Raw genomic sequence first — 57,671 nt, 5'->3', positions numbered from 1 at the left:
TGCAGCTATCCCCACGTTGAAAAAAATCCTCAAGGACGGGGGGAGCGTGATCATTGGCTCACACTTGGGCCGGCCGAAAGGTCCTACCGAAAAATATTCGTTGAAACATATCCTCCCCCGGGTTTCAGAATTACTGGGTGTTGATGTTCATTTTGCCAACGATTGCATTGGTGAAGAAACCGAAGCAAAAGCAGCCGCTTTACGTCCGGGAGAAGCCTTATTGCTCGAAAACCTTCGTTTCTACGCTGAGGAAGAAGGAAAACCCCGGCTACCGGAAGGGGCTACGGAAGAAGAAACGGCAGCAGCAAAAAAAGCAGTAAAAGAATCGCAAAAAGAATTTACCAAGAAATTGGCTTCTTATGCCGATGTTTATGTAAACGATGCCTTTGGTACCGCACACCGGGCACACGCCTCAACCGCACTTATTGCTGATTATTTCGATGCAGGAAACAAGATGTTCGGCTATTTGATGCAGAATGAGGTTAATGCCGTAGAAAAAGTGATGTCCGACACGGAGAGGCCATTCACAGCCATTATGGGTGGATCAAAGGTTTCCACGAAAATTGAACTTATTAAAAACCTGCTCGACAAAGTAGACAACCTGATCCTTGCCGGCGGAATGACCTATACATTTGCAAAAGCCGGCGGTGGAAAAATCGGGGACTCTATCGTTGAAAATGACAAGCTTGACCTGGCTAACGAAATCGTTGATCTGGCCAAGGAGAAAGGCGTAAACCTGGTACTGGCAACCGACGCAAAACTTGCCGACAGCTTCAGTAATGATGCCAAGACCGATTTTGGGTCTGTAAAAGAAATCCCCAACGGCTGGGAAGGTCTGGACATTGGTCCCGAAACGGAAAAAGTATTCGCCGAAGTGATCAAGAACTCCAAGACCATTTTATGGAATGGTCCCGTGGGCGTATTTGAATTTGACAATTTCGACAAAGGCTCACGCGCAGTGGCTGACGCCATCGTGGAAGCTACTCAAAAAGGAGCTTTCTCCCTTATAGGAGGAGGCGATTCGGTAGCCTGTATCAATAAATTCGGACTTGCTGACGATGTTTCGTATGTCTCCACCGGCGGCGGAGCGCTGCTTGAAATGATCGAAGGCAAGGTACTTCCGGGAATCAAAGCGATAAGGGGATATTGATAAAAATGCAGGTGTACACTTCGTGACACCTTATGATATTAACCGCACGGGCAGCTATTGTTCGTGCGGTTTTTTTATCTTTGTAAAAACTTGCCGAATATGGAAATAGTAAAAATTTGCCCAAACTGCCGGGCTGAAGTTATTGATAACTTTCAACTTTGCTGGAATTGCAATTACAGTTTTATAGAAAACCGGATCGTTGAGATTGCCGAACAGGATCAACTGAAAAGGCAAATCACCTGTTTAAGGTGTAAGGGCGTTCCGATGCGATTCTCCGGGAATTACAAGTTCCACGAGGGTTCCCGGTTGGGTGCCATGGGAAATTTATTCGAACTTTTTGTCAACAAAGAAACGTTCGACTTGTACGTTTGTCCCAAATGCGGAAAGGTAGAGTTTTTTACACCTTGAGAGAACCGGTAATTCAACTGATTACCTTGCGATAATACGTGAGACGGACAAGCGGCCAATTTTTTTTTTAATCCGGATGATTTTTTTTTAAAGAAATGCTTATGTTTGCAAATTCATTTTAAAAATCACAAGGTTAATTATGGAAATCTCAACAGGCAAGACAAGTCGTATAGAAGTAGTGGATTCCTTACGCGGATTTGCAATAATGGCGATCCTCCTGGTACACAATGTCGACCATTTCTTTTTCCCGGAATTTCCTACCCATTCGCCTCACTGGCTTACTATTCTGGACCAGCTCTCCGTGAAAATTATTTTCACTCTTTTTAGCGGAAAAACGTATGCCATCTTCACCATGCTTTTCGGCTTTACGTTTTATATCCAGCACAACAATCAAAAGAAAAAAGGGAAAGATTTCGGGTACCGTTTTTTGTGGCGAATGGCCCTTCTTGCCGTCTTTGCCGTCCTTAATGCGGCCTTCTTTCCTGCGGGAGATGTGCTCATGCTGTTCGTCTACGTTTCACTCGTCCTGTTTATTTGCCGCAACTGGCCGGACAGAGCCGTTCTGGTATTCATCATTGTCTTGCTGCTTCAACCGGTAGAATGGATACATTTTATTTTATCCCGGTTTAACCCGGCGTACCAATTGCCCGATTTTGGCGCGGTTTCGCTGCACCAGCAAGTTGTCGAGAACACGAAAAACGGCAGTTTTCTTGATTTTATCCGTGTCAACGTAACGCTTGGCCAGAAAGTAAGCCTTATGTGGGCCCTCGGTTCGGGCCGTTTTCTGCAAGCTGCCGGATTGTTCCTGTTGGGGTTTTATATCGGAAGAAAACAGTTCTTCATCAACACTCCCGATAATTTACGTTTCTGGAAAAGGGTTTTGATAATTTCATCCGTTTCCTTTATCCTGTTTAACATAATCAAAAAACTGCTGTTGCAGTCCGACCCCATGGCCCAACAAACCGTGGGCCTTATATTCGATATCTGGTATAAATTAGCGCTTACTTTTGTTCTGATAGCATCGTTTGTGTTGCTTTACGAAAAGCGTTTTTTTAGAAAAAGATTGTCCGGCTTACGTTTTTATGGGAAAATGAGCCTTACCAATTATGTCTCCCAGTCCATCTTCGGGGCACTGATCTATTTCCCCATCGGACTGTACCTGGCTCCGTATTGCGGGCGTACATTCAGCCTGGCGATAGGGATAGCTGTCTTTTCCCTGCAGATGATGTTTTCCAGGTTCTGGCTGGGGAAACACAAGCAAGGCCCTCTGGAAGGGATTTGGCACAAATGGACATGGATAAATAGTTAACCACTTCCCATCCGCATTAAAAGGGCATGTATGCCCCGTAAATCAGGATTTATACTTGAGGATTATTCTTCAGGATCTACAAAGTTTCAGAACTTTGACGGAGGCTATCGTATTTTTTTGTAATTTTGAACACTTTTTCTTGAAGCAAAACCCATATTAGCTATTCTGAGTAAAAACGAAGAATCTGAGCCTGGGTTGTCAAAATAAACGACTTTAGAATGAACATCTCTTACAATTGGCTGAAAGATTACCTGCAATTCGATCTTTCACCACAAGAAACAGCAGCAGCACTCACCTCCATTGGATTGGAAACAGGTAGTGTGGAGGAAATTCAAACCGTCAAGGGTGGTCTTGAAGGATTAGTTATCGGCGAAGTGCTGACCTGCACCCATCATCCCAACTCCGACCACCTGCACCTGACAACTGTAAACATCGGAAATGGAGAAGAACCGTTAAAAATAGTCTGCGGAGCCCCCAACGTGGCTGCCGGACAAAAAGTGGTGGTAGCTACAGTCGGCACTAAAATCTATTTTGGTGATGAACCAGTAACCATTAAACGCTCCAAAATCCGGGGAGAAGAATCTTTTGGAATGATCTGTGCCGAAGATGAAATAGGCATTGGAACATCACACGAGGGAATTATCGTTCTTCCCGACGATGCTGAGGTTGGCATGCTTGCCAAGGATTATTACAACGTGAAAAGCGATTTCGTCCTCGAAGTCGACATCACCCCCAACCGCATAGATGCCGCATCGCATTACGGAGTGGCGCGCGATCTGGCCGCCTATTTAAAACAAAGTGGAAAGCCGTTTTCCCTGACAAAACCCTCTGTTGACGGTTTCAAGACAGATAAATCGGAAGGTGGGATAGACGTGGTGGTTGAAAATAGTGCCGCCTGTCCAAGATATTCCGGGTTGACCGTTCGTGGTGTTACCGTAAAGGAAAGTCCCGATTGGTTAAAAAACAAACTGTTGGTTATCGGGCTGCGGCCAATCAACAACATTGTGGATATCACAAACTTCATCCTTCATGAAACCGGCCATCCGATGCACGCATTTGATGTAAATTATATCGAAGGCAACACGGTTGTTGTTCGCACATTGCCTGGGAAAAGCAAGTTCCTTACACTCGACGAACAGGAACGCGAATTGAACGAAAACGACCTGATGATCTGCAACACCAAGGAAGGGATGTGTATTGCGGGAGTTTTCGGCGGACTGAAGTCCGGGGTAACCGAGAGCACAACAGATGTGTTTCTGGAATCGGCATATTTTAATCCTACCTGGGTGCGCAAAACCGCTCGTCGTCACGGATTGAACACCGATTCATCGTTCCGCTTCGAACGGGGTGCCGACCCCGGAAACACGGTGTACGTACTGAAACGTGCCGCCATGCTTATCAAGGAGATTGCCGGAGGTGAAATTGAAGGCGAAATACGCGATATCTATCCGGTGAAAATAAACAATGCACAAGTAGTTTTGCCGTTCCGGAAGGTGAACTCACTTATCGGAAAAGAGATTCCGAAGGAAACGATTAAGAACATTCTCCAAAGCCTGGACATTGAAACGGAAAACGAGTCGGAAGAGGCACTGACACTTAGCATCCCCACTTACAGAGTAGATGTGACCCGCGATGTGGATGTGATCGAAGAGATCCTTCGCATCTACGGATACAACAACGTGGATTTCAGCGATTCGTTAAGGGCCAACCTGTCTTATCAAACCCCTACAGACCGCAAACACAAACTACAGACACTTATTTCGGAACAACTTACTGCAAGTGGCTTCAGCGAAATAATGAATAACTCGCTCACCCGGAAATCCTATTACGAAGACAACACAACCTTCCCGGGAGAAAACGGGGTAAAGCTGCTCAACCCCCTGAGTAACGACCTGGGAGTAATGCGCCAGACGCTTCTTTACGGAGGCCTGGAGAGCATCGCTTATAACCGGAACAGGAAGCATTACGACCTGCATTTTTACGAATTTGGGAACTGCTACTTTTTTGATACTGACAGGAAGCAGGAAGGCAATATATTATCGGGGTATTCCGAAGAAACCCATCTCGGCCTTTGGATTTGCGGCGACAGCAACCCCAAAAACTGGGCAGCCCCTCAAACTGAAACTTCTGTTTTTCAACTAAAAGCGCATATCGAAAATATATTGAACCGGTTGGGCTTTACTCAGAATCAGGTGACGTTTGAGTCGACTCAATCCGGAATCTACGCTTCAGGAATGAATATACGTACTTTCAACCGGCAGATCGGAAGTTTTGGAATTATCTCAGGCAACATCTTGAAGAAGTTCGATATCGACACCGACGTCTTTTTTGCCGAAATGAGCTGGGATGCTCTGTTGAAGGAAACATCAGCAAGCGAAGTACATTTTTCTGAAATCTCCAGGTTCCCCTCAGTAAGCCGCGACCTGGCACTACTTGTCGATAAAAGCGTCACCTTTGCAGCCATTGAGCAAACAGCAAAAAAAGCGGAGAGGAAACTACTTCAAGAACTGTCTCTGTTCGATGTTTACGAAGGAAAGAACCTACCTGAAGGGAAAAAGTCGTACGCGGTAAATTTCGTATTGCAGGACAAAGAAAAAACACTCAATGATAAACAGATTGACGCCGTCATGCAAAAAATTCAGCAGAATTTGGAGAAAGAACTGGGAGCATTGTTAAGATAATAATTTTTAAAGAAAGCCAATTGCAAAAATATGGGAAGAGCATTTGAATACAGAAAAGCCACAAAGCTAAAACGGTGGGGCAATATGGCCCGCGTATTTACGAAATTAGGAAAACAGATAACCATCGCCACGCGCGACGGCGGTCCCGATCCGGAAAACAATCCACGATTGCGTGTACTGATACAGCAGGCAAAAAAAGAAAATATGCCAAAGGAAAACGTTGAACGCGCTATCAAAAAAGCGACGGACAAGGACGTTTCGGATTACAAGGAAATGGTTTACGAAGGTTACGGCCCGTACGGCGTTGCCATCGTAGTGGAAACCGCAACCGACAATCCTACCCGAACGGTGGCGAACGTCCGGAGTTACTTCAATAAGCACGGTGGATCACTGGGGACCTCGGGAAGTCTGGAGTTTCTTTTCGACCACAAATGTGTCTTTAAAATCTCTCCAAAAGAAGGGGTTTCATTGGAAGACCTGGAACTGGAACTTATCGATTACGGTGTTGATGAAGTAGAGGAAGACGAAGGAGACATTATCCTTTACGGTGAATTTAAATCGTACTCAGATATCCAGTCGTACCTCGAAGAAAACGGTTTCGAAATTCATTCGGCAGAGTTTGAACGTATTCCGCACGACACGAAATCGCTTAGCGACGAACAACGCACGCAGATTGAAAAACTGCTTGAGAAGTTTGAAGAGGACGACGATGTGCAAAACGTTTTTCACAATATGGAATAAACGGCAAAGAGCAAGGAACTAAGACGGGGAACTAAGATTGATTTTCAGTTCCCCGTTTTGTTTTTTTGTCTTTTCTCCCCAAAAGTTTAATCGCCTTATGCCTTATTATGCTGGATGTAGTTCTGGAAGATTTGACAATTCACGAATGGAGTGTTTGCGATTGCGTTAGTCCGTTTCAATCCTTGTTGTGCTGGATGTAGTTCTGGAAGTCTTTCTGATTCTGATAAGTAGGGTTAGGGTCAAAGTTTCAATCCTTGTTGTGCTGGATGTAGTTCTGGAAGAATGCCAAAAGTGACTACCTACGGAGCTATACACGAGTTTCAATCCTTGTTGTGCTGGATGTAGTTCTGGAAGACCGATCATCTTGGTTGAGGCGGACTTTGTTGGGGCGTTTCAATCCTTGTTGTGCTGGATGTAGTTCTGGAAGTAGCCTTCTCAATAGCTAATTTTTCTTCTTCTGTCAGTTTCAATCCTTGTTGTGCTGGATGTAGTTCTGGAAGCCAAACGAAGCATTAACCCTGTCAGCCCATTCCTCGTTTCAATCCTTGTTGTGCTGGATGTAGTTCTGGAAGATCATCCACTTGCTTAAGCGTTTTCGGACTTGACGAAGTTTCAATCCTTGTTGTGCTGGATGTAGTTCTGGAAGTATGTATGTATGGTTCAATTTGTTAGTCGTTGTCAAGTTTCAATCCTTGTTGTGCTGGATGTAGTTCTGGAAGTCTGCATCGTGAGACAGCCCTTTTGCTACCGTTTCGAGTTTCAATCCTTGTTGTGCTGGATGTAGTTCTGGAAGCCAGTTTCGTTAATGTTGGAAAAAAAATGAACAGAGTTTCAATCCTTGTTGTGCTGGATGTAGTTCTGGAAGACAACAAGGTTACAAAAGAAGCAAGAAGAAAAGCCGGTTTCAATCCTTGTTGTGCTGGATGTAGTTCTGGAAGCTTGGAGCCGCAGCACCATTGTAGTTTGTTAGCCAATGTTTCAATCCTTGTTGTGCTGGATGTAGTTCTGGAAGAATTACAGGACACATGAAAAGAATACTATGGATAAGTTTCAATCCTTGTTGTGCTGGATGTAGTTCTGGAAGTTCCATAAGGTATTTGCCTTCCGGGAAGTACACATGTTTCAATCCTTGTTGTGCTGGATGTAGTTCTGGAAGTAGACGACATAGAAGTGTTCATCGATCGTATTGGGAGTTTCAATCCTTGTTGTGCTGGATGTAGTTCTGGAAGTTTCTTTTTTTAATCTTCTGAATCCAAACATAATTGGTTTCAATCCTTGTTGTGCTGGATGTAGTTCTGGAAGCCACATGTCGCCAAGTTTATACGAAGTTGGCTGAATGTTTCAATCCTTGTTGTGCTGGATGTAGTTCTGGAAGACGCCCAACTGAACGGCTGTTGTAATCCGTAGGTTATGTTTCAATCCTTGTTGTGCTGGATGTAGTTCTGGAAGCAAGATATGTAAGGGATTGGCTGAACGGATCATCGAGTTTCAATCCTTGTTGTGCTGGATGTAGTTCTGGAAGAATCATCTGATCCGCTAACGCCTGTCCGGAATAGGGTTTCAATCCTTGTTGTGCTGGATGTAGTTCTGGAAGTTTCCCGCGTCCGTTGCGGGGGCTTGTTGTGTGTTGGGTTTCAATCCTTGTTGTGCTGGATGTAGTTCTGGAAGTAGAGTTACAGTTATCGGATGGAGACCGATAGAGTAATGTTTCAATCCTTGTTGTGCTGGATGTAGTTCTGGAAGTTTTATCAGGTCGGGATATTGTTTCAGCAAATTGCTGGTTTCAATCCTTGTTGTGCTGGATGTAGTTCTGGAAGTTCCACCGTCGCTATTCTCGCTGTTCAGTATTCCAGTGTTTCAATCCTTGTTGTGCTGGATGTAGTTCTGGAAGTCCAGCTATTGACGGGTATATTTCCTCGTTGGGCTCGTTTCAATCCTTGTTGTGCTGGATGTAGTTCTGGAAGCATGGCTTCTGCGTGTCCAGCCAACCAGTCATGTTGTTTCAATCCTTGTTGTGCTGGATGTAGTTCTGGAAGCCGAAGGTGGCTGTAAGGTCAACGATGAACAAGTTGTTTCAATCCTTGTTGTGCTGGATGTAGTTCTGGAAGTGGGCATACATTGAGGTGAACGGTGAACAATATGGCGGTTTCAATCCTTGTTGTGCTGGATGTAGTTCTGGAAGTTGTTGTTGTATTTGAACAAGTCTATTATCAGCTTGTTTCAATCCTTGTTGTGCTGGATGTAGTTCTGGAAGTGATACGGCCGGAAAAAAGTGCCGGGTTTATCTCGCGTTTCAATCCTTGTTGTGCTGGATGTAGTTCTGGAAGATGGAAACCATAGGTGCTATTGCCGAAAGATACCCGGTGTTTCAATCCTTGTTGTGCTGGATGTAGTTCTGGAAGTATACGTGCAATCTGGATGGATGAAAAATTTTCCTTGTTTCAATCCTTGTTGTGCTGGATGTAGTTCTGGAAGAAGAGTAGTAGTGCAAAGACTTTTTATGAACATCTGGTTTCAATCCTTGTTGTGCTGGATGTAGTTCTGGAAGGTAGCAAAAGCGAGATAACAGAGATACGACCTCATGTTTCAATCCTTGTTGTGCTGGATGTAGTTCTGGAAGAAGTGTTTTCAGCTTCTCTTGAGCCTCACGCATATTGTTTCAATCCTTGTTGTGCTGGATGTAGTTCTGGAAGATTCGCTTATTTCTTTTAAGTCTGATCTGATTTCTTGTTTCAATCCTTGTTGTGCTGGATGTAGTTCTGGAAGATTACCTTCTCTCTTTCGCCGTCGACGCGAAAGATGTGTTTCAATCCTTGTTGTGCTGGATGTAGTTCTGGAAGTTCATATTTCAGCAATCAAGACCTTGAGGACATTTGTTTCAATCCTTGTTGTGCTGGATGTAGTTCTGGAAGAATTAAGTATTTGAATACATGCTGGCTTTTTAAGTTGTTTCAATCCTTGTTGTGCTGGATGTAGTTCTGGAAGCCGACAATAGGAGCAATGTGATGCTCGCAAAATGAAGTTTCAATCCTTGTTGTGCTGGATGTAGTTCTGGAAGTTTCAGTCTCGTTCGAGGTCTTAAGAGCATCTATGTGTTTCAATCCTTGTTGTGCTGGATGTAGTTCTGGAAGAAATCTTTTCTCCGCATTAAGAACCGTTTTGGAAAGTTTCAATCCTTGTTGTGCTGGATGTAGTTCTGGAAGAGTATAATGAAGCGTGGAAACATGCAATAGCATTACAGTTTCAATCCTTGTTGTGCTGGATGTAGTTCTGGAAGCAACGGGCTGGAGACCGATAGAATAATTAATTAACGGTTTCAATCCTTGTTGTGCTGGATGTAGTTCTGGAAGGAAAAAGGATGGGAAGGAGCACGGATGGCAGTTTAGTTTCAATCCTTGTTGTGCTGGATGTAGTTCTGGAAGTGAACTTACTATTGCTTTCGACGAAGTGAAAGCTACATGTTTCAATCCTTGTTGTGCTGGATGTAGTTCTGGAAGACAGATAGATGTGTCGCTAGTGAAAGAGGGAATGGGGTTTCAATCCTTGTTGTGCTGGATGTAGTTCTGGAAGTCGTCTATTGAGTTATCAATATGATGTTCAGAACTGTACGGTTGTTTTTTGGAATCATTATTTTCTGTTTTCAAAATGTCAAAGAACGCAAAAAACACGATTTTTTTAATGATTTCCGAGAATGTAATTTTCTCTTTCTTAGTGGAATATATCATGTTTTTTGATGTCTCAAAATAAATTTACTCCCGGAAAGCTTTATTTGATACAAATATTTCTATATGTACAGCCAATACATCTTTTTTTAGATTTCGTTGCTTTCGGAAAAAAATTATTAAAAATAATTTCGTTCACTTGTTCACAAATATTTCGTATCTCTTGTTTCGCAGTCTCGCTTATTACTATTTCAACCAATTTGTTCGCAGAGCGAGTGTAAACCAAAAAGCCTTTATCTACGCGTCGATGAAAATTGTCTTCAATTAGTACTGCATAACACTCTAATTGAGTCTGATATGTATTATAAATTCGTTCCTCAAATTTAGCAAATTTATAATCAAGTGGAGCCATTGTGCCATCTTTTAACACTAAAATTTCATCAACAACTCCTCGTAGTAACTCGTTGGTCAAATATTGATCAAGATATTTATCCACGGCCCCGATTCTTTTGCGTAAATAATCCCTGTTCCGTTCCAGTTTCAAGTCGTGTAGGTTGCGCCCCTTTTCCACTTTGTAGTGGCGCTCTTCAAATTGTGGGATACAAAGCACGTGTTCGTAATATGTGAACCGGGGACAATAAAGGTACTCTATGATATGTGATGGTGTGATAGACATCAGAAAAACAAGGCTTTTACATCGTCTGTTACTAACTTCTTATCAAATGCTTGCCCGAGCAAAACTGTTTGACGAAGTTCATTTTTACTCATTGGGAAGATATAAAGAGAATCGGTTTCTTCATCTATCAACTCGGTCACAGATAGTTCGAGGGTGTCTTTGTCGTTTTCATCCAAGCTTCCTAGGAATACCGATTTCTGTACGCGATAAAGGCCGACCTTTTTGCATATCTTAGAAATCTTGGTGCGTGGCTTATCTTTCTTGATATCGTATATAACCCAGCAAATCATGTTTTTTTTATTAATTGGTTTGCGAACTGGTGAGCATCCATCTGCATAGCATTAACTCTTGTTTGATTCCTACCATTGTAACGGATTGTGTCTTCCTCCAAAAAACTTAACAATGATTGCATCAATAAATTTTTTCCTTCGGCATTCAGGCTATAACCATTTGTGATCTTACTCGTGTGGCTATCATTGATTTTTTTTGCTGAAAAGAGCTTGAATACGACTTCTTCAGCATATGTCCTATAAGGTTCAATAAAATCAAAGACCATACTTTTCATATTGTAATCATCCCGGTGCATGAATCCAACATACGGATCAAGCCCAGCAATCACCAGTACTTTTTCTACTCGGCTGTATAGAACGCCATAAGCGTAATTTAAAAAAGCATTAAAAGGATCAGCTGCCGGGCGAAAACTACGCCCTTCGAATTGATAACGTTCCGCCAGAAGAGAACTTAACACTCTGAAATATACTCGCCCAGATGTACCCTCTAATCCTCGAAGAGTACTGTCGATATCCTCTATTTTAGAGCCTTTCAATCCATTTATTTTTAATGAGATACCTTTGATGATTTCAATCTTTTCCTGTATCTGTTCGGCAGAGGTAAGTCGATGGCTTTTTAACCGTTTCAAGAATTCGATTTGATTCTCTATTTTTTTTGTTAACCAGCTTTTTGTCCAGTGAACACCTATTTCGTTCAAGCTAGCATCCAACTGCTGCTTCCTAATTTTTGAGGTACTTCCCGGCTTGCTATGCCAAAAACGACCAATAGGCATTCCATCATACTCGAAAACAATAATATCAATATTGTTTTTCATGGCCAGTATTATGGCATCGGTACTGAGAGCCGCTCCTTTGCTCATTAATATGGAAGTAACCTTCTGACTGGCGAAATGGTGTTTTTGTTTTTCTCCATCCTTCGTGAGTGATACTTCAAACAGATCATCTTTTACATGAACATACGTGCCATATGTGTTAATGATTAACTGCATATTCTTGGTTTTACTAGATTTGACTAACAGCACCAAATCCACGACTCACAGCCTTTCCTATCCCTACCCATTCCGGTAAGTAAGCATTCGTGGTAAACCTCCCTGAAAATGCCAGCATTTGCTGATCTTTAAACTTTGTCTGTTTTTCTTCCAACTGTACGACACCCATGATGTTTTCACTTACACGAAAAGAAACACCCTTATAGAAACTTAGTATGTTATTTTGCAACTGACGATTCAAGAACTCTTTTTTCTGCTTCGTATCTAGGAGTATGTATTTTCTGTGATTATCCTGATTCAAGGCCATCCAGAGCGTTTCAAAAGCGTAGTTGTACAACTGCTGATTTACCGTCAGCTCGCATCGTGTCTGATGAATATTTTTAGCGGAAATAGGATAGTATTCTCCCTCGATATCCAATTCACGGATTTTCAAAAAGAGTGAAATTAACAGATCGGCACCCTCTTCGAAGCCTATTAGCATCGGTACGTTTCTAATTACCTTGTATTGAACCAATGGGTAAGCGTACCGTGAAGTGCCATCTTGGTAATGATTGTGTAACAACGGAGAATGCTCTTTAAATAAGTTGCCAAAATACCCACGCAACTTATGTGCATCTCGTGTTTTTAATCGAATGTCGGGGAACTGAATGATTGTTTGAGTGATTTGCATGATTCTACTAAATTGTGATGGACGTTTTGTTCGTGTCGTATCCGATATTTTCCCTCGTGTCGTTAGCCGAATAGGAATAAAACGCGGAAGGTTGTTCTAAACTCGATAAATAAAATCCGTGCACTTGTTCGGAGTCAAAATTAATTTTCGTCTCACCGTATGGAACCGGTACGTTGATTACATAATCGTAAAAAAGAGATTTAAACGACGCGAATTTTGTCTTTCTCTCCCAGGGTGTTAGCTCTTCATCATAAAGAGATACATAGCGTTCCCATACATATTTAGCCTCTTCGTTCAATTGAATGAAGACCGATTCAGTTTTACGCTCTTGGATGAGTTTTAGATCGATCTCCATGAATCTCAAATCTCGAATGGCGTCAAGTAAATCCGAAGAAGTCTCGTCAGATTGTTTTCGGACCTCTTCGTAGTATCGGTCAATTAGATCCAGATAGTCTCTTTCCTCCATTACTTCAATATCCGAGAGCGTGTTCCTAGTTTTTAGCATTAGGTCTGAACCATAGATTCTACTTGTTGCTTTTCCATGCTCATCGTCAATATCATAAAGGAATATATCAGATACCTGCTCTTTTTCATTATATCGGTTCGCGCGTCCGGCCGACTGGATAATTGAATCGATGGGAGACAACTGCCGGAAGATGGTATCCACGGAGATATCCACTCCTGCTTCTATTAATTGAGTGGAGACAATTATTTTACGTTTATGACTCCTTTTTTTAATTTTTTGAATAATCTCTTTTCTTTCGTGGGGAGTAATGAGCGTGGATAAGAAGAAGTATTGGACGTTATCCAGAATTTCCTGCTCCTGTTTTGTTAATTCCTCAAAGCAGCGACGGGCGGCCTTTTTGGTGTTCAAGATTATCAGCACGTCTTTTTTAGGTTCGTTATAAATATAATCAGAAATTATATCGATGAAATCCTCGAAAGAGATTTTGTCTTTGTGATAGACCAACCGGGTGCGATTAAATACTTTGAAATACTTTCTGTGATCGGGTACTAATTCCACTATATCCACTCTCGGAGCAAATATAAGAGGCTGTGTTGCTGATATAAGGATAAAATATATATTTAAAGTTTCGCCAAGCGAAAGGAACGTCTTCCTTACCGTTTCCCATAGCTCGTAGGGAATTGTCTGAATCTCATCAAGCAGGATTACGGCGTTTCTCAGGTTAACCAATTTCATTAGCTTGGTTTTATCCATTGAAAGAATCGTTTCCAGAAATTGAACGAACGTTGTCACGATAGTTTCAGATTGCCATGTTTCAATCAAAAATTGACTCTGATTTTCTTCATACACCTTTTCAGAACTATCTTTGTACCTGGGTTCGCTCAAATGATGATGCTTTAATAAAAACTCGCTCGAATCGGTTTCCAGTACTTCTCGATACACTTCAAAATTCTGGTCAATGATCGAAGTATAAGGGATAACGATAGTCACCTTTGCGTTGATATTTCCTGTGAGTGACCTTATTTTATCAGCCACGGAAAATGCCGTTAGTGTTTTCCCCAACCCTGTAGGTAACGTGATCGAGTAGAGGTGCTGATCACGGATAAACACCCTCTCCAAGTGTTCCAACGTGCCAAAATAAGCTTCGTTCTTGATTCGATTAATTTCCGAAACCGGGATATTGAATCCATTCTTTTCCCTGTATCGATTCAAGCACCCTATGATATCAGTCGTTGTATTCGTAGTATTAACATCTTTCAGGATCACGTCGTTCTTATCTGAGTACATCAATGCGGAATAGATTACCTGAAAAAGATTAAAGAGTTCGACTTGCGTTTTCTCGTCCAGCTTCGGATAATTAAGCTTGAAGTATAAACGAAAATCTTTTAGTCGCTGCTGGAAACTTGCTAATTCCCAATATTCTGTGAACGCTCTCCATGTAATCTTGATAGGCCAATGATCACACAAACTCGAAAGAATTAACTCAACTGAAGGAGCATGAATGCTTTTGATTTGTTCTGAAAGGTATTCAATGTCTTCGTTAGAAAATAATATTTCTTTCTGAAGGTTCTGGATGTTGCCATGATGCCGTTTCACGGCTATCAGAACCAGTATCGGGAGAAACTCCTGCAGCAGCTTGTCTTTAAATTCTCGCTCACAATACCTGCTAGCGACGAAATAGGCAAAAACCGACGACAGCAATGAATGATTCTTCAAATTGCTATGAATCTCTTCTGGGTTACGGATATAATTCTGGAAATAGCCTGTAGCTTTCGCGATGTCATGAGAGATAGCTGCAATCCAAACCAAGTCGGAGAGTTGCCGATTCGTTATTTCAGTCTCCTTTACAACGAACCGGTAACCTTTCTCCTCCACGGTCGCTTTCGCTATTACAGCTACAACTGACAGATGATCAACAAGTAGCTTTTTCGGATGCGAAAGCAATCCTTCTTTATCGATTTGCAACTCTTCCATCCTTCTTTATGACTCTATATAATGTGCATAATATCTGAAAGATTATAGAAAAAGAATATTCCCAATCCCGTTCAGTGTTAAATACTCTGGTACACGGGCATGCAGAGGATTCCCGTTTTTTTCGATAAGTATCTCGGAATATTCCAAAACTTCTCTTTCTCTATTCATGGCGACGGGCATGTTGTTGGCCGAATAAAACCATTCCTTTTGAAAGTCTATAGGTGGTTCACCCACTACTTTTGACAGATTCACTGCCGTGATGATTTCCACGATCTCACTGTTTGAGGTTACTACTCGCGCTGTTGCTCGTTGGACGAAATCCACCCTTGCGGTAAATTGAGCCAAACCTAAGTAGGGAGTAAAATGATGCCTTCTATGCTGTATCCGTTCAGATAGTTCCTCGAATTTGGCGGTATCATCCATTGCCAGGTAGATGCGGTAATGAGGATCTTTTACAAGCTCAAACTCCGTTTGGGTGTGTCTCGCCCGTGTTAAGTCGTAAAACGATATTTTCGTGTTAATCAAGTTGAACCCGATATTTTCTTTCTTCACGGGCTGCATAACTTGTACGGCGATGCCGCTCCTCTCTTTTGAGAAAAACTCCTGAACCGGTTCAATACCCTCCGCGTAATGACCGTCACTCGTCTCTCTTTCCATTCCCAGGATTGCTCCCAGCATTCCCGCGATCGCGGTACGCGTGGGAATAGAGTAGGTGAGAGGTGAGGTTGTGGTGTTGTACTTTCGGAAGTGCCCGTATTCGCCCATGATGTCGAAAATAAGCAATTCCTTATATTTCATCCTTGCTGATATTTGTGATTAATTTACCATTACTGATCATCGTCAACCTTGAGTCAAGCTTCAAGTGAATCTTGGCTATCTTCTCCTTGTTCTCTTTGAGTGCCTCTAGTAATTCCGATATATCTAATTTATAATCATTAGTGCCTCTTATTTGTAGCTCGTTCATCTCTCCGTAGTCCAGTTTCAGCCGTTGACGCAGGTTACCAATATAGAAAGGTTCCTTGTATTCCACCTCGAGTAAGAACAGGGGCGATTGTCCAAATTTCGAACGAGAAATCAGGTTCTTCGTGCCTTCCCAAATTCCTTCGAGCAATAGCGATTTATCTTCCGTGGTCATTCTGGAATAACGTGCTGCTTTCTCGTTGATTATCCCGTTAAAGCCTATTACAGCGTAGGGTATCTTGTATTCTGTCCGGAATGTGGCTTGAATCTTTTTTTCAGTCGACGCAAACGCACCAGTGCCTTGTTCTTCAATGATTTCAGTTTTATTTAACGATTTTCCCATTTGAAATTGCACCGGGCCAATATATGTGATAGAATCCTTGGCTAAAGGAATTACTCCGCCAAATACCCGGATATCGATGCATTTGGCAAGGATGATATCTGCCTGTTCCTGAAAATCCCTGGCACGGCGTTTTCCATCTTTGATATACTTCTTGTCTCCCTCGTCGTAGGTTGTTTCCCGAACAAAGATATCCTGACGGTCGTCCAATCCGTTGAACTCCTTGTACTCGTACCAGTAATCCCGTATCGTCCGCTTCAGACGGACGTCAGAAACGAGTGCGACACTACTTTCCGTGTCGAATCGTGGACGGTTTTCATTTAACGGATCACCATTCGGGTTCGCGTTTTCAATGTCATAAAGAAACAAAAGCTCACTGCGGCTGTCGATAATTTCACTCATGATCTTGTCTGTTTTAAATGTTATTATTCTGATTCTGTGTTTTCTTCACTTTTTTCTCTCTTAAACCTGGAGCCCATTTCGAGACCGGCAACAAAGTAGAACGAGAGTTCATTGTTACTCATTGAAACCATATCCTGTTTCTTAATTGTGAAATAATTGTTAATGATTTCCCGAAGTTCAGGGTATACATTATTCTTCAAGTGTTTCTGAATCTTGTCCAGTGCTTCCAGGTAGATTTGCATTAGGTGCTCCGAGTTCAGGTTATACCCTCGAAGCTTGCTTTCGAATGGGGTGCTGGATAGGTTCCTGTATTGAACGTCGAAAACGAAACGCACCAAAATTCCCACGGCGAAAATGCCAATTTTAATATCGCTATCCAGGAAGCTCCTGTTATTAGTCACAAACCGGTTAAATTCGTCAAGGTTAAACCGGTTGGTTTTTTGTTCATCTTTTACCGTGTCCATTGTATTCATAAAATTATAGTTAATATTGTTTTGTATGATTTTTAGCTCTTGTAAATAATTTATCAGCATGATAGCTTCCAATATGCTTCGTCGTGTAGATTTGGTTGTTTTTTCTCTCGTATGTGCTTCATTGTAGTTTTTTCTTATCACATTCATGATTTTTTCGAACATGAAATCCTTTGAAATGGGTCTGCCAAGAAAAATGTTTTGCACAACCTCTAAAAATTTGTCGTCGAAAAACTCCTTGATAATCCCGAATGAAAATTTCAGATTCTGTTGTTCTTTACCTTTTATAATAGCATTCCTAAATAAGGGGATGCGGTTAACAGCATTCGGTACTCGCGAAAAGAGCTCATTGAATCTAGATGGTAACACCTCTTCCAACATCATTTTAATGCTAATCGCTTTACTCATTTTATCTTCGGAGAAAAAGAGCATATCCACATAAAAAAAGTTATTCTGCTGAGCGATGATTTTTTGTACGTGTTCTTCGGAGTCAGCTCGCTCTTCGCTCGATTCTTTTTTTATCCTCGCGTCAGCAAATGCACTTTTAAGCAGCTCCACGATCGTTTCCAGTTTCTCCCGATCGTTTTGTAAAACGGTGTGGGGAACGAACAAGAACTCGTATCCGTAGAAATACCCTGTCAGATGCTGTCTAATGTATTTTTCTCCATACTCGAGCGCCAACGCCTCTTTTGATGATACGGGATAATTTCTCCAGAACTTTTCCTTGTTAAAGAATCCGCTAATAAATCCTGGCTTATCGGGAGTAGAGTATTTAAAGGGTGCTGCGAAACCGTATACCTCGTCTGCTTTTTCGCCTGTAACCGAACAGATGACATCAGCAGTACGTGAAATAGTGCCATTGTGCTCGTATTTCTTTTCAGAGCCAGAATTAAGTATCGTGGTCCGGACTGTCTCAAAATCGTAAAGATAGAGTTCTTTTTCTCGATGTATCCGTAATGAAATACCCGTGGTGGTCCGTTCTTCCTGCGTCGCATTATTGAAATAGTCTGCAATCTGCCATGCTATACGTTGTTCGTTTAGTAAGAACTCCGCCTCCACGAGCTTGAATAGTTGGGCTTCGAGATGCTTCCCGTGAGTAAGTTTTTTAAATTGCGCCTCCTTGATATTATTCAGTTTTTTATCCGGTGGATTGCCGAGTTTCGTGGTAAAGGTAACATCACCACCGCGTGCACTCCCTTTCCGGTAGGCGTATTTCCGGTAACTGGATGAATCCTTCCTTACCTTTTCGATGTCTATCCCTCTGTATTGACACTGCAGTTCACCCTTGTTGTCAATGATTTCAAATACCATCAACAATACCTGGTAATCTTTTCCAGGGAACAGGTTCTCGATGTAAAGATCTACCGGGTCAATGAAGCTTTTTTGCTCCAGCTGCCAATGTCCGATTTCAGATATTGATCTATCGTTCATGTTTTTCAGGTTTTAACTATTAGTTGGAGAGAATTTTTATCTCGCCTATTTTTTTATGTTATGCTATCCTTGTTGTAATGGAGAATCTCACATATAATTTTTTAAATTTCAACCCTTGTTTCAATGAGAACCTTTATTTTGCTCATTTGTCGCGGGTAAGCTTATGAGCTTCATAGTATCGAGACCTCAAAGGTAAATGTTGTTTGGGATATAAACAAGAAATTCGATAATTATTTTTTATTAAAAAATTAAATGTAGTGAAATCTGACTTGAAATGGAGAAATTTCATTAATTTTATTGTGAATGCGATTCAGTAGTTGAAGTAGTTGAAACTGATCGCGATTTTATTTAGTTAAAGTGTTTAAAATCAATGGAATAAGTATATTAAATATTACTTAATCCACTGATAATCATCAACTTAGAAGAAAATTACCACAAATTCTCTAGGTAATGATTTCCAGGAAGAAAGAGCTTGAATTGATAAAGACTTATATGTATGTATGTGATTTATACGATCAGGAACTGAAATATTACTGCCAAAGATACAGCAATAATTCCAATCCTGTTTTCACGGATCAGGAAATAATGACTATCTACCTGTTTGCAGGTCATTGTCAAAAGTATTTCCAAATCAAGGATATACATAACTTTGCATCGGAATATCTTTCCTCCTGGGTACCTGAATTGCCCTCATACCAGACCTTTAATCTCAGATTAAACCGTCTTGGTGAAGCTTTTCGGGTATTATCTGGGAGATTGATATCTTCATTCATGCCGGCTGATTGTGACAAGGACATATCCCTTGTCGATTCCCTGCCCCTCATAACTTGCGCAGGTAGGAACAGGAAAGTTGCCCCGGAGATAACCTCTAAAGGTTACTGTTCTTCAAAGAACATGTATGTATTATCAAGGGTTGAAACTTCATGCACTGACTTCGCGCAGGGAAGGTAAAATCCCCTTTCCCGACTCTCTTATGTTTACTCCTGCCCGGGATAATGACCTGACTGTTTTTAAACAGGCCTGGGGTGATTACATCTCCGATACCGTAATCTTTGGAGACAAGATATATTCTGATTTTGAATACTTCAGTGATGATAAGAAATAAAAACAGAATATCGAAATGTTCACCCCGTTAAAGCTGTCAAGGGACAATCGAAACAGGAAAAAAGCTATAGAGCCTACAATGACCTGTTCTCTACAGCAGTTTCCAGGGTCAGACAACCCATAGAATCATTCTTCAACTGGCTGAATGAAAAAACAACTATTCAAAGAGCGTAAAAAGTAAGATCCACAAAAGGATTACTTATACATACGATGGGTAAAATTGCCATCGCATTTATTTTTCTAATTTCTTAAATACTGATTCGAATGAATAATAAACCGATAATAAGCCGGAAGCTAATGAGATATTACCAGGAAAACTAAGTTCAATATAGAAGTGCAACTTCCAGTTGAGTTTTTTAAAGATGATTCTTCAAAACAATCATGAAAAACTTTGCAGGGATTTGCCTAACAGCCAGATATTAAAACCTAAAAGCGAAGCCAAGATTAAAACGTGGCTGGCCTGTTATGTATTTCTTTCCTTGGATTTATTGTTAAGTGCTTGATCAAGCATAGGGATTGATTCACCCCCATGGATTCAACGAGGAGGGTACGATCAGGTTTTGCAACAGAATGACTACGAAACACTGTTTGCCGTGACTGTCGGCTATAGGGATAGAAAGAACGCGAACCAGCTTTCATTGACACCCTAAGCTCCATCTGGACCCACAAAACGTAACCTAGTCGATTTAAGGAATTATCATATTGCCGATTTTTACTTTTTTGAGCATAAGTGTTTGCTCTTTTATCTTATTTCTTCAAATAATACCTGTCTAGGGCCTCCTTAGCCGCCACGAATGAGCTCTTACGCGCCGAAAGGACTTCCGACTCAAGAAGGGGCATCAGTTGCTCTATTTCGGCATTCTGGTAAAAGTCGTTCCGCAAACGCTCGTTGATGGTCTCATACATCCAGAATTTCGACTGCTTGTTGCGACGTACATCGAAGTAACCGCTACCTTTAACAAACTCAATGTACCGGTGAATCATATCCCATACTTCTTCAATTCCCAGCGCATAGTATCCCGAGTAGGTCAGCACTTCTGGCGACCATTCCGATTCCGGAAGCGGAAACAGATGCAAGGCATTGCGAAGCTGGGACTGTGCCATTTTGGCCTTTTCGACGTTGTCGCCATCGGCTTTGTTGATCACAATACCGTCCGCCATTTCCATAATCCCCCGCTTTATGCCCTGCAACTCATCACCCGTGCCGGCAAGTTGAATCAACAGGAAAAAATCGACCATCGAGTGGACAGCTGTTTCCGATTGCCCCACCCCTACGGTTTCCACAAAAATATAATCGAACCCTGCAGCTTCACACAGAACGATGGTCTCGCGTGTTTTACGGGCCACACCGCCCAACGAGCCGGCTGAAGGCGAAGGCCGGATAAAGGCATTCTCCTGTACCGACAATCTTTCCATCCGAGTTTTATCGCCGAGAATGCTTCCTTTGGTGCGCTCACTCGACGGGTCTATAGCCAGTACGGCCAGCTTATGGCCTTTTTCAACCAGATACATGCCAAACGCATCTATGGAAGTACTTTTCCCAGCACCGGGAACCCCCGTAATTCCTACACGGATAGCGTTTCCGGAATACGGCAGGCACTTTTCGATAATGGCCTGAGCCATTGCCTGATGTTCCGGCTTGGAACTTTCCACCAACGTTACCGCCTGGCTCAACACCGTGATGTTACCCGCCAAAATCCCTTCTGCAAACTCCTTCACCGAATATTCTTTCCGTTGTTGTTTTTTGCGAAGATGCAAATAGGGATTTATGCTTGGTGGCTGAACTACACCCTTGTTGACGTTTAAACCCAAGTATTTAGGGTCATTTTCGGGATGATGCATAACTTAAAATACTCACCTTTTTCTGGGCGTAACATTTCCTTTTATCGACAACACATATACGGTGTCAGGTACATTCGTATACACGGTTATGGTTTTGTTAAACGTACCCGGGCGCGCGGTGGTTGAATACTTGGCATCAATCTTACCACTTTTCCCGGGCAATATAGGCTCTTTTGTATAGCTGGGGGTAGTGCACCCACACGATGCAGAAACACGCTGTATAATTAACGGGCTCTTTCCCATATTGGTAAACTCGAACTGTGTGGAAACAGCCCCTATTTCCTCTTTAATGGTTCCAAAATCATGAACATTTTTCTTGAATTGCATTTTCGGGCCGGATTGTGAAAAAGCAAATCCACTCAACACTATACTGAAAAAAAGGATAACGCTTATTTTTTTCATTTTTATCTTTGTTTAAATTCGATCATCAATTCTTTTCAGACACAAAAATAACCATTTCGTTTAAAAACGCTTTGTGTTTAACGTTATTTATTGCAAGCCTGAAAAATTTCACACACTCCCACTATCGGATATTAACCTTCGTTCCAGCAGTGTGTGAACCGAACTCCGGTGCATACATGCACTGAACGGTGGTAATTCCATTGGAATAATCACCCGTCCGGGTAACGAAAGCACCGTATTCCAAAACGTATGTTCCCCGTGGCAAGACATCGAAATAGAAATTAGTGGATGCATCTTTCGAAGCCTGGAAATAGATGACCCCTCCCTGCCATTTCATGCCCGAAAGTTGCTCCAGAGGTTCGAAAGCAGCGGCACGCATATCTTTCAGGTGTACAAATTCCAAATCGCGGTCAGTACGGAGGGTCAATCGAACAATCACTTTATCGCCCACGCGTAGCATCCGGTTTTCTGTAATCGGAACGAGTTTTCTACCTGAAACGTCGGTTTCCTCCACAAACAACATTTTTTCCACATTGAGCGAACCTCCGGTTTTCGTTATTTTATCCAGATTTTCATAGTATTGCCAGTAGAGCGCACCCCAGACCGGAGCGTTACCCGAATTTTCAATTTTAACTTTTCCCATTTGAGGTGTAAACTCCGACTTATGCCACGTTTCTTTAAAATATCCCGTACCGTGTGCCTGTTGTTGGGGAGCAATTACCTTACCGCCCACCGTCACCGTCGTATTGTTGTCTGCAGAAAACCAGTCTGTTCCCGCGCTTAACAAGGCATAGACAGCATCTATTGTGGCATGCGTGGATTCCCACATTTGCGTTTGTTTCTGTTTCAACAACCAACGTTTCATATGATCCAGTTCATCGGCTTTTGCGCCGCCAACACGGAAAGCGTCCATAATGAACGTATGTACCAACACAGCCGATTGCGACATAAAAACATGTGCGCGGTTATTTGCCCAGAACATGCCCATCTCTTCGGAAAGGACAGCGTGTTCGCGGTACGATCTCAGCATATCCCGTACAACATTTTGTTTTCCGTCTTTCTGCATCAAAACAACGATAAGCGAACGTTCGTACAACCCGAATTGTGTCCAGTTTTTCTCTGCTATTGATGTATAAAAATCGGCCATTTCTTTTGTTTTGGAATCCAACGGATATTGGTTGTAAGCCGATCGGACATACAGGTATTCCAAGTCGGAAACGGGAATGGTTTTTAATTTTTGCCAATCTTTGTTCTGTTTTTTCAGTTGCTCAAAACGGTGAAGCGCTTCCCCATCGATATACGAAACGGCTTTTGCCTGCATAGCCTGGATATCATCGCTAAACTCTACCGCCTTCAATGCTTTCAACTGACTGAATCCGTAAAGGATATATTGTGTAATGCTCCGGTTCGGATAAAACCCTTTAAACCAACTCCAACCGCCTGCCGTAGTTTGTAACTCTCCAAGCTTCTTCACGGCTTGGCCCGTAAGGTGCTGGCTACGGTTTAAATCGAACAGTATGGCAAGTTTCTGTTTCTGTTCCGATTCGCTTTTCGCTTCCAATACCCAGGGGGTTTCTTCGAGCAGCACGTTTTTAAGTTCCTGGTTCTTTTCGAGGTTCGACAGCAACGTTTCTGAATCACCACCCTGTTTTTTCCACGCTTCGATCATGGCTGAAACCTTTGGATACGTTTTTGAGATATGCATTCCGAGCGTATTGGCATAATAGGAGGCAAACCAGGATACAGCATTATCACTTTCGGGAGTACTTAACACAGGTAAAGCCTGGACAGCATACCACGCAGGATTGGACGTAAGCTCCAACGTCAGCCGATAATCTTCAGAAGTAGCGGAAGTCTGGTTCACCAGCTTGTCCATCTCAAATGCTTTGGCTTGCGTTCCGTTCACGTCCATCCGCATACTCTCAGTAACGAGCATCCGGTTGGGCAATACTGCCAGCGCATGCTGTTCGCCATCGCTGAACGATTCACTTTCAGCAACAACCCTAACTCCGATAACTTCGATATTGCCTGGCACTTCAAACGTCCAGGAAGCATCGGAAGAGGCTTTTGGCGCAATGGAAAACGGCTGTTGCTGCGATGCGCCCGACAGAATCGTTTCATCGGTGAGCGGGTTGAACAGGATGATACGGGCTGTTCCGCTAATTGCCGTATCGGATAAATTGGAAATCTTTGTCGAGACAGAAACAAAATCGCCGTGACGAAGGAAGCGCGGCATATTGGGCGTAACCATCAGTTCTTTTTGTGAAACGGCAAACGCTTCGGCTTCGCCCGTGTTCAGGTCCTTGTCGTGCGCCAGCACGCGGAAGCGCCAGCGGGTATTGCTTTCGGGAACGGTGAACGAAAGTTGCGTCTCGCCTTTCTCGTTCGTGCGCAGTTGCGGGAAGAAGAAGGCCGTTTCGTTGAAATTACGGCGGATTTGGGGTTCGGCTTCATAAGGAGGTGTCGGCGCCGGTGGAGGTGTAGTTTCCCTGCGGGTAATCTCTATTTCCTCCTCGGCTAAAACATTGTCTGCCACATCTGCTGCCATTTGAAGAGTTTCTCCTTTTGCCATCGGCGCAGCATAATAATCTGCCTGAACTCCTGCCACTTTTTCTTGTAATACACCTCTAACCATCATCCTCCCGTATCGATACAACGAAAAGCCGTACCAGTTTAGCCGATCAAAAAACAACGATTCCACGTTCTTAAAAGGTACTGCAAAATATCCATTCACCTGCTGTGGATTGAAAGATCGGTCTTTTTCCAAAGGAGCAGCCGTCCTGTACATATAAAACCGAGGCAGGCTCAACACCCATTTCGGTGTGGGATAAATTCGATCGAGTGAAAAATCGTACATCGAGGCCAATACTTCTGCTGTAGCGGGATTCCCCTTGGCATCTTTTATCGTCAACCGCCATTCTTCCTGGGCACCAGGCCGTATTTTATCACGGAAAATGTCCAGTTTTACCTCCAGTCCGGTTTTTTCTTTCTTAGAAATAAGTTCTGTGGAATGATGGTAGAATTTCTCATCTTTCACATATGTCAGCATAAGTACGACACCGGTTTTGTAGTCCGCTTTAAAGGGAATGGAAAACAAGCGGTTCCCGTTGTTTATCTTCACCCATTTCCTTTCCAGCAGCACTCCCTCCCGCCAGAGTTCATACAACACGTTCAGGTCATCTGTAGCCCCTAGAACAATCTCCGCGTCTTTGCCAGGCCCGAATACCCTGTTCTTCACAACAAACCACTCGTTGGTTTTTACGGGAGGGCGTTTATCGGAATAGTCGAACAAAATAAAATCGTGTCCGGCAGTAATGTCGTTACCACGATCGTCTTTCGATAGCAGCCGAAGGCGATATTTTCCCGAGGGTAACGCTTTGAGCTTCGATTTCAGTTCCGTTTGTTCCCCGGTCTCAAAATTGCCCTGCAACAGCTGCCTATGGGTAGAGTCGTTTTCAAGTAAGGAGAACACCCGATAAGTCCCCGATGCTTTTATGTCGTTCCCGTCTAAATTTCTGGCGGAAACAACAATCTTTTCGTCAGTTGATTTTTCGAGTTTCTCGGGCATCTCCATGCTCAGCATCATCGAAATATCGCCCACCGTAACGGAATAAGTTCCAACCTGTGTTTCACCGTTTACATCGGTAACCGTCGCTTCCACATCAAACGTATAGATGGAGCGTGACGAAGAACTCCCGTCGGCTTTCTGTGGGATGAAAACAACGGTAAACTTTCCGTTTTCATCCGTTTTCACACTCCCTTCGGTGAAATGTTCCGGCGTCCCGCCCCACCGCCACCACCACGATTGTTGGCGGGTAATGCGGTAACTCACATGAGCGTTTTGCAGCTTCACACCGGAATAGCTTTCGGCTTTTCCGGTCAACGTAATTTCTTCGCCAAATTTATAGGTTGTCTCAATCTTGTCGAACGTAACCTCAAACGCGGGACGCTTGTACTCTTCCACCCTAAATCCGGCATTCCCGTTGTGGGTAGTAATCCTAAAATATCCGGTCAATGATCCCTGCGGCAACACAAACTCACCCGAAACGGAACCAAACTCATTGGTTTTTAAAACCTGGCGCGAGACTTCCTGATCATTGACATCGCGCAAAACAAATTCAAGGGATTTGTTGGCGGTAACCTGCGAGCTATCATCCTTTGTTGTGGTAGCAACCGCTTTGAAAAACACAGTTTGCCCGGGACGATACAGACTTCGGTCGGTAAATAAATTTACCGTTTCCGCGGTTTGTGTCCGGCGATCTTCCTGCGGATAATAACTCCACGGAAACGGATGCAACGGAGATCCGTTATCGTCTCCCGCAACAGCCTGATAAAAAATGTCGTTGTTGGGAATATTTTTATGGTAAACTGCCAATCCGACTCCGTTTACGGGTACAGTTGTTTCAAGGGTAAGCGTAGAGTTGAGCCAGCTTCCGGGAAGCTTGTAGATATTTATCCGGGCATTTTTTACCGGTTGACCGTTTACCCGGTCTACCACAAAAAACTCATAGGTATCTTTAGCCGACAAACGGCTGAAAACAGCTAAGCCTGAAACTGAAAAATAAAAACTGTTGTTGCCTTCTTTTTCCGCTACAGGATCAGACTCAAATTCGAGTTTGTAGGAACCGAACTCAGTTATGTTCAGTTCAAGTTCGGTTTGAGCCCGCTCATACGGCTGCCTGGAGGAAAGAGGAATCCATATCTCACGGATCAACGTTTTCTTCTCGTCTGTTTGCTGACGACCGCGGTTGCTGCTGTAAACGGCAGAAAGGGGTGAATCGAGGCGGTAGAGCTTCGCATTTAGCTTACTGAGGTTTTTGTATTCCACCACAAGCTTTTTTTCTACTTCCGCATCAAAAGTATTGTTTCCCTTTACCAGAAAATAGGGTTGCGTAAGCTGTAACAATCTGTTCTCCAGAATAGAGGTACGTTCATTATTGGGAAACGCTTGAATGGTCTTGTGCAACAAATCATACAATTCCTTTGTTTTTTCCGTTCTTTTAAGGCTGTCCTGTTGTGTAAATCCCTCGATTTGTGTCGTATAAATATCCGCCATTTTGTCCACGATCTCCAAGCTCACCGGGTCATTTCCCCATTCCTTCAACATCGATTGCAATGAAGAGAAAGCGTACTGTTGGTGGGCGTTGCGCAGCTTGGCAAGATAGCCGGTTTTATCGAGTTCCGCAAGCACTACAGAAGTGTTTAAATCTCTTTTGGATAAGGAAACAAGCAGTTTTTTATAGGTTTCCAACGCCCAAAGGTTATATTCTCCGGGTTGTGGATCAAAATTCAGTTTCCCAAACTCACCGGCCGGGGCAAACAACGACGACAGCGCAATTTTTTTCTTCGCCAGCGAACGGCTCAGGTCCATATCTTCACCTACCTGACTGAAAAGCTCAATAGCACGAAGCGCTAAAAAGTCATACATCGTGGGATAAAAATGACGCGAATCTTTCCCAAAGGTAACAATGGGCCCATAGGACTGAACCTCTGCCTTTTCGAGTGAGCTGTAAGACTCGATGGATGCGTTGAGATGCTCCACCACTTTATCGTAGAAATTGTTCTTTGACCACTCTTTCATATCTGTTGGAACAAATCCACTGATCGCTGTACGTTCGTTAATAATCCAACGGTCTTTTTGGTAATACTGCAGGTAGAGTTCGCCGAGCATGGAATGCAACACCGATCTTTCTACCGGGTCCGTAGACTTACCCAACATATCAGTCAGGTGGCGGAAAATCAAGGTATCCTCTTCTGCATCCACCGCCAAATTGTATTTACCCTGGTGAATGAGGGCTTTGATGGTTTGAGGGCTGTTCTTTTCAGCAATGGCTTTTCGCAGGATCTGATTCACCCGTTCCGATGCTGATTGAGGAAGGGATTTTTGTTCCAGTTCGGTCACTTTTTTCCAGGCCTGATCGTAATTCATAGTTTGTTGGTTCTGCGCTTGCAGTGAAAGAAAAAAGATCACTACCGCTGCAATCGATAAAAGTTTTTTCATACGACTAAAATTATTAATTCAAGTTTCGCATATTGCTCATTCAGCCAAATTGTCTACTGATGATGCTTTGCCAACCGTGTTCACCCTCGTTCACTAAAACAGCAGGACACGATAAAGTTCAATTATATAGATGTAAAAACGTAAAAAAGTGAACACAAAACTGTGTTATTTTTTGTTAAATCATATCTTCCTACACTTCTACTTCAGGTAAAGAATCACGGTTTCAGGACTACTCCTATTTTTTTCTTTCCACTGATTTTTATAGGCAATGGTTGGTCGAAACAGACATGGCGTATAAAATCCGTCTCATAGACAGCAGGTTGCGAATCAAGAAAATCCTCGTCAAAAAAACCGTCTTGCTGGGAAAAGGAGTTAATCGTGAAATAGCCCACGCCAAACGAGGTGAGGTTTTGAAAGAAATGAGTACCCTGACTCGGCTCGATCCGGTAATTCTCCAATCCCGACTCCACAATTACGCGTGCCTGGCTTATGTGGGCCCATTTGACCGGAATCCCCAGCCACGGGTCTGACGATCCCCACCGCCCGGGACCTACCAGCACGTAGTTCTTGTCCGCCTCGCTGAAACGGATATTTACTTTTTCAATCTCCCGGGCTATTGCAGGATTATTGGCTGCTGAAAAATGCTTCGTTTTCACATAAACCACATCGGAAACATCGGTAGATATCCCGTTTCCAAGAGCATTTCGTGAATAAAGCACTGTCTCGGATTTGTCAATATTTTCCAGGTCTTCGTTTACGACTTCCTTATTGTCTACAATCGGACGGATTTGCAATACGAAAAACTCGGCTTCCTGCTGACTCTTTATATTCACAGCAAACTCTATTTCTACCGGCCGTCCCATCTCCTGCTGCCCTACTTTCAACACTTTGTCCAATGTCTCTGCGAGGGGCAGTGTATCGTGCTTCAACATATTGGCGAACGAAACGACTTTTCTTCCCCCTTCATAAAATCCGTCACGGATAATTTGATCATCAGGATCATACGTTGAACAGACATACCGTAACGGGCTGTTTGCCCCTGCTTGCTGTATGCGTATTTTTTGCAGATTAAAACTGTCATCGATCGTGAAATCTTTTGACATCGACTCCAGGTCGAGTGCATAAAACTGCGTTTGTGTATCTCTCAAAGCAGTGTCCAGTGAACTTAACTGCAATATATTTTTAGGATGCAACGGGGAAAAACGTAGTCCCTGGTATCCGTCCATAATGTATTTTCCCAAGCCCATGGCCATGTTCACAATACCGTCTTCCGTCTTTTCGTTGCCTATAGGATAATAGTTAATGGAACGGGCAACTCCGGAAACTGCCGGATAAAACAAATTCCCATACTCACCACCTACTACTTCCTGCAACACAATCGCCATCTTCTCCTGATCGATAAGGTTCTGGGTGGCAGTCATATAAGCCTTACTGTCTTTATAAAACACCGAAGCGTATACCGCCTTGACAGCATTACTCAACAGGCGGACCATTTCGTATTTATCGTTTACGTAAGGAATCATATACGTTGAATATATGCCAGCAAAAGGCTGATACTGTGAATCTTCAAGCATACTCGAAGAACGAATGGCAATGGGTGTGGAGATGGCATCAAAAAAAACCAGAAAATCGCTGACCAGACGCTTGGGGAGTTTTGCCGCCAGGAAATGCTTGAGGATATCCTCATCGGGACGGGGAGAAAGCGCAATCTCGTAAAGCCTGTTGGCTTCCATAAATTCATCGAAGATATCGGTACACAATACCACTGTCTTGGGTGTCGTTACCGGGAAATTCTCATAACTGTTCAGTTCCAGATGTGTCTTCACGATATGGCCGATGAAAGCCAGCCCGCGACCTTTCCCCCCCAATGAACCGTCACCGATACGGGCAAAGTTGGAGTATTTATCGAACCTGTCCTTTTCGAATACCGCAACCACACCCGTGTTTTTCATCCGCCTATACTCTACGATTGCCTGATAGATAAGCTCGCGCGCATCGTCCATCTTGGCATAAGCCGACACATCAATCTTCTTCAGCATTTCCGCCACAGGGAACATGGCACGTGTATAGAAAAACCGCGAGAAATGGTTCCTCGAAAGGTGATAATACAAAGAATCATCGGGAATCTGACGAATATTCAACTGCAGTTCCTTCAGGTTTTTGATCCGGAAAATCTCCTCCTTGGATTTAGGAGCAATAATAATAAAATCACCGAATCCCAGGTTATCTTTTACAGCTTTATGAAAATCCTGAGGAAAGGTCTTTGAATTTTTATCGATGAATTTGGCATCCACCAGTGCAGCGTATTCCCTGTTTTCAGATTCCGATGACGCGTAAATGATCGGGATGTATTTATTCTTCTTACGGATCCATTCACCCAACACTCTTCCCGCCAACTTGTCTTTTTTACCCTCACGGCTGAAGCTGATATCCGAGATAACACCCAACATATTATCGCCGTACTTTTTGTAAAGGCTGACTGCCTCCTCATAATTCCTCGCCAGCAAGATTTTTGGTCGTCCACGCATACGCATCATACGCAGGTGATCGTTGAGTGCCTCCTTGGAGAACTCTTTCGACTCGTTGAGCACATATTTGTAGAGCAGAGGCAACGCCGACGAATAAAAGCGGACGGAATCCTCCACCAGCATAATGGTCTGCACACCAACCGTTTTCACATCGCTTTCAACGTTCATACTGTCCTCTATCAGTTTAATGATGGCCAGCAACAAATCAGCATTTCCCAGCCAGCTGAAAACATAGTCCATTCCCGAGACATCTTCTCTCTCGAGCACGCGCGTAACCGATTTTGAAAAAGGGGTAAGCAACACAATAGGGATATAAGGAAACTTGTGCTTGATAACCTTCGCCTGGGCAAAGATCTCGTGGTTATCCATGTTCGGCATGCAAATGATCAGTTCATAACGGTTGGCCCGAAGCTCTTCCATAGCCTGCCCGGCTGTACTCACTTGCGTAAAGCGCGGCGGATAGCGGAGGTTAAGCGATGTATATTCGTTGAAAATCTGCTCATCCACCCGTCCGTCATCTTCAAGGATAAACATATCGTATTGTGAAGCGATAAATAGGACGTTGTAAATGCGCTTGTTCATCAGCTTTACAAAAGGCGTATCTCGAAACTGAAAACGACTGATATCATGCGCTTTAATTACGGATGGTGAAGTGGATAAGTTCATATCGGGTGAAATCTTAAGAGGACAAAGATAAAAAAATTTTGCGGTTTACGGTTGACAGGGAATCCATAAAAAGCAGCAGCCGGCAAAAGGCGCTTCACTTCCGTAGCCGGCTGCTTTTTTTTCGTGGAAAATTAAAAAAACAGAATTACCACGATGATGAAAAACCGCCACAAATCTATGAATTTATTTGTTAATCTCAAACTGCTGCTTTAAAAACGTTACGTTTTTTTATTATCTTTGCTCTTCAAACAAAAAAGGTCTAAACATCAATAAGAAATAAATGAATTCTAAAACGTTACTTTTGTCGTTATCGGCTTTATACCTGATAACGATTTCTGCTTTTGCATCCGAAAATTCTCAGCTTCAGCCGCCCCCTGTTTACGAAGGAAAAATAATCGAAAATCCGGACATCCCTCCCATTTACACCGGAGGACCGGGTGAAATGAACAAGTTCATATCCGGAACTCTTCGTTACCCGTCCGATGCCGTTGAGCGAAATGTGCAAGGATTGGTCGTTTATACATTTATAGTTGAGAAAGACGGCACACTGACCAATTTCGATCTGATTCACCGTGCGGACTCTTCACTCGACAAGGAAGCCTTGCGTATTTTGCAATCCATGCCGCCTTGGCGTCCTGCCAAGTACAAGGAACAGATTGTCCGCTCCAAGAGCTACGTACCCATGTATTTCCGGCTGAACAAAAACGCAAAAGCTGTAGCACGCAACACAACAAATTCCGCCAACACCCTGGGCAAAACCAATCCGGAGATTGCCAACTCCGAAGTCTTTTCCATCGTGGACAAGATGCCGCAGTACCCGTACGGTGAAAAAGAGCTGGCCGGATTTATCGCTCACCAGCTTCGGTATCCCAAGGAAGCCCGTCAACAGGGAGTTGAAGGGCGAATACTCTGTTCTTTCATCGTAGCCGCCGACGGCTCTATTTCAAATATCGAAGTAGTTCAGGGGTTGCATTCCCAGCTCGACAAAGAAGCGATTCGTGTGCTCAGCCTGATGTCCAAATGGATTCCGGGTGAAAACAACGGCGAAAAAGTGAATGTGAAATGCCTGCTCCCTATCGATTTCACCATTGATGAAGAACCGATTCCGGCTCTGAGCTCGAATCCATAAGGGTATTTCAAAACGGAACAGGGCTCGATAAATAACATTCAAAAAATACATTTTCTCAAGAATGAAGAGATTTTTTGTATTTCTCCTGGGGGGAGTTTGTTCTTTTCTCCTGTTTCCCCAACAAAATCCAACGGATCCGGAGGGTATCACTATCCGCAACAAGGACTTTGTGTATACCGCCAAGAAGATGAAGGGCCGCATCCTACTTGACGGAGTGCTGGATGAGCCGGATTGGCTGTCGGCAAACAAGGCAGACAACTTTTTCCTTGTCCAGCCGGTGGATACCGGATTCCCTAAACAAAAATCGGAGGTGATGCTGGTCTACGACGATAAAGCCATCTATGTAGCGGTGGTCTTTCACGACACCATCCCCGGCAAACGTATTTTTGAGTCGTTCCGCAGGGATTATGCATTTAACAACAACGACAACTTCCTTTCCGTATTCGATACGTTTCGCGATCAAACCAACGGCTATACTTTTGAGTTTTCGGCCTCAGGCGCTATCTCCGACGGAATCAGGTCGGGTGAAACCAAAAACAGCGAATGGGACAGCAAGGTTGAGCTCAAGCTGAAGAATTACTCCGATAAATGGATCACGGAAATGAAAATTCCGTTTAAGTCGATCCGTTATCCGGCAAACAGCCAGACCTGGTATGCTAATTTCGGGCGATTGGACCTCAAGGCCAATGAGAAGTCGGCCTGGGCACCCGTTCCCCGGCAATTTCCTCATTCCTCCCTGGCCTACACGGGAGTGTTGCATTTTGAAGAACCGTTACCCAAACCCACCATGAACTTTTCGCTTATACCCTATATCTACGGCGGATATCACCGGGATTATGAAGCAAGTGGACAAGCCGGTTACCGGAGAGATTTCGGGATGGATGCAAAAATCGGAATATCAACGGCAATGAACCTGGACCTGACCTACAATCCCGACTTTGCTCAAGTGGAAGTAGATCAGCAGGTGATGAATATTGACCGTTTTGAACTATTTTATCCCGAAAAGCGGCAGTTTTTCCTCGAGAACAGCGATTTATTTGCAAACTACGGAAACACGGGGCTTACACCGTTTTTTTCACGGCGCATCGGACTGGATGCACCGGTGTTGGGAGGAGCACGGTTAAGCGGCAAGATCAACAATACCTTCCGTCTTGGGTTTATCAACATGACCACCGAGAAAACTACCGATCACCTGGCCAGAAACTTCACCGTATTGTCGCTACAAAAGAAAATTCTGGCCCGCTCCAACATCAGCTTTATGTTCGTCAACAAAGAGTACCTGAACAAGCCCGACGGTACTCTGCTCTTTAACCGTGTTGCGGCGCTGGATTTCAACCTGGCTAGCAAAAACAACGAATGGACAGGTAAAGTATTTTATCACCGGTCTTTTCAACCGAATAATCCCGACGGTCAATACGCACAAGGCGCATCCGTAAAATACAGTAAGGGTAATATCCTCATCAGCCTGGACCAGGCGGCAGTAGGTGATAATTATCTTGCAGAAACAGGCTTCGTTCGCCGCAAGAATTACATTTCGTTAAGCCCGGAATTGGCCTATTTTTTTATTCCCAATAAAACGGTAACCATACACGGGCCTTATTCCAAATTCAAGAATTATTCCACTCATCAATTCAACAAACTTGACCATGAACTGGATTTGGGTTATAAGGTCGAGTTCCGTGATCGTTCGTCCATTGCGGCAGGCATACGTAATTATTACATCAGGTTGATGCAAAACTTTGATCCAACCCACATAAGCAACGTTTTTTTACCGGTGGGGAGTGAGTATAACTACTCCGACTTCTACACCACATTCACGTCCAACAACCGCCAACCACTCAACGGAACGGCTACTTACTCCAAAGGCGGTTTTTTCAATGGAAATTACGAAATGATTGACACAAAAATGGTGTACCGGTTTCAACCCTACGTGAATTTTTCGATGAACGTTACATACACACACCTTCACTTACCGCAGCCCTTTGAAAATCATCAATTCTGGCTGGTCGGCCCCAAGCTCGACATCACTTTCACGGATAAATTGTTTCTCACCACGTTCATGCAGTATAACGAACAACTCAATAATACCAACCTGAACATCCGTTTCCAATGGCGTTACAAACCTGTATCGGACTTATTTTTAGTTTATACCGACAATTATTATGCCAATACACGTGAAGTCCGAAACCGTGCGCTGGTATTGAAACTGACCTATTGGTGGAATTAAAAACAGTAGAAACATGATCAAATCCTGGTTATCTTTTATTCTGATGGTTGCTTTTGCAATTCAAACCTTCTCACAGGGTACTCCAAACGATACCATTTCCATAAACATTCGCAATAAGAACTTCGTTTACACCGTCAAGAAAATAAAAGGTTCCATCACGCTGGATGGCGTGCTGGACGAAACCGATTGGCAGACAGCAAACCGGGTGGAGAACTTTCGTCTCGTCCAGCCGGTAGATACCGGATTTGCGCAGCAAAAATCGGAGTTGATGCTCATATACGACGACAAAGCTCTCTACATGGCCGTCATTTTTTACGATACAATTCCCGGTAAACGAATTGCCGAATCTTTCCGCAGGGATTTTGCATTTAACAACAACGACAATCTTCTCACTGTTTTCGACACATTCCGCGATCAAACCAACGGGTTTTCGTTCGGAAATTCTGCGTCGGGAGCTATATGGGACGGACTGGTATCGGACGGTTCGGTCATGAACCTGAACTGGGACAGTAAAGTGGAACTAAAGGTGAAAGATTATCCCGACAAATGGATTACGGAGATGAAAATCCCGTTCAAATCCATTCGTTATCCGTCTAAAAGCCAAACCTGGTATGCCAACTTCGGGCGCCTCGATCTAAAATCGAACGAGAAATCGGTCTGGGCACCTGTGCCTCGTCAGTTTCCGCATGCCTCACTGGCTTATACAGGAGTATTGAAATTCGATGAACCTTTACCCAGGCCGAAGACAAATTTTTCTCTTATCCCGTACCTCTACGGGGGGTATCATCAAAATTTTGACGCCGGCGAAAATGCCGGATACCGAAAAGATTTCGGACTGGACGCCAAGATCGGACTAGGCACCTCCATGAATCTAGACCTGACTTACAATCCCGATTTTGCCCAGGTGGAAGTGGACCAGCAGGTGATGAATATCGACCGTTTTGAACTGCTTTACCCCGAAAAGCGGCAGTTCTTTCTCGAGAACAGCGACCTGTTTGCCAATTACGGGGAAACAAACACTACACCATTCTTCTCCCGAAGGATAGGACTGGATGCACCGGTATTGGGCGGTGCCCGGGTAAGCGGCAAACTCGGGCAGGACTGGCGCATAGGATTTATGAACATGGCCACGGAAAAAACAGATGCTTTTGCCGTAAGGAATTTCTCGGTGTTGTCTGTTCAGAAGAAAATACTCTCTCGCTCCAACCTGGGTTTTATGATGATAAACAAAGAAACTCTTGGCGAGGGATCACAGAGGCTGTTTAACCGTGTTGCAGCATTGGACGCCAACCTGGCTTCGCGCGACAATATCTGGACAGGAAAAGTATTCTATCACCGGTCTTTCCAGCCGGGAAATCCCGACCAACAGTACGCACAGGGAGCATCGGCCGTATACAACAACGGCAAGGTCAGGATAGAGTTTCGGGAAACCGCCGTAGGTGCCAATTATCTGGCAGAGACCGGATACGTCCAACGCCGGGACTTTATCTCCTTCCGTCCCGAAATAAGCTATTTCTTTGTACCGAATAAGCGAGTGGTTATTCACGGGCCTTATGCGGAATATGACGATTATTATACCCCCGGGTTCGAAAAGTTGGACCATGCACTCGATCTCGGATATAAGCTGGAATTCAGAGACCGGTCCACCATCGCGGCAGGCATGAAGAATTACTACATAAAACTGATGCAGGATTTCGATCCGACCCACACAAGCCACACATTCCTGCCGGCAGGGAGCGATTACAGTTACACCAATATTTACACTTCGTTCACCTCCAATAACCGGAAAATGTTGAACGGAACGGTAACCTATGCCAAAGGGGGATTTTTCAACGGCCAGTACGATATGATTGATGCAAAAATGGTATACCGGTATCAACCTTTCGTGAATTTCACCATGAATGCCACATACACTAACATACGTTTACCCGAACCCTTCGAACACAAACATTTCTGGCTGATAGGCCCAAAGCTGGACATCACATTCTCACCCAAAGTGTACCTTACCACTTTTGTGCAATACAATGACCAGTTGAACAACACCAACCTGAACATCCGTTTCCAGTGGAGGTATAAACCCGTTTCGGATTTATTTATTGTCTATACCGACAATTACTTTGCGAACACGCGTGAAGTGCGTAACCGTGCGCTGGTGCTGAAGATGACCTATTGGTGGAATTGATTGATGGATTTATCCGCACACCTCCCGGATCGCTTCCGCAACGACGGGAATTCCTTTCTGAATAACATCTGTGGCCGTATTGCAAAACGATACACGTATACAATCATTTTTTACCCCGTCGGGGTCGAATGTCTTTCCGGTAACGAAGACCACTCCTTTTTCGATGGCTTTTTTCAAGATAAGCGAACTGTCCGTTCCTTTGGGCAGGTGAAGCCAGATATAAAACCCGCCACGTGGCTTTTCAAACGAAACGTAATCGGGCAAATACTTCTCTAAGGCCTCAATCATGGCCAACCCGCGTTTTTTGTACTCCTGCCGCACATTCTCAGTATATTCATAAATATAACCGTTGCGGATGAATTTATCGGCTATCACCTGTGAAAAACTGGGCGAGCAGGCATCCATAGATTGTTTGATCAATTCACACTTTTTGTAAATGTGTTCCGGAACAAGCATCCAACCCAGGCGCAAGCCGGGACCGAGAATTTTAGAGAATGAACCTGTAAAGCAGACATCAATACCCTCGGGATCCATCGTTTTTATGTTTGTCATTTTCGGCACATCCTCTTCGTAGAAGTACAAATCGCTGTAAACATCGTCTTCAATAAGCGGGATGTCCTGATCTTTCAACAATTCAATCATCTGATGCTTCACTTCTTCCGAATAAATAATACCCGCAGGATTGTGAAAATTAGGGGCAAAATAGAGGAACTTCGGCTTCGGGCCAGCAGTATTCAACGTCGTTCTTAACGCTTCTATATCGATACCATCTCCCTGGAGAGGAACAGAAACAAGATTGGCTTCGTATGATCGAAAGGCAGATAATGCTCCGATAAAAGAGGGCGTTTCAACCAGAACAGTATCGCCCGGATCCACAAAGGCTTTTGCCAGGATGTTGATCGCCTGAAGTGACCCCGTAGTCATCATCAAACGATTCTTCCCTACCGGCAATCCTTTCTTTTCAAGGTATTGCGACAGGGACTCCAGCAACGTCGGCAACCCGTTGGTGGGCCCGTATTGCATGGCAACCTGTTTTTCTTTTTCGGTAAGCGACTGATAAATATTATCTATCTTATCCAACGGGAAAAGTTCGTTACCCGGCATTCCGCCTGAAAAAGAGATGATGTCGGGAGAAGTGGCCAGGCTCATCAGGTCCCTGATTTCTGACGAACGTAAAGCGGAAACACCGTGTGCAAATCTTGTCATAATATTATTAATTTAGCTAGCAGATGTCTGGTCTTTTTTATTAAAGTTGATAAATATCGCTCTGGCGAAGCAGTTGCATCTCGTTTTTCTGCAATACCTCGATTACCTGATCGATATCCGCCGCCCGAATAACAGCTAAAGCCACATCCTTATTCGAAAATGCATACATATAATCTACATTGATCGCATTGTCTGCCAATATCTTGAGCACCTCATGCAATGCTCCGGGGCGGTCGGGCATATTCACGCAGACCACATCGGTTAGGCGCACCGAAAAGCCGGCTTCACGAAGAAACTCCTCTGCTGCGCCGGGCTTCCCCACCACCATTCTTACGATGCCGTAATCAGCTGTCTCGGCCAGGCTCAGGGCAGTGATATTGATCTCGTGCTCTGCCAGTATCTGAGTGAGATCGGTAAGCCGTCCCGAACGATCTTCCAAAAATACAGATAATTGTTTGATAATCATAGATTAAAAGTTTAAAGTCATATATGCCTGTTATCGATAATCCTCCTGGCTTTTCCTTCCGAACGTTCTATGCTGTGCGGTTCCACCAACTTAATGGCAGCTCCGATCCCCAACAGGCTTTTGATGTTGTGGTCTATGCGCCGGCGGATACCTTCAAGTTCACGAATACTGTCGGACCAGAACCGCTCGTTGATTTCTACCCGTATCTCCATAGTGTCCAGGTTGTTTTCCCGGCCAATGATAAGCTGATAATGCGGTGATGCTTCCTCCATCTCAAGGAGAACCGATTCTACTTGCGACGGGAAGACGTTCACTCCGCGGATAATAAGCATGTCGTCCGACCTTCCGAGGCATTTTCCCATTCTCACAAGCGTACGGCCACAATCGCACGTATCAATAAACAACCGGGTGAGATCTCTTGTACGGTAGCGCAAGAGTGGCATCGCTTCTTTCGTTACGGTAGTGAAAACGAGCTCCCCTACTTCACCGTAAGGAAGTGTTTCCAATGTCTCCGGATCGATAATCTCGGGGATAAAATGGTCTTCGAAAATGTGGTTCCCTTGTTGACATTCACATTCCATGGACACTCCCGGACCGATAATTTCGCTCAACCCGTATATATCGTAGGCTTTTATATTCAGCAGATTTTCAATCTGAGCACGCATTTCATTTGTCCACGGCTCCGCCCCGAAAACCCCCACGCGCAGTTTTACCTTTTCCGGAGATATGCCTTCTTTAAGGATACTTTCACCCAAATGAGCAGCATAAGAGGGTGTGCAGGCGATAACGGTAGCGTGGAAATCGGTCATGAACTGAAGCTGTTTCCTGGTGTTGCCGGTAGAAATCGGAATAACCGTCGCCCCTACTTTTTCGGCACCGTAATGCAGTCCAAGACCTCCAGTAAACGGTCCGTAACCGTAAGCAACCTGAATAGTATCGTCTTTATCAACCCCAGCCATAGTAAGGCTTCGGGCAACCACTTCCGTCCAAATCTCCAGATCCCGGTGCGTATATCCCACAACCGTAGGCTTTCCTGTTGTTCCGCTTGATGCATGAATACGCACCACATCGGTTTGCGGCAATGTGAAAAGTCCGAACGGATAGTTATCGCGAAGATCGGTTTTAGTGGTAAAAGGCAGGTGCTTTAACTGATCCACGCTTTTTATATCGCCAGGCTCAATGCCTTTTTCCTGTAATTTTTTACGGTAAGCGGGTACGTTTTCATAGATACGCCTCACCATCTCCCTCAGGCGTATGCTCTGCAGTTCGTGCAGCTTTTGCCTGTCGGCACATTCAAATTCGGGGTTCCAAATCATTTTTGTTCGTTCAATGAGTTTGCCCATCCAAGGCGGAAGGCTTTTATGTTCAGGTCCACCATCTCTTTTCCTTTTCGGTTGAAAAACATCCCGATGGCTTTTTCCAATTCTTCTGTTGCTATTTCCAGATAAGGTGCGGCAGCTCCCAGCATAACCACGTTGTACGATTTAGCACTTCCGGCTTCTTTCGCCAGCAAGCCTGCATTTACAAAAACGTGATTCGTTGAATTGGCAATGGTTTCGAGCAGTTCCTTTTCGTCGGGATAATTGCCAATATTAACATACGGTTCCGTAGCCGTCACAATAACGCCGTCGGGAGAAAGGAAGGGAAGATACCGCAACGACTCCATCGGCTCGATGGAAAGAATAAGGTCGGCTTTCCCCTTGGGAATAAGGTCGGAAAAAATCTCCCCCGAGGAAATGCGGAGATGCGATTCCACGGCTCCGCCCCGTTGACTCATTCCATGAACCTCGGCCTGTTTTACATTTAGCCCCAAATTCATAGCTGCCAGATCAATAATGGAAGCCATGGTTAAAATTCCTTGCCCTCCCACGCCGGATATGATGATGTTTTTATTCATTTTTTTCTGCTTTTCACTGCCGTCTGTACACATTCGCGCTGGGAAATAATTACCGAAACACCTTCGTATTCGAATTCTTCTTTCATCACCCTTACATTTTCCTCGAAATTCTTTTTCAACGGAACAATTTCACGGATATGGTTCTCCTCCACACCGATCCCCTTACAAATAGCAAAATACTTCCCACTTCCCGATGAGTCCTGTCCGCCCGTCATGGCTGTGGTCCCGTTGTCGGAGATAATGACAGTAACCGCACTTTTATCGTTCACGGCATCTAGCAATCCCGTAATTCCCGAGTGCGTGAAGGTGGAGTCGCCAATCACGGCAACTGCCGGAAACAACCCGGCATCGGCTGCCCCTTTGGCCATTGTTATCGATGCGCCCATATCCACACAGGTACTGATGGCATTGTAAGGCGACAAAGCTCCTAACGTATAGCATCCGATGTCCCCGAAGACGTGCCGTTGCGGATAAAGTGACATGGCCTGAACAACCGCATCGAAAAGATCGCGATGGCTGCATCCCTGGCACAACATCGGCGGCCGCGGAGCGACAATGGATGGAACAGCCGGTTCACTATTCGTTTGAACACCCAACGCCTTTGAGAGTATGTTTGGGGAAAGTTCTCCTGTACGCGGCAACGTGCCATCCAGCCGTCCCCGGAATTTCTCGTTCCCGAAAAAGCCTTTTAGCAATTCTTCGTAGACGGGGTAGCCTTCTTCAGCAACAAGAACCTCACCGTATTTTTCCGTAAACTCGCTAATTTTCTTCTCTGGCAACGGATATTGGGACAGTTTCAACACCGGTATATCCAGGGCATACGTCCGGATAACCTCCATCACATAGTTGTAGGCAATCCCAAAAGCTATAACGGCCTTATCACCCGTTCCGGAGATTACCTGGTTAAACCTGGAAAATTCAGAGAAATTGATCAGTTGAGCCTGCTTCTCAAGTAACCGGAGATAACCTTTCCTGGCATTAACGGGGAGCAGGATCCACCTGTTCTTCTCCTGGGTAGGCGCAAGTTGATTTTGCGGCATTGCCTCTCCGCCGGAAACCACTGCACGGGAATGTGACAATCGGGTAGGAATCCGAAGAAGCACGGGAAGTTTCACCTCTTCCGATAAATCGAACGCGTAACGGACAATATCGTATGTCTCCTGCTGGTTGGAAGGTTCCAGAACAGGAATCATCGCAAACTTCCCATACACACGGCTATCCTGCTCGTTTTGTGATGAGTGCATCGACGGATCGTCGGCCACCACCACTACCAATCCGCCGTGGACTCCGGTAATGGCTGAATTCATAAACGCATCTGCGGCTACGTTCAGCCCCACGTGCTTCATACAAACCAAAGCGCGCTTTCCGGCGTAAGACATGCCGAGCGCTGCCTCGTAAGCTGTTTTCTCGTTAGCAGACCATTTCGAACGCACACCCGATTCCCGGGCCTGGGGCGATTGTTGAATAAATTGTGTTATTTCGGTGGACGGCGTTCCCGGATAAGCGTAAACTCCCGAGATTCCCGCATCCAATGCAGCTTGTGCAATAGCTTCCGCACCTAAAAGTAATTGTTTGTTCATATTATTTTGCAGACTCTCAGACCACTACGCTTCTAGACATTAGATCGCTTCGCTTTCAGATACCAGCTTTGTCTATCGGTCTAATGCCTAATAATCTGCCCGTCTAAAAGAAGTTAGTTGCAAAGGTATAAAAAATAGTTAAACAAAACCGATGTTTTTCTCTTCTTTTGGGAATTTACCGGGATGCGGAAAAGGTAATCAACCGGTATACTTTTTAAAGCTATATTTCTCCCGCAACTGCGCTTTCTCTTCCGGCGCCAGGGAGGTGAAATAGGCTTTCCAACCTGGACAAAAATTGATGTGCCACCGCCAAAAACGGCCGGCCAATGACTTGGGCTTCCGGTCATACTTTGCCCTCAAGGGGCAGTCTCCGCATTTTAGTGTTGTTGATTCCATTGACTTTTGATTTAATTGTGATCAACTAAGAAACTGTTTCGCGTTACACCCGCAGATGAAACGAGTGCAACCTGACAACAAAAGTAAAAAATATCATTAAAAAAAGCGAACCGGAAAGGCTCGCTTTAACAGAGTTGTCTATTTTTTTACTCTTCAGTCCTGGGTTGTTCCGGCCTTGGAGGACGGGGCAGCAACACCTTGCGTGAAAGTTTGAATTTACCCGTTTTGGGATCAATGTCGATCAGTTTTACGGCAATCTTATCGCCTTCTTTTATTCCGGCATCTTCCACTTTTTCCAATCGTTTCCAATCGATCTCGGAGATGTGCAGCAATCCGTCTTTTCCGGGAAGGAATTCACAGAAAGCACCGTAAGGCATCACTGAACGAACGGTCGCTTCGTACACTTCACCCACTTCGGGCACAGCTACAATCCCTTTTATCTTGCGCATGGCGGCATCGATAGAGTCCTTGTTAGAAGCCGATACTTCTACACGGCCTTTGTTATCGACCTCCTCAATGGTGATGATGGCACCAGTTTCTTCCTGGATTCCCTGAATGATTTTTCCTCCCGGGCCGATAACGGCACCGATGAAGTCTTTCGGGATTTCTATCACTTCAATCCGGGGTGCATGCGGCTTCAGGTCGGCACGAGGTTCGGAAAGGGTTTCCATCATTTTACCCATGATGTGCTCGCGTCCGGCTTTAGCCTGGGCAAGGGCTTTCTCGAGGATCTCGTACGATAATCCGTCTACCTTGATATCCATCTGAGTAGCCGTAATACCGTCTTTAGTGCCACACACTTTAAAGTCCATGTCTCCCAGGTGGTCTTCATCGCCCAGGATATCGGAAAGGACGGCATAGTTCTGTCCTTTGTTTTCGGAAATCAGTCCCATAGCGATACCCGATACCGGCTTTTTCATTTGCACTCCGGCATCCATCAGGGCCAGCGTACCGGCGCAAACCGTTGCCATAGACGAAGATCCGTTGGACTCCAGAATATCGGAAACGACACGAATAACGTACGGGTATCCTTCCGGAATCATGCGTTTCAGGGCGCGATGTGCCAAGTTCCCGTGACCGATCTCACGACGTCCTGTACCGCGTTGCGGACGGGCTTCTCCCGTTGAGAATGGAGGGAAATTATAGTGTAACAAGAACCGCTCTGTGCTGTGGTTGAGCACGTCGTCGACAATTTTCTCATCTAATTTCGTACCCAGGGTAACCGTTGTGAGCGATTGCGTTTCACCGCGGGTGAACACTGCTGATCCGTGTGGTCCTTGAACATAATCCACCTCACTCCAAATGGGGCGTATATCGGTCGTGCTCCTTCCGTCCAAACGTTTTCCCTCATCCAGGATGCAGCGGCGCATCGCTTCTTTTTCCACGTCGTGGTAATACTTGGCAACGAGCGGGGCTTTTGTTTCCCGTTCTTCTTCGGGAACAGATTCCATGAATTCTTCGAGGATAGTCTCGAAAGCATCCATGCGCGCATGCTTGTCGCTGTTCTGCGAAGAAGCAACGACATACGCTTTGGGATAACAGATGCTCCACACCTGTTTGCGGAGTTCTTCGTCGTTCTCTTCGTGTGAATATTCACGTTTCTTAACCGTTCCGCAAAGTTCCATCAGTTCAAGCTGAGCCTGACACTGTTTTTTAATTTCTTCGTGAGCGAACTTAATGGCTTCGAGCAATTCGGCTTCAGAAACCTCGCTCATTTCTCCTTCCACCATCATAATGTTGTCGATGGTGGCACCCACCATAATGTCCATGTCGGCTTTTTCCAACTGACTGAAAGTAGGGTTTACAAAGAGCTGTCCGTCGACACGGGCAACCCGTACTTCTGATAGCGGACCGTTGAACGGAATATCTGAAACGGCCAATGCGGCAGAAGCAGCCAACCCGGCTAATGCGTCCGGCATATCTTCACCATCAGCCGAGAAAAGCATGACGGTTACAAAAACTTCAGCGTGGTAATCATCGGGGAAAAGTGGGCGGAGGGCACGGTCGATCAACCGGCTGGTAAGAATTTCGTAGTCTGAGGGCCTTCCTTCTCTTTTCATAAATCCGCCCGGAAATCTTCCGAAAGCGGAGAATTTTTCTTTATATTCTACTTGCAGCGGCATAAAATCTACTCCGGGGGCAGCGTCTTTGGCAGCACAAACAGTGGCCAGCAGCATGGTGTTGCCCATACGCAACTCCACGGCCCCATCAGCTTGTTTCGCCAATTTTCCCGTTTCGAGCGTAATCGTGCGTCCGTCTGACAGCTCGATTCGCTTGATGATTGGATTCGTCATAAATAAATTATTATTTTTAAATTTTGGATGTAAAATCCCACAAAGATAAGATAAAGTTTTCGTTTTGAAGCGTATAAAACCATAAAATATTGAGGGACTGTTTTGAATTTTACGAATAATATGGTTTTACTTATTCATTTCTCCGCTAGGGTATGCCTCAACCGAGTTCGACTCTACCCATTTTGCTTAACGTACACTATCCGGACAAGAGTTTATTGCAATATCAAGATAAACCGGCAAATGGTCGCTGAAACCGCCGACATACCTCGGGCCGTAATGGGTTCGGTAAGGACGTTTTATGCCGGAGGCTTTGTCTTCCTGCAGCAGAAAGTCAGGCTTGAAGATATGCGCTTCACCTCCCTTGATATATATCCTGTTGTCCTCCCTCAACAGATTTCCGCTCACGATGAACTGATCCAGCACCTCCCACCTTCCCCGAAAGAAATAGGTGCCGAAGTCTTTCTCTTTCAGTCGGTGAAAAAACAGGTTGTACAATTCTTTGTCGGAACGGTAATGACGTCGGCTCTTTGCTTTCAGCATCCGGAAGATGCTTTTGTCATGCGGGCCGTCATTGAAATCTCCCATAATTACGATATGGGTGCTTTTTCTGATCATAAAGAGGCTGTCGACCTTCCTTCGCAAAAGGGTTGCCGCATCCAGCCGGGCAGGCTCGGATTCGCGCTGGCCACCACTCCGGCTGGGCCAATGACAAACAAAAACATCAAGGGTATCACCAGAAACGATTCTCCCGGCAGCGTGCAGTATATTTCGTGTGGGGCGTACAACTTTATCGCTGAAAACAACCTCGTATTCATTTTTATCCAGCAGGTTGAATTGATGCCGCTGATAAAGCAAAGCCACATCCATACCACGCTCATCGGGAGAGTGTGTGACGATATATTCATACCCTTGCGCCCGAAGTGGCGACCGCCGGGCAAGATCATACACAACGCTGTCGTTCTCAATTTCGCAAAGCCCCACCAGGGCGGGGGAATACATACCGCCAATGGCAGTAATTACACGCGTTATGTTTCTGAGCTTCTCCCAGTATTTCCAGGGCTGCCAGTTCATGGGGCCATCGGGGAGAAACTCGTCGTCGTTTTTCAGCGGATCATCGATGGTGTCAAAAAGGTTTTCCACGTTATAAAACATAATGCGGAAGCCTGTTTGTGAAAAGGAAAACAGCACACAAGAAAAAAAAAGAAAGACCATCAGGAGAATTTTTCTCATAACACGACACAATCTCCATATTTTGTCATCAAGAACGCCACCGAAGCATCAAAGATAACTATTGATTTATTCCTCCCCTTCGGCAGGGACACTTTCCAGGATCCGGACCAGGTAATCCCAAAATTTTCCCACAGAGGGAATATTCATTTTTTCATCGGGCGAATGGACATCCGTCATATCAGGACCAATGGAAATCATATCCAACTGAGGGTATTTCTCTAGAAACAGCCCACATTCCAGGCCGGCATGGATAGCTTTTACCTTGGCGTTTTTATTGTAAAGGTTCTTGTATTCTTTCTTTGCCAGTTTCAGAATCTGGGAATCGGTATTCGGTTGCCAACCCGGATATCCTTCGCTGTGCACCACTTTTGCACCGGCCAGTTCAAAGACGGCGGAAACCGTATTGACGATGTCGTCTTTGCGTGACTCCACCGAACTACGCTGGCTGGTACCCACCTCGATGGTATAATTTTCCAGCATTTTCACTGATGCCAGGTTGGTGGAGGTCTCCACCAATCCGTCGATATCAAAACTCATACCGATTACCCCGTGTGGACAGGCATACAGGGAATGTATCAGTTTTTCAGCAACACCTTTTTTTATAATCTTAGAGGGCATCTGTACCGATTCGAGCTGGATATCCAGGTTGGGATCCGTTTTTTTGTATTCATTTTGGACATTGGCAAGGAAGACATTCAGTTTCACCCGCATATCTTCTTTGTATTTATCTTTTACACCCACCACTGCATACGCTTCACGCGCAATAGCATTGTGGAGGTTTCCTCCACCAATTTCTGATAGCACCATACCGTACTTCTTGCGCATAATGGAGTACAAAAACCGGTTCAGGATTTTGTTGGCGTTACCCAACCCTTTATCAATATCGCTTCCTGAATGTCCGCCACGAAGTCCTTTCACCTGAATTTTAAACCAGAAGTACTTTTTGGGCGCATCCTTTTCTTTATACTTAAAGTAGGCTCTTGTCCCTTTTCCTCCGGCACAACCGATATAAATCTCACCCTCTTCCTCCGTATCCAGGTTCAATAAAACGTTCCCGGTAATAAAACCGGGCTCCAACGAATTGGCTCCGGTCAATCCGGTTTCCTCATCCACGGTAAACAACGCTTCGATCTTGCCATGAGCGATATCGTTTGAGGCAAGCACTGCCAACTGTGCGGCAATCCCGATACCGTTATCCGCCCCGAGAGTTGTCCCGTTTGCTTTAACCCAGTCGCCATCGATGATAGTTTCAATCGGGTCGTTATCGAAATCGTGCGTAACATCGCTATTTTTCTCGCACACCATATCCACATGCGACTGCAGAATAACTGTCGGCACATTTTCTTTGCCCGGCGTTGCTTCTTTCGTGATCAGCACATTACCGGCTTTATCTTTCTTGGCCTCAAGGTTGTGCTCCTTGGCAAAGTTAAGCAGATAAGCGATAATTTTCTCTTCTTTTTTCGATGGCCGTGGAATTTGTGTGATGTCGTGAAAATAACTCCATACGATTTTCGGCTCAAGCTCATTAATATTCATACGATCTGTTTTTTAAAATAACTGTATAATCTATATTAACATATAAAATGCTTTCTTGTTTATGCTTTAGTCGGAAAACAGGAATGAAAATCGCAAAAAACAGAAAATTTTAGCATCTTTAATACGAAAAATGAGTTTTAATTGGCTATTTAAACTATCTTTGCGCCACAAAATTAAGAATTAAATGATAAAAACTTTACTCCTGGGTATCGCTATCCTTTTTATAGCCATTATGCTAATGGGTATAAAAGTTTTTTTTACAAAAAAAGGCGAGTTTCCCAACACACATATTGGCGGAAGTAAGGCCATGAGAGACAGAGGTATAAGCTGTGCCACATCGCAAGACAGAGAAGCATCGAACAGAGAAAGTCTGATTGAAAAAATAATAAAAGAAAAAGTCTAACCTACACAATTTTTTGAGAAAATGAAGAATAATAATGCCTATATTTTGGGGGCAATCTTAGCTGTTGCAATCCTTATTTTATACGTCTTGCATTTTACTTCCGCACCGGGAAAAAGCGGCGCCAGAAAAGGAGATTTGATTACGAAGATGAACGATTCTTCCGTTACCCTACCCGTTGCCTATGTGAATGTAGATTCTCTTCTGATGAATTATAACTTCGCAAAAGACCTGAACGAAGCCTTGATGAGAACCGAAGAGAGCTCGCGTGCAAGCCTGACACAAAAAGAACGTCAACTGAATGCAGCTGCACAGGAATTTCAGCGCAAGCTTCAAAACAACGCATTCCTGAGCCAGGAAAGAGCTGAGCAGGAGCAGCAACGCATCTTAAGAATGCAGCAGGAATATCAGCAAATGGCTGAAAGGTTGGGTCAGGAATTTGCTCTTGAACAGCAAAAACTCAATATGGAATTATCCGATACGGTAAAGGTTCGTTTAGTGGAATTCAACAAGGATAAAGGCTATCAGATCATCTACAGCAACACGGGATCCGATAACATTCTTTTTGCGGACGACAAATACGATATTACCAAAGAAGTGACCGAATTCCTGAACAAAAAGTACGGCCCTGCGACTTCTACGAGCAACACGGGAGCAGGAACAAAAACTCCCGCTGCAACCGAAACCAAGTAATAATCTTCCTGATCAAATGAATACAGTAAGGTTCTTTGCAAAAAGAACCTTATTTTTTATTTTTGCAGCATGAAACACTGGCGAGCCTATCTGGAAATACAAAAACCCGAGTACCTGCAAACCAGGCTTCCACAGGATGTTGCTGCCGACGCGGTCGTGGTTATACCGTGTTACGATGAGAAAGACGTGTTGGCCACCTTGCGGAATCTTTGCCAGTCTGCAACACCAAAAGCGAAAACAGTGGTGACAGTGATCATTAACTCAAGTGTCCGTTCGGAAAAGGAAGTTGTTCTTCAAAACAGAAAAACGTACGACGAAATCACTGCATTTGCTGCTGAAAACAACCGGGACATCCTTCGGTTTTTCCCGTTGATCTTCGAAGATCTTCCCCGAAAACATGCCGGCGTGGGTCTTGCCCGAAAAATCGGAATGGACCTGGCTGTCGAACATTTCCTGAACACACAAAACCCGGAAGGGATAATAATCTCCCTGGATGCCGACTGTACCGTCTCTCCTAATTTCCTGAGCGGTATTTCGGCCGCCTATCGGCAAACAGCCCCTCCCTGCTGTACGGTGCAAAACTTCCACCACCGGGTGGAAGACAACGACAGAAGACTCGAAAACGCCGTTCGCCAATACGAGCAACACATCCGTTATTTCAGCCAAATGCTACACTTCATCGGATTTCCGTACCCCCACCACACCATCGGCTCGGCATTTTCAGTTGCAGCGGATGCGTATGTACGTGTCGGAGGAATGGGACGACAACAGGGCGGTGAAGATTTTTATTTCCTGCAAAAAGTTTTTGCATTCGGAAGAGTCGAAAGGCTGGACGATGTTTTTGTTTATCCCATGGCACGGTATTCCGACAGGATCCCGTTCGGTACAGGCCCGGCGTTGCAAAAAATTGCAGACGAACCTGATGGACAGATGAAAACTTATCACTTCAACGCTTTTCTAGCGTTAAAAGATTTTTTTGACCTGCGGCAATCTTTCTTTAAACAGGACACCGGGTTTATCCGGCAGAGAATATCCCTGTTGCATCCGGCGATAATTGAATTTTCTGAAAAGAACGATGTGGTTTCCGAGATTGAAGAATGCAACCGGAACAGTGCCACATTTCAAGCCTTCGAAAAACGATTTTTTCACCATTTCAATGCTTTCAAGATCATAAAATACCTGAATTTTTCCCACCCAACATACTTTTCTTACGACGCCCTTTCCCGACAGATCGAGAAATCGAACCGTTCATTTTGAGAATTGGCTCTTTTTTAATAACTTTGCACCCGGTTTAACAAAGGTTATCAAAAAAAATGTTCCCGGTATGCTCGGATTTAATTTTGTAGAAATAATCAGTGCCTTCCTGGTCCTGTTCGCCATTATTGACGCAACGGGCTCAGTTCCTATATTCCTGAACCTTAGGAGTCAGAATAAAACCATTGAGCCGTTCAAGGCCTCGTTTTATTCGACCATCATCCTCATCATGTTTCTTTTCATAGGAGAGGCCATACTCAAACTTTTCCAGGTGGATCTTTCGTCGTTCGCAATCGCTGGCGCACTGGTGATTTTGATTATTTCCATCGAAATGATTTTCGGCGTAGAAATATTTAAAATTGACGAAAACACTTCCGGAAACGGTTCGGCAACGCTTGTACCGGTGGTTTTTCCACTGATTACCGGCCCCGGGACCTTCACAACGCTTTTGGCTATGCGTGCCGAGTACAACACGATCAACATTATCATCGCTGTCATCCTGAACATTGCTTTTGTCTATGTGGTGTTGCGTTATTTAGATGGAGTGAAAAGATTGATGGGGGTAGGCGGCGTTTTTATTTTACGTAAATTTTTCGGGGTAATCCTCTTAGCTATTGCTGTTCGTCTCATCACGTCGAACCTTAATGCGCTGATAACATCAATCCAGTCGCAGGCGTTATAAACATAAGATTGCAGCATGAAATTATTTGCTGCGTAAGCAATATTTAACGTCAGAACCCCGGCCGGATAAACAAAAAAAACGTATATTTGTACGTTAATTTGTAAAACAGACTTTTCGCTAATATTAGGTTATTAAACAATCATTTAGAACTAAATTTTTCAATATAAAAATTAAAAACGACATGAGAATTGTAAGTATTTTAGGACGTGAAGTGTTGGATTCCAGAGGCAATCCCACAGTAGAGGTTGACGTATTAACGGAGTCGGGTGCGTTTGGACGCGCTGCAGTCCCTTCGGGAGCATCAACCGGTGAAAACGAAGCGCTGGAGCTTCGCGATGGCGACAAAAAGAGATACCTGGGTAAAGGTGTTTTGAAAGCGGTGGCAAACATCAACGATGTTATTGCCCCGGCATTGGTGGGAACAAATGTACTGGAACAAACACAAATCGATGCCAGGCTACTCGAGCTCGACGGAACAAAAACCAAATCGAACTTAGGTGCCAACGCACTTCTGGGCGTTTCGCTTGCCGTAGCAAAGGCTGCAGCCAATTATTTAGGATTGCCCCTGTATCGCTACATCGGCGGAACAAATACTTACGTGTTGCCCGTTCCCATGATGAATATCATCAACGGCGGTTCTCACTCCGACGCCCCCATCGCTTTCCAGGAATTTATGATTCGTCCGGTTGGAGCGAATTCTTTCCGCGAAGGACTTCGGATGGGTGCTGAGGTTTTCCATGCACTCAAAAAAGTGCTTCACGACAAAGGGCTCAGCACTGCTGTAGGAGATGAAGGCGGCTTTGCCCCGAACCTGGCCGGAGGAACCGAAGAAGCATTGGAATCCATTCTTACCGCTATTAAAAATGCAGGCTACGAGCCGGGTAAAGATGTAAAGATTGCTCTCGACTGTGCCGCTTCTGAATTCTATAAAGACGGCGTTTACGATTACTCCAAATTTGAAGGCCCCAACGGTAAAAAACGTACTTCGGCCGAGCAAGCTGAATACCTGCAGGAACTTATCACCAACTACCCGATCGACTCCATCGAAGACGGGATGCACGAAAACGACTGGGACGGATGGAAACTTCTGACCGATAAAATCGGAGGGCAATGCCAACTGGTAGGTGACGATTTGTTTGTAACAAACGTCGACTTCCTGCGCAAAGGGATTGAACTGGGTTGTGCAAACTCCATTCTTATCAAGGTAAACCAGATCGGGACACTGACCGAAACGTTAAATGCCATCGAGATGGCACACCGCCACGGATACACCAGCGTAACATCTCACCGCTCAGGCGAAACCGAAGATGCTACCATCGCCGATATATCCGTAGCTACCAATGCCGGACAAATCAAAACAGGATCGCTGAGCCGCTCAGACCGTATGGCTAAATACAACCAGCTGCTCCGCATTGAAGAAGAATTGGGCGACAGAGCCGTTTACGGATACAAGAAAATCAGATAAGAGAAAAAACCATCAACAGTGAAAGGGTGTGCCGGCTTTGCCGTCATGCCCTTTTTTCTTTCTGTCCTGTATCCTGCTTGGGTTACACCCTAACCAATCAACGCTAATTATAAGAGAACCCATGAATCGATCGCAACGCATGAGAAAGTTTAATGAATAGTTGGAGTATTTTTAATATAGTTGTATATTTGACACAAATAAATCCGTATTATAACATTCCTTACCGATGAAAAGAAACATCATATACATTTTTTTAGCTATTGTAGCCGTGAGTATTATCACAGTTATGACCTTGTCGAACAACGATTCGGAGAAAGTAGAACTGGAACGTCCGCAAGTACTCTCCATGACAGCATCGGTTGATGTTCCCGGAGAGATGATGTTCGCGGGTGAAAAGATCGTGTTCGACCGGTACGATCTCCACGAGCGGATGGACCGCGAACTGAACAGTTTCACCTACTTTCACTCCACCACCCTGCTCCTCTTCAAACGCGCAAACCGTATCTTCCCGGTGATCGAGCCTATTTTAAAACGAGAAGGGGTGCCGGATGATATAAAATACCTTGCCGTGATTGAAAGCAGCCTCGACCCCCGGGCGGTCTCACCGGCCCGTGCCAGCGGATTGTGGCAGTTTATGTCGGGTACAGCTCAACAATTCGGACTTGAGGTATCGCCCGAAGTGGATGAGCGTTACCACATCGAGAAATCAACCGTCGCCGCTTGCCGGTACCTCAAAGACGCGTACCGGAAGCTCGGTTCGTGGAGCGCTGCCGCCTTGTCCTACAACGGAGGACAAGCAAGGATCACCAGCGAGATCACCAAGCAGCAAACCGACAAAGCGCTCGATTTATGGCTGGTGGAAGAAACAACCCGTTATTATTTCCGTATGCTGGCTATTAAAACCCTGTTTGAAAACCCGACACAATACGGATTTGTCCTTCGTAGCGATCAACTGTATAAACCCATGGAGTTCAAGGAAGTCATGGTTTCCTCGGCCATTCCAAGCCTGGCATCGTTTGCCAAAGAGAACGGCATCACCTATGCCCAACTAAAGGATTTCAATTCGTGGCTCCGCGATACCAAGCTCACCAATAAATCAGGAAAAAACTATACTGTCCTTATCCCCACCCGGGAAAGCCTCTACTACAAAAAAGGGGAGAAAATAAAAATTCACGACGAACGATGGATCGCAAGATGATCTTTTTCACTACCTTTGCAGGTTCGTATTTTCAACAAAATGACTCCTGAGACAGAACGTATTGAAGTGTATGGCGCACGCGTACACAACCTCAAAAATATTGACGTAACCATCCCGCGCGATTCACTTACGGTTATTACCGGATTGAGCGGAAGCGGCAAGTCGTCCCTGGCCTTCGACACCGTTTTTGCCGAAGGGCAACGGCGTTATATAGAAACATTTTCGGCCTATGCCCGTGGATTTTTAAGCAAAATGGAACGTCCCGATGTGGATAAAATTACCGGATTAAGCCCCGTCATTTCCATCGAACAAAAAACCACCAACCGAAATCCACGTTCTACCGTTGGCACCACCACAGAAATTTACGACTTCCTACGGTTGCTTTATGCCCGTGCCGGAGAAGCGTTCTCGTACATTACGGGCGAGAAAATGGTAAAATATACCGAAGAGCAAATTCTGGAACTGATCTTAACCCGGTATGCCGGAAAAAAAATATACATCCTCGCACCCGTTATACGAAACAGGAAAGGACATTACAAAGAGTTGTTCGAGCAAATCCGGAAAAAGGGATTTATCAGTGTCCGCGTGGACGGCGAGATCCGGGAAATTCTGCCGGGGATGAAGCTGGACAGGTACAAGAACCACAGCATCGAAGTACTGGTGGACAAACTAGCCGTGTCCAACAAGTTTGAAGATAAGCTCAGATCGAGTGTCAGAACTGCCATGAAGCAGGGTTCGGGGCTGATACTCATCCAGGACACCGTGTCCGGCGAGGTGCGCCACTACAGCCGCGAGTTAATGTGCCCTACCACCGGATTATCCTACAACGAACCCGCTCCGCACAATTTCTCGTTCAACTCACCATTAGGCGCATGCCCCAAATGCAAAGGGATAGGGACCATCGACTCCATCGATACGGAAAAGGTCATCCCCGATCCCTCCATAAGTATTGCCAAAGGCGGAATCGTGCCGCTAGGAAAAGAAAAAAGCAACCTGTTTTTCTGGCAAGTTGCTGCCATTTGCGAAAAATACGGAGTTACGCTGCAGACGCCCATCCAGGATATCCCGCAAGATGCTATCGACGAAATTATCTACGGTACCGACGAACGCCTGAAAATCAAAAACGAGTCACTGGGTAACTCCAACTACATGGTAAGTTACGAAGGAATTGCCAAGTACATCGATATGCAACAGGATGATGACGCATCGGCTTCTGCGCAAAAATGGGCGGGACAATTCATATCGACGTCGGTTTGTCCGGAGTGTAACGGGCAACGGCTCAACCGGGAGGCACTTCACTTCAAAATTAACGGCAAGAACATTGCTGAGTTGTCGCACATGGATATCCAACAGCTGCACGACTGGATTGTAGATGCCGGTGATCACGTTTCAGAAAAACAGCAGCTCATTGCCGAAGAGATCAACAAGGAGATTCTTTCGCGGTTGCGCTTTCTTATTGATGTCGGACTGGGTTACCTTTCCCTTTCCCGCGCATCGGCATCGCTCTCGGGCGGGGAAAGCCAGCGTATCCGGCTGGCTACGCAGATCGGTTCGCAATTGGTAAACGTATTGTATATCCTGGATGAACCCAGTATCGGATTGCATCAACGGGATAACCACCGGCTGATCGATTCGTTGAAAAAACTGCGCGATTCCGGCAACTCCGTAGTGGTGGTCGAGCACGATAAAGACATGATGCTTGCATCCGACTATGTGGTAGACATGGGTCCGTTTGCCGGACAAAAAGGAGGCGAAGTGGTTTTTGAAGGCACTCCCGAAGAGATGCTCAAGAAGAATACGCTAACCTCCAATTACCTGAACGGAAAAATAGAAATCAAGATTCCCGGGAAACGGCGCAAAGGGAACGGCAAAACATTGATTGTCGAAGGCGCAACTGGCAACAACCTGAAAAATGTCACCGTACGATTTCCGTTGGGAACATTCATATGCGTAACGGGAGTGTCGGGGAGCGGCAAATCTACGCTTATCAACGAAACGTTACAACCTATCCTGAGCCAGAAATTCTACCGTTCCCTGAAAGACCCGATGCCGTACAAAGAGGTGCACGGCATAAAAAACGTGGATAAAGTAGTTAGTGTGGACCAGTCTCCCATCGGGAGGACTCCCCGCTCGAATCCTGCAACTTACACGGGTGTATTTAGCGATATCCGCACCCTGTTTTCCGGAATGCCTGAAGCAAAAATCCGCGGATACAAACCCGGACGATTCTCATTTAACGTCAAAGGCGGGCGTTGCGAAGCCTGTGGGGGGAACGGATATAAAACACTGGAAATGAATTTTCTACCCGATGTAATGGTTCCTTGTGAAGGATGCCACGGGAAAAGATACAACCGGGAAACACTGGAAGTACGGTTTAAAGGGAAATCCATTGCTGACGTACTCAACATGTCGATCAACGAGGCGGTAGATTTCTTCGAAAACATTCCCAACATCCTGCATAAGATAAAGGTGCTTCAGGAGGTCGGACTGGGATATATCAAGCTCGGACAATCGTCCACTACCCTCTCGGGCGGAGAAAGCCAACGGGTAAAACTTGCGGCCGAACTGGCCCGGACCGACACCGGAAATACCCTTTACGTACTGGATGAGCCCACTACAGGATTGCATTTCGAGGACATCAGGATTTTATTGGGAGTACTCAATAAACTGGTGGACAAGGGAAATACAGTTATTGTTATCGAACACAATCTCGACATCATCAAGTGTGCCGACTACATCATCGATCTTGGTCCAGAGGGCGGGGAAAAGGGCGGAAATGTGCTTGTCGCGGGAACACCCGAGGAGATAATTAAGCACAAGGGTAGCTATACGGCAAAGTACCTGAAGGAAGAGTTGTGATGAAAGCGAATTAGCCGTTTTTGAAAATAAAAAACTGTTTCTAAATAAAAAGTTAAAAATCAGGTTTTCCTGAACTTTTCAACTACCGTCTTGTTATAGTTTTTGAGGAATAATTAGAGAGTATAATAGAGAGTGGGTTGATGTAAACCCAAAGAAATATAATAACAACATGACAAAAATCACATTTAAAGGAAATCCGGTAAATACCGGTGGCAGTCTGCCGGATGTGGGTTCGCTGGCACCCGATTTTTCGCTGGTAAAAACAGATCTTTCGGAATTAAAGCTATCCGATCTGAAAGGAAAGAACGTAGTTTTAAACATTTTCCCGAGCCTGGACACTGGTGTTTGTGCTGCTTCTGTCCGCAGATTCAACAAAGAAGCCAGCTCTTTAAATAATACAACCGTTCTCTGCATTTCGGCAGACCTGCCGTTTGCTGCCGGCCGCTTTTGCGGCGCTGAAGGATTGGAGAACGTGGTTACACTTTCCACTTTTCGCGACCACTCATTCGCCGACAAGTACGGTGTGCTCATGACAGACGGCCCGCTTCACGGATTATTGGCCCGTGCTGTGGTAGTCGTTAATCCCGAAGGGAGAGTTGTATATACCGAACTGGTTCCCGAGATTGCACAGGAGCCGGATTATGAATCTGCAATCAACTCGATAGTGTAGTTTGTTTCATGAAGATTGTGTTAACAAGAAAAGTCTGCGAAGTGATTCGCGGGCTTTTCACTTTTCAGAAACACACAACACAAACAAACACTTAAAATTGCCATTCACTGAACTTCCGCATGTCTGGAATATTAAGAGAAGATTAGCTGTTATCTTAACACATGCGAAACTTAAATAAATAATTAAACAAACATGAAATCAATCATCGGAATTATTCTCATCGCCGGAGCAGTCATCCTCGGTTATCTCGGCATCACAAACCTGCAAAAGAGTTCAAAATCGGTAGAAATTCTCGGCATTGAAATAACTGCTGAAGACAATAAAGGCAAGGAGATCGCCTATGTCGAAATTGGAGTCGCCATCATTACCCTGATTGGGGGAATCTACTTACTTGGCCAGAAGAAAAGATAATCCCACACAAAACCGGTCATTTCTTTTTTTTATAAACCCATAAAGCTTTCCATCTAAGTTTCTTTTTATTACTTTTGTAATAAATTTACCGATCCAACTCCTGTTTTTCATCGGGTTAATGGCAAATCGATGAGAACTTTTATATATGGCAAAATCAACAAAACGAAAAAGGAAAAAGACAACAACTGCCACTGCAAGAAAGCGGAGGACCGCCATAATCAGTTTTTTAAAAAATGAAAGGGTTCGTTTCATTTTCGGCATTCTCGTTGCTTTTCTGGGAATATTCACGTTGCTGGCAATCATCTCTTTCTTTTTTACCGGGGCGGCAGATCAAAGTAAAGTGCTCAACAAGTCCTTCTGGGAACTGACTCAGGATAAGCAACTGGAAGTAGATAACTGGACGAGCACCGGGGGCGCTTTTTTAGCTGAAACCCTTGTTAACAAATGGTTTGGCATATTTTCGATACTTATTCCCTTTTTCGTCATTTATTTAGGATTGAGGCTGATGAAGGTTTCCGACTTCAGCTTTATAAAAGTGCTGCTTATCACTGCCTTTGGGCTGGTTTGCGGTTCCATCACGAGTGCCTTTATCTTCGGAAGGCTGTTTCCCAAAAGCCACATCAACTGGGGAGGTGCTCACGGAAGTCAGATCGAGCGCCTGCTCGAAAGCAGCATCGGGGTACCGGGAATGATCCTTCTCGTACTTTTGTTCATCCTTATCATCGTGATTGTCT

General features: G+C 44.6%; 39 protein-coding genes, 1 pseudogene and 1 CRISPR repeat array (2 of these 41 only partly in view). Of the genes and pseudogenes, 19 read left to right on the top strand and 21 right to left on the bottom strand.

The window, feature by feature from the left end; genetic code table 11:
* The 5 genes from KCV26_07855 to KCV26_07835 all read left to right on the top strand — a co-directional run.
* Positions 1 to 1,150, top strand: the 3' portion of a protein-coding gene (locus KCV26_07855) for a phosphoglycerate kinase (protein WZX38271.1). 110 nt of this gene lie to the left of the window's left edge; the window shows 1,150 of its 1,260 coding nt (coding positions 111-1,260); its start codon lies off the left edge, out of view; the stop codon is at positions 1,148 to 1,150.
* Between the two features lie 99 nt (positions 1,151 to 1,249).
* Positions 1,250 to 1,558: a hypothetical protein gene (locus KCV26_07850; protein ID WZX38270.1), complete on the top strand. Its 309-nt coding sequence runs from the start codon at positions 1,250 to 1,252 to the stop codon at positions 1,556 to 1,558.
* Positions 1,559 to 1,697: 139 nt separating this feature from the next.
* The gene (locus KCV26_07845; protein ID WZX38269.1) at positions 1,698 to 2,867 is read left to right on the top strand and encodes a DUF418 domain-containing protein; all 1,170 of its coding nucleotides are present in this window, start codon (positions 1,698 to 1,700) and stop codon (positions 2,865 to 2,867) included.
* A 218-nt stretch (positions 2,868 to 3,085) separates the two neighbouring features.
* Entirely contained in the window at positions 3,086 to 5,548 is a 2,463-nt protein-coding gene (locus KCV26_07840; GenBank protein WZX38268.1) for a phenylalanine--tRNA ligase subunit beta, read from the top strand.
* Positions 5,549 to 5,578: 30 nt separating this feature from the next.
* On the top strand, positions 5,579 to 6,289 hold the full coding sequence (locus tag KCV26_07835; protein WZX38267.1) for a YebC/PmpR family DNA-binding transcriptional regulator: 711 nt from the start codon (positions 5,579 to 5,581) through the stop codon (positions 6,287 to 6,289).
* A 92-nt stretch (positions 6,290 to 6,381) separates the two neighbouring features.
* Positions 6,382 to 9,859: a CRISPR direct-repeat array (repeat unit 37 nt; unit sequence GTTTCAATCCTTGTTGTGCTGGATGTAGTTCTGGAAG).
* Between the two features lie 195 nt (positions 9,860 to 10,054).
* On the opposite strand, the gene cas4 is transcribed toward KCV26_07835, so the two are convergent.
* The 8 genes from cas4 to cas8b are packed head-to-tail and all read right to left on the bottom strand — an operon-like array spanning position 10,055 to position 18,619.
* Positions 10,055 to 10,627, bottom strand: a complete 573-nt coding sequence (cas4, locus tag KCV26_07830; protein WZX38266.1) for a CRISPR-associated protein Cas4 — start codon at positions 10,625 to 10,627, stop codon at positions 10,055 to 10,057.
* Positions 10,627 to 10,917, bottom strand: coding sequence for a CRISPR-associated endonuclease Cas2 (cas2, locus tag KCV26_07825; protein WZX38265.1), 291 nt, complete (start codon positions 10,915 to 10,917; stop codon positions 10,627 to 10,629). Before cas2 ends, cas4 begins: the two co-directional genes overlap by 1 nt.
* Positions 10,914 to 11,906 carry a CRISPR-associated endonuclease Cas1 gene (gene cas1 / locus KCV26_07820; GenBank protein ID WZX38264.1) on the bottom strand — a complete coding sequence of 331 codons (993 nt, stop codon included), beginning with the start codon at positions 11,904 to 11,906 and terminating at the stop codon, positions 10,914 to 10,916. Before cas1 ends, cas2 begins: the two co-directional genes overlap by 4 nt.
* Before the next feature lie 13 nt (positions 11,907 to 11,919).
* Positions 11,920 to 12,576, bottom strand: a complete 657-nt coding sequence (locus KCV26_07815; protein WZX38263.1) for a hypothetical protein — start codon at positions 12,574 to 12,576, stop codon at positions 11,920 to 11,922.
* A 7-nt stretch (positions 12,577 to 12,583) separates the two neighbouring features.
* Positions 12,584 to 15,016, bottom strand: a complete 2,433-nt coding sequence (cas3, locus tag KCV26_07810) for a CRISPR-associated helicase Cas3' (GenBank protein ID WZX38262.1) — start codon at positions 15,014 to 15,016, stop codon at positions 12,584 to 12,586.
* 42 nt (positions 15,017 to 15,058) lie between these two features.
* The gene (gene cas5b, locus KCV26_07805; protein ID WZX38261.1) at positions 15,059 to 15,814 is read right to left on the bottom strand and encodes a type I-B CRISPR-associated protein Cas5; all 756 of its coding nucleotides are present in this window, start codon (positions 15,812 to 15,814) and stop codon (positions 15,059 to 15,061) included.
* Positions 15,804 to 16,718: a type I-B CRISPR-associated protein Cas7/Csh2 gene (cas7b, locus tag KCV26_07800; protein ID WZX38260.1), complete on the bottom strand. Its 915-nt coding sequence runs from the start codon at positions 16,716 to 16,718 to the stop codon at positions 15,804 to 15,806. Before cas7b ends, cas5b begins: the two co-directional genes overlap by 11 nt.
* 23 nt (positions 16,719 to 16,741) lie before the next feature.
* Positions 16,742 to 18,619, bottom strand: coding sequence for a type I-B CRISPR-associated protein Cas8b/Csh1 (cas8b, locus tag KCV26_07795; protein WZX38259.1), 1,878 nt, complete (start codon positions 18,617 to 18,619; stop codon positions 16,742 to 16,744).
* 492 nt (positions 18,620 to 19,111) lie between these two features.
* Between cas8b and KCV26_07790 the strand changes: the two are divergent.
* Positions 19,112 to 19,975 (top strand): annotated as a pseudogene (locus KCV26_07790) (transposase).
* Positions 19,976 to 20,470: 495 nt separating this feature from the next.
* Here KCV26_07790 and meaB read toward each other — a convergent pair.
* From meaB to KCV26_07770, 4 genes are all read right to left on the bottom strand, one after another.
* A complete protein-coding gene (gene meaB, locus KCV26_07785) occupies positions 20,471 to 21,565 on the bottom strand; it encodes a methylmalonyl Co-A mutase-associated GTPase MeaB (GenBank protein ID WZX38258.1) in 1,095 nt (364 codons plus the stop codon).
* Between the two features lie 12 nt (positions 21,566 to 21,577).
* Positions 21,578 to 21,967: a DUF1573 domain-containing protein gene (locus tag KCV26_07780; GenBank protein WZX38257.1), complete on the bottom strand. Its 390-nt coding sequence runs from the start codon at positions 21,965 to 21,967 to the stop codon at positions 21,578 to 21,580.
* Between the two features lie 121 nt (positions 21,968 to 22,088).
* Positions 22,089 to 27,968, bottom strand: coding sequence for a hypothetical protein (locus KCV26_07775; protein WZX38256.1), 5,880 nt, complete (start codon positions 27,966 to 27,968; stop codon positions 22,089 to 22,091).
* 215 nt (positions 27,969 to 28,183) lie between these two features.
* On the bottom strand, positions 28,184 to 31,162 hold the full coding sequence (locus tag KCV26_07770; GenBank protein ID WZX38255.1) for a phosphoenolpyruvate synthase: 2,979 nt from the start codon (positions 31,160 to 31,162) through the stop codon (positions 28,184 to 28,186).
* A 280-nt stretch (positions 31,163 to 31,442) separates the two neighbouring features.
* Between KCV26_07770 and KCV26_07765 the strand changes: the two genes are divergently transcribed.
* The 3 genes from KCV26_07765 to KCV26_07755 all read left to right on the top strand — a co-directional run bounded on the left by KCV26_07765 (position 31,443) and on the right by KCV26_07755 (position 36,700).
* Positions 31,443 to 32,291: an energy transducer TonB gene (locus KCV26_07765; protein WZX38254.1), complete on the top strand. Its 849-nt coding sequence runs from the start codon at positions 31,443 to 31,445 to the stop codon at positions 32,289 to 32,291.
* 61 nt (positions 32,292 to 32,352) lie between these two features.
* A complete protein-coding gene (locus tag KCV26_07760; GenBank protein ID WZX38253.1) occupies positions 32,353 to 34,518 on the top strand; it encodes a carbohydrate binding family 9 domain-containing protein in 2,166 nt (721 codons plus the stop codon).
* A 13-nt stretch (positions 34,519 to 34,531) separates the two neighbouring features.
* Positions 34,532 to 36,700, top strand: coding sequence for a carbohydrate binding family 9 domain-containing protein (locus KCV26_07755; GenBank protein WZX38252.1), 2,169 nt, complete (start codon positions 34,532 to 34,534; stop codon positions 36,698 to 36,700).
* A gap of 9 nt (positions 36,701 to 36,709) precedes the next feature.
* On the opposite strand, the gene KCV26_07750 is transcribed toward KCV26_07755, so the two are convergent.
* The 9 genes from KCV26_07750 to KCV26_07710 form a co-directional block, all read right to left on the bottom strand.
* Complete coding sequence (locus KCV26_07750; protein WZX38251.1) at positions 36,710 to 37,906, bottom strand: PLP-dependent aminotransferase family protein; 1,197 nt, start codon at positions 37,904 to 37,906, stop codon at positions 36,710 to 36,712.
* Positions 37,907 to 37,946: 40 nt separating this feature from the next.
* A complete protein-coding gene (locus KCV26_07745; GenBank protein WZX38250.1) occupies positions 37,947 to 38,372 on the bottom strand; it encodes an ACT domain-containing protein in 426 nt (141 codons plus the stop codon).
* A gap of 17 nt (positions 38,373 to 38,389) precedes the next feature.
* Positions 38,390 to 39,688, bottom strand: coding sequence for a phenylacetate--CoA ligase (locus tag KCV26_07740; protein ID WZX38349.1), 1,299 nt, complete (start codon positions 39,686 to 39,688; stop codon positions 38,390 to 38,392).
* Positions 39,685 to 40,269 carry an indolepyruvate oxidoreductase subunit beta gene (locus KCV26_07735; GenBank protein WZX38249.1) on the bottom strand — a complete coding sequence of 195 codons (585 nt, stop codon included), beginning with the start codon at positions 40,267 to 40,269 and terminating at the stop codon, positions 39,685 to 39,687. Before KCV26_07735 ends, KCV26_07740 begins: the two co-directional genes overlap by 4 nt.
* A complete protein-coding gene (locus KCV26_07730; protein ID WZX38248.1) occupies positions 40,266 to 41,849 on the bottom strand; it encodes an indolepyruvate ferredoxin oxidoreductase in 1,584 nt (527 codons plus the stop codon). The genes KCV26_07735 and KCV26_07730 overlap by 4 nt, the downstream gene beginning before the upstream one ends.
* 198 nt (positions 41,850 to 42,047) lie before the next feature.
* Positions 42,048 to 42,245 carry a hypothetical protein gene (locus KCV26_07725; protein ID WZX38247.1) on the bottom strand — a complete coding sequence of 66 codons (198 nt, stop codon included), beginning with the start codon at positions 42,243 to 42,245 and terminating at the stop codon, positions 42,048 to 42,050.
* Between the two features lie 146 nt (positions 42,246 to 42,391).
* A complete protein-coding gene (pnp, locus tag KCV26_07720; protein ID WZX38246.1) occupies positions 42,392 to 44,539 on the bottom strand; it encodes a polyribonucleotide nucleotidyltransferase in 2,148 nt (715 codons plus the stop codon).
* A 186-nt stretch (positions 44,540 to 44,725) separates the two neighbouring features.
* The gene (locus KCV26_07715) at positions 44,726 to 45,769 is read right to left on the bottom strand and encodes a hypothetical protein (GenBank protein WZX38245.1); all 1,044 of its coding nucleotides are present in this window, start codon (positions 45,767 to 45,769) and stop codon (positions 44,726 to 44,728) included.
* 66 nt (positions 45,770 to 45,835) lie between these two features.
* Positions 45,836 to 47,305, bottom strand: a complete 1,470-nt coding sequence (locus tag KCV26_07710; protein WZX38244.1) for an aminoacyl-histidine dipeptidase — start codon at positions 47,303 to 47,305, stop codon at positions 45,836 to 45,838.
* 184 nt (positions 47,306 to 47,489) lie between these two features.
* Here KCV26_07710 and KCV26_07705 point away from each other — a divergent pair, with 184 nt between their 5' ends.
* The 10 genes from KCV26_07705 to KCV26_07660 all read left to right on the top strand — a co-directional run.
* Complete coding sequence (locus KCV26_07705) at positions 47,490 to 47,708, top strand: hypothetical protein (GenBank protein WZX38243.1); 219 nt, start codon at positions 47,490 to 47,492, stop codon at positions 47,706 to 47,708.
* Between the two features lie 21 nt (positions 47,709 to 47,729).
* Positions 47,730 to 48,398: an OmpH family outer membrane protein gene (locus tag KCV26_07700; GenBank protein WZX38242.1), complete on the top strand. Its 669-nt coding sequence runs from the start codon at positions 47,730 to 47,732 to the stop codon at positions 48,396 to 48,398.
* Positions 48,399 to 48,467: 69 nt separating this feature from the next.
* Complete coding sequence (locus KCV26_07695) at positions 48,468 to 49,655, top strand: glycosyltransferase (GenBank protein WZX38241.1); 1,188 nt, start codon at positions 48,468 to 48,470, stop codon at positions 49,653 to 49,655.
* 67 nt (positions 49,656 to 49,722) lie between these two features.
* On the top strand, positions 49,723 to 50,334 hold the full coding sequence (locus KCV26_07690) for a MarC family protein (protein WZX38240.1): 612 nt from the start codon (positions 49,723 to 49,725) through the stop codon (positions 50,332 to 50,334).
* A gap of 181 nt (positions 50,335 to 50,515) precedes the next feature.
* Complete coding sequence (gene eno / locus KCV26_07685) at positions 50,516 to 51,799, top strand: phosphopyruvate hydratase (protein WZX38239.1); 1,284 nt, start codon at positions 50,516 to 50,518, stop codon at positions 51,797 to 51,799.
* 226 nt (positions 51,800 to 52,025) lie between these two features.
* Positions 52,026 to 52,997 carry a lytic transglycosylase domain-containing protein gene (locus tag KCV26_07680; protein WZX38238.1) on the top strand — a complete coding sequence of 324 codons (972 nt, stop codon included), beginning with the start codon at positions 52,026 to 52,028 and terminating at the stop codon, positions 52,995 to 52,997.
* Positions 52,998 to 53,036: 39 nt separating this feature from the next.
* Positions 53,037 to 55,856: an excinuclease ABC subunit UvrA gene (gene uvrA, locus KCV26_07675; protein ID WZX38237.1), complete on the top strand. Its 2,820-nt coding sequence runs from the start codon at positions 53,037 to 53,039 to the stop codon at positions 55,854 to 55,856.
* A 169-nt stretch (positions 55,857 to 56,025) separates the two neighbouring features.
* Positions 56,026 to 56,526, top strand: coding sequence for a thiol peroxidase (gene tpx, locus KCV26_07670; protein ID WZX38236.1), 501 nt, complete (start codon positions 56,026 to 56,028; stop codon positions 56,524 to 56,526).
* 192 nt (positions 56,527 to 56,718) lie between these two features.
* On the top strand, positions 56,719 to 56,937 hold the full coding sequence (locus KCV26_07665) for a hypothetical protein (protein ID WZX38235.1): 219 nt from the start codon (positions 56,719 to 56,721) through the stop codon (positions 56,935 to 56,937).
* A gap of 145 nt (positions 56,938 to 57,082) precedes the next feature.
* On the top strand, positions 57,083 to 57,671 hold the 5' portion of the coding sequence (locus KCV26_07660) for a DNA translocase FtsK 4TM domain-containing protein (GenBank protein ID WZX38234.1). Its footprint extends 1,922 nt past the window's final position; the window shows 589 of its 2,511 coding nt (coding positions 1-589); the start codon lies at positions 57,083 to 57,085; its stop codon lies beyond the right edge, outside the window.

This window comes from Petrimonas sulfuriphila (assembly GCA_038561985.1).
GTDB classification, from domain to species: domain Bacteria; phylum Bacteroidota; class Bacteroidia; order Bacteroidales; family Dysgonomonadaceae; genus Petrimonas; species Petrimonas sulfuriphila.
This window is presented reverse-complemented; position numbering and strand designations above follow the sequence as displayed.

Bases quoted from the DNA above. Each gene is read 5' to 3' on its own strand.
- KCV26_07850 (WZX38270.1), top strand. From the start codon at position 1,250: ATGGAAATAGTAAAAATTTGCCCAAACTGCCGGGCTGAAGTTATTGAT.
- KCV26_07845 (WZX38269.1), top strand. From the start codon at position 1,698: ATGGAAATCTCAACAGGCAAGACAAGTCGTATAGAAGTAGTGGATTCC.
- KCV26_07840 (WZX38268.1), top strand. From the start codon at position 3,086: ATGAACATCTCTTACAATTGGCTGAAAGATTACCTGCAATTCGATCTT.
- KCV26_07835 (WZX38267.1), top strand. From the start codon at position 5,579: ATGGGAAGAGCATTTGAATACAGAAAAGCCACAAAGCTAAAACGGTGG.
- cas4 (WZX38266.1), bottom strand. From the start codon at position 10,627: ATGTCTATCACACCATCACATATCATAGAGTACCTTTATTGTCCCCGG.
- cas2 (WZX38265.1), bottom strand. From the start codon at position 10,917: ATGATTTGCTGGGTTATATACGATATCAAGAAAGATAAGCCACGCACC.
- cas1 (WZX38264.1), bottom strand. From the start codon at position 11,906: ATGCAGTTAATCATTAACACATATGGCACGTATGTTCATGTAAAAGAT.
- KCV26_07815 (WZX38263.1), bottom strand. From the start codon at position 12,576: ATGCAAATCACTCAAACAATCATTCAGTTCCCCGACATTCGATTAAAA.
- cas3 (WZX38262.1), bottom strand. From the start codon at position 15,016: ATGGAAGAGTTGCAAATCGATAAAGAAGGATTGCTTTCGCATCCGAAA.
- cas5b (WZX38261.1), bottom strand. From the start codon at position 15,814: ATGAAATATAAGGAATTGCTTATTTTCGACATCATGGGCGAATACGGG.
- cas7b (WZX38260.1), bottom strand. From the start codon at position 16,718: ATGAGTGAAATTATCGACAGCCGCAGTGAGCTTTTGTTTCTTTATGAC.
- cas8b (WZX38259.1), bottom strand. From the start codon at position 18,619: ATGAACGATAGATCAATATCTGAAATCGGACATTGGCAGCTGGAGCAA.
- meaB (WZX38258.1), bottom strand. From the start codon at position 21,565: ATGCATCATCCCGAAAATGACCCTAAATACTTGGGTTTAAACGTCAAC.
- KCV26_07780 (WZX38257.1), bottom strand. From the start codon at position 21,967: ATGAAAAAAATAAGCGTTATCCTTTTTTTCAGTATAGTGTTGAGTGGA.
- KCV26_07775 (WZX38256.1), bottom strand. From the start codon at position 27,968: ATGAAAAAACTTTTATCGATTGCAGCGGTAGTGATCTTTTTTCTTTCA.
- KCV26_07770 (WZX38255.1), bottom strand. From the start codon at position 31,162: ATGAACTTATCCACTTCACCATCCGTAATTAAAGCGCATGATATCAGT.
- KCV26_07765 (WZX38254.1), top strand. From the start codon at position 31,443: ATGAATTCTAAAACGTTACTTTTGTCGTTATCGGCTTTATACCTGATA.
- KCV26_07760 (WZX38253.1), top strand. From the start codon at position 32,353: ATGAAGAGATTTTTTGTATTTCTCCTGGGGGGAGTTTGTTCTTTTCTC.
- KCV26_07755 (WZX38252.1), top strand. From the start codon at position 34,532: ATGATCAAATCCTGGTTATCTTTTATTCTGATGGTTGCTTTTGCAATT.
- KCV26_07750 (WZX38251.1), bottom strand. From the start codon at position 37,906: ATGACAAGATTTGCACACGGTGTTTCCGCTTTACGTTCGTCAGAAATC.
- KCV26_07745 (WZX38250.1), bottom strand. From the start codon at position 38,372: ATGATTATCAAACAATTATCTGTATTTTTGGAAGATCGTTCGGGACGG.
- KCV26_07740 (WZX38349.1), bottom strand. From the start codon at position 39,688: ATGATTTGGAACCCCGAATTTGAATGTGCCGACAGGCAAAAGCTGCAC.
- KCV26_07735 (WZX38249.1), bottom strand. From the start codon at position 40,269: ATGAATAAAAACATCATCATATCCGGCGTGGGAGGGCAAGGAATTTTA.
- KCV26_07730 (WZX38248.1), bottom strand. From the start codon at position 41,849: ATGAACAAACAATTACTTTTAGGTGCGGAAGCTATTGCACAAGCTGCA.
- KCV26_07725 (WZX38247.1), bottom strand. From the start codon at position 42,245: ATGGAATCAACAACACTAAAATGCGGAGACTGCCCCTTGAGGGCAAAG.
- pnp (WZX38246.1), bottom strand. From the start codon at position 44,539: ATGACGAATCCAATCATCAAGCGAATCGAGCTGTCAGACGGACGCACG.
- KCV26_07715 (WZX38245.1), bottom strand. From the start codon at position 45,769: ATGAGAAAAATTCTCCTGATGGTCTTTCTTTTTTTTTCTTGTGTGCTG.
- KCV26_07710 (WZX38244.1), bottom strand. From the start codon at position 47,305: ATGAATATTAATGAGCTTGAGCCGAAAATCGTATGGAGTTATTTTCAC.
- KCV26_07705 (WZX38243.1), top strand. From the start codon at position 47,490: ATGATAAAAACTTTACTCCTGGGTATCGCTATCCTTTTTATAGCCATT.
- KCV26_07700 (WZX38242.1), top strand. From the start codon at position 47,730: ATGAAGAATAATAATGCCTATATTTTGGGGGCAATCTTAGCTGTTGCA.
- KCV26_07695 (WZX38241.1), top strand. From the start codon at position 48,468: ATGAAACACTGGCGAGCCTATCTGGAAATACAAAAACCCGAGTACCTG.
- KCV26_07690 (WZX38240.1), top strand. From the start codon at position 49,723: ATGCTCGGATTTAATTTTGTAGAAATAATCAGTGCCTTCCTGGTCCTG.
- eno (WZX38239.1), top strand. From the start codon at position 50,516: ATGAGAATTGTAAGTATTTTAGGACGTGAAGTGTTGGATTCCAGAGGC.
- KCV26_07680 (WZX38238.1), top strand. From the start codon at position 52,026: ATGAAAAGAAACATCATATACATTTTTTTAGCTATTGTAGCCGTGAGT.
- uvrA (WZX38237.1), top strand. From the start codon at position 53,037: ATGACTCCTGAGACAGAACGTATTGAAGTGTATGGCGCACGCGTACAC.
- tpx (WZX38236.1), top strand. From the start codon at position 56,026: ATGACAAAAATCACATTTAAAGGAAATCCGGTAAATACCGGTGGCAGT.
- KCV26_07665 (WZX38235.1), top strand. From the start codon at position 56,719: ATGAAATCAATCATCGGAATTATTCTCATCGCCGGAGCAGTCATCCTC.